General features: G+C 75.3%; 48 protein-coding genes and 1 pseudogene. 24 read left to right on the top strand and 25 right to left on the bottom strand.

Translation table 11 applies throughout. From position 1 onward, the window contains the following. Positions 1–119: 119 nt before the first annotated feature. Positions 120–752: an MBL fold metallo-hydrolase gene (locus ABZ920_RS02470; RefSeq protein WP_361497945.1), complete on the bottom strand. Its 633-nt coding sequence runs from the start codon at positions 750–752 to the stop codon at positions 120–122. A 314-nt stretch (positions 753–1,066) separates the two neighbouring features. Here ABZ920_RS02470 and ABZ920_RS02465 point away from each other — a divergent pair, with 314 nt between their 5' ends. Both ABZ920_RS02465 and ABZ920_RS02460 read left to right on the top strand, forming a co-directional pair. Continuing rightward, positions 1,067–1,462, top strand: coding sequence for a DUF2267 domain-containing protein (locus ABZ920_RS02465; protein WP_361497942.1), 396 nt, complete (start codon positions 1,067–1,069; stop codon positions 1,460–1,462). A gap of 179 nt (positions 1,463–1,641) precedes the next feature. After that, a complete protein-coding gene (locus ABZ920_RS02460) occupies positions 1,642–2,004 on the top strand; it encodes a DUF2267 domain-containing protein (RefSeq protein ID WP_361497939.1) in 363 nt (120 codons plus the stop codon). A gap of 575 nt (positions 2,005–2,579) precedes the next feature. On the opposite strand, the gene ABZ920_RS02455 is transcribed toward ABZ920_RS02460, so the two are convergent. Then, positions 2,580–2,972 carry a DUF2267 domain-containing protein gene (locus ABZ920_RS02455; RefSeq protein ID WP_361497936.1) on the bottom strand — a complete coding sequence of 131 codons (393 nt, stop codon included), beginning with the start codon at positions 2,970–2,972 and terminating at the stop codon, positions 2,580–2,582. Between the two features lie 330 nt (positions 2,973–3,302). Between ABZ920_RS02455 and ABZ920_RS02450 the strand changes: the two genes are divergently transcribed. Together ABZ920_RS02450 and ABZ920_RS02445 are read left to right on the top strand one after the other, a co-directional pair. Continuing rightward, positions 3,303–3,455, top strand: a complete 153-nt coding sequence (locus tag ABZ920_RS02450; protein WP_361497933.1) for a hypothetical protein — start codon at positions 3,303–3,305, stop codon at positions 3,453–3,455. Between the two features lie 596 nt (positions 3,456–4,051). Next, positions 4,052–5,353: a glycosyltransferase 87 family protein gene (locus ABZ920_RS02445; protein ID WP_361497930.1), complete on the top strand. Its 1,302-nt coding sequence runs from the start codon at positions 4,052–4,054 to the stop codon at positions 5,351–5,353. On the opposite strand, the gene ABZ920_RS02440 is transcribed toward ABZ920_RS02445, so the two are convergent. Further along, positions 5,335–5,748 (bottom strand): zinc ribbon domain-containing protein, encoded by a 414-nt coding sequence (locus ABZ920_RS02440; protein ID WP_361497927.1) that lies wholly within the window; start codon positions 5,746–5,748, stop codon positions 5,335–5,337. The genes ABZ920_RS02445 and ABZ920_RS02440 overlap by 19 nt on opposite strands. A gap of 241 nt (positions 5,749–5,989) precedes the next feature. Next, on the bottom strand, positions 5,990–6,754 hold the full coding sequence (locus ABZ920_RS02435; protein WP_361497924.1) for a TetR family transcriptional regulator: 765 nt from the start codon (positions 6,752–6,754) through the stop codon (positions 5,990–5,992). 140 nt (positions 6,755–6,894) lie between these two features. Between ABZ920_RS02435 and ABZ920_RS02430 the strand changes: the two genes are divergently transcribed. The 3 genes from ABZ920_RS02430 to ABZ920_RS02420 all read left to right on the top strand — a co-directional run bounded on the left by ABZ920_RS02430 (position 6,895) and on the right by ABZ920_RS02420 (position 9,253). Then, positions 6,895–7,728 carry a hypothetical protein gene (locus tag ABZ920_RS02430; RefSeq protein WP_361497921.1) on the top strand — a complete coding sequence of 278 codons (834 nt, stop codon included), beginning with the start codon at positions 6,895–6,897 and terminating at the stop codon, positions 7,726–7,728. A 136-nt stretch (positions 7,729–7,864) separates the two neighbouring features. Further along, entirely contained in the window at positions 7,865–8,686 is an 822-nt protein-coding gene (locus ABZ920_RS02425; protein ID WP_361497918.1) for a peptidoglycan-binding protein, read from the top strand. Positions 8,687–8,758: 72 nt separating this feature from the next. Next, positions 8,759–9,253 (top strand): flavin reductase family protein, encoded by a 495-nt coding sequence (locus ABZ920_RS02420; protein WP_361497915.1) that lies wholly within the window; start codon positions 8,759–8,761, stop codon positions 9,251–9,253. Positions 9,254–9,325: 72 nt separating this feature from the next. Here ABZ920_RS02420 and ABZ920_RS02415 read toward each other — a convergent pair whose 3' ends face one another. The 3 genes from ABZ920_RS02415 to ABZ920_RS02405 form a co-directional block, all read right to left on the bottom strand. Beyond that, positions 9,326–11,791, bottom strand: a complete 2,466-nt coding sequence (locus ABZ920_RS02415) for a SpoIIE family protein phosphatase (RefSeq protein WP_361497912.1) — start codon at positions 11,789–11,791, stop codon at positions 9,326–9,328. A gap of 222 nt (positions 11,792–12,013) precedes the next feature. After that, positions 12,014–12,394 carry a hypothetical protein gene (locus tag ABZ920_RS02410; protein ID WP_361498357.1) on the bottom strand — a complete coding sequence of 127 codons (381 nt, stop codon included), beginning with the start codon at positions 12,392–12,394 and terminating at the stop codon, positions 12,014–12,016. Between the two features lie 752 nt (positions 12,395–13,146). Further along, on the bottom strand, positions 13,147–14,070 hold the full coding sequence (locus ABZ920_RS02405) for a MurR/RpiR family transcriptional regulator (RefSeq protein WP_361497909.1): 924 nt from the start codon (positions 14,068–14,070) through the stop codon (positions 13,147–13,149). 192 nt (positions 14,071–14,262) lie between these two features. Between ABZ920_RS02405 and ABZ920_RS02400 the strand changes: the two genes are divergently transcribed. Together ABZ920_RS02400 and ABZ920_RS02395 are read left to right on the top strand one after the other, a co-directional pair. After that, a complete protein-coding gene (locus ABZ920_RS02400) occupies positions 14,263–14,424 on the top strand; it encodes a hypothetical protein (RefSeq protein ID WP_361497906.1) in 162 nt (53 codons plus the stop codon). Positions 14,425–14,511: 87 nt separating this feature from the next. After that, positions 14,512–14,952 (top strand): DUF3662 domain-containing protein, encoded by a 441-nt coding sequence (locus ABZ920_RS02395; RefSeq protein ID WP_361497903.1) that lies wholly within the window; start codon positions 14,512–14,514, stop codon positions 14,950–14,952. 275 nt (positions 14,953–15,227) lie between these two features. Here ABZ920_RS02395 and ABZ920_RS02390 read toward each other — a convergent pair whose 3' ends face one another. Then, positions 15,228–16,949 (bottom strand): glycosyltransferase family 39 protein, encoded by a 1,722-nt coding sequence (locus ABZ920_RS02390; RefSeq protein ID WP_361497900.1) that lies wholly within the window; start codon positions 16,947–16,949, stop codon positions 15,228–15,230. Between the two features lie 495 nt (positions 16,950–17,444). Continuing rightward, complete coding sequence (locus ABZ920_RS02385; RefSeq protein WP_361497897.1) at positions 17,445–18,155, bottom strand: nucleoside/nucleotide kinase family protein; 711 nt, start codon at positions 18,153–18,155, stop codon at positions 17,445–17,447. A gap of 680 nt (positions 18,156–18,835) precedes the next feature. Here ABZ920_RS02385 and ABZ920_RS02380 point away from each other — a divergent pair. Both ABZ920_RS02380 and ABZ920_RS02375 read left to right on the top strand, forming a co-directional pair. Then, positions 18,836–19,576 (top strand): beta-phosphoglucomutase family hydrolase, encoded by a 741-nt coding sequence (locus ABZ920_RS02380; protein WP_361497894.1) that lies wholly within the window; start codon positions 18,836–18,838, stop codon positions 19,574–19,576. Further along, a complete protein-coding gene (locus ABZ920_RS02375) occupies positions 19,573–21,942 on the top strand; it encodes a glycosyl hydrolase family 65 protein (RefSeq protein ID WP_361497891.1) in 2,370 nt (789 codons plus the stop codon). The genes ABZ920_RS02380 and ABZ920_RS02375 overlap by 4 nt, the downstream gene beginning before the upstream one ends. A 186-nt stretch (positions 21,943–22,128) precedes the next feature. Here ABZ920_RS02375 and ABZ920_RS02370 read toward each other — a convergent pair whose 3' ends face one another. Then, a complete protein-coding gene (locus ABZ920_RS02370) occupies positions 22,129–22,512 on the bottom strand; it encodes a BlaI/MecI/CopY family transcriptional regulator (protein WP_361497888.1) in 384 nt (127 codons plus the stop codon). Between the two features lie 233 nt (positions 22,513–22,745). Between ABZ920_RS02370 and ABZ920_RS02365 the strand changes: the two genes are divergently transcribed. Continuing rightward, the gene (locus ABZ920_RS02365; protein ID WP_361497885.1) at positions 22,746–24,299 is read left to right on the top strand and encodes a hypothetical protein; all 1,554 of its coding nucleotides are present in this window, start codon (positions 22,746–22,748) and stop codon (positions 24,297–24,299) included. On the opposite strand, the gene ABZ920_RS02360 is transcribed toward ABZ920_RS02365, so the two are convergent. Both ABZ920_RS02360 and ABZ920_RS02355 read right to left on the bottom strand, forming a co-directional pair. Then, positions 24,253–25,212 (bottom strand): hypothetical protein, encoded by a 960-nt coding sequence (locus tag ABZ920_RS02360; RefSeq protein WP_361497882.1) that lies wholly within the window; start codon positions 25,210–25,212, stop codon positions 24,253–24,255. The genes ABZ920_RS02365 and ABZ920_RS02360 overlap by 47 nt on opposite strands. 11 nt (positions 25,213–25,223) lie before the next feature. Then, entirely contained in the window at positions 25,224–26,696 is a 1,473-nt protein-coding gene (locus ABZ920_RS02355; RefSeq protein ID WP_361497879.1) for an APC family permease, read from the bottom strand. A gap of 345 nt (positions 26,697–27,041) precedes the next feature. Here ABZ920_RS02355 and ABZ920_RS02350 point away from each other — a divergent pair, with 345 nt between their 5' ends. Then, the gene (locus ABZ920_RS02350) at positions 27,042–27,545 is read left to right on the top strand and encodes a DUF5709 domain-containing protein (protein WP_361497876.1); all 504 of its coding nucleotides are present in this window, start codon (positions 27,042–27,044) and stop codon (positions 27,543–27,545) included. Between the two features lie 121 nt (positions 27,546–27,666). On the opposite strand, the gene ABZ920_RS02345 is transcribed toward ABZ920_RS02350, so the two are convergent. After that, on the bottom strand, positions 27,667–27,873 hold the full coding sequence (locus ABZ920_RS02345; protein WP_361497873.1) for a hypothetical protein: 207 nt from the start codon (positions 27,871–27,873) through the stop codon (positions 27,667–27,669). Positions 27,874–28,362: 489 nt separating this feature from the next. Here ABZ920_RS02345 and ABZ920_RS02340 point away from each other — a divergent pair, with 489 nt between their 5' ends. Then, positions 28,363–30,195 (top strand): glycoside hydrolase family 15 protein, encoded by a 1,833-nt coding sequence (locus ABZ920_RS02340; RefSeq protein WP_361497870.1) that lies wholly within the window; start codon positions 28,363–28,365, stop codon positions 30,193–30,195. Between the two features lie 117 nt (positions 30,196–30,312). Continuing rightward, the gene (locus ABZ920_RS02335; RefSeq protein ID WP_361497867.1) at positions 30,313–30,549 is read left to right on the top strand and encodes a hypothetical protein; all 237 of its coding nucleotides are present in this window, start codon (positions 30,313–30,315) and stop codon (positions 30,547–30,549) included. Positions 30,550–30,643: 94 nt separating this feature from the next. Here the strand turns inward: ABZ920_RS02335 and ABZ920_RS02330 are convergent, their stop codons facing one another. Both ABZ920_RS02330 and ABZ920_RS02325 read right to left on the bottom strand, forming a co-directional pair. Beyond that, a complete protein-coding gene (locus tag ABZ920_RS02330; RefSeq protein WP_361497864.1) occupies positions 30,644–31,501 on the bottom strand; it encodes a chitosanase in 858 nt (285 codons plus the stop codon). Between the two features lie 213 nt (positions 31,502–31,714). Then, a complete protein-coding gene (locus ABZ920_RS02325) occupies positions 31,715–34,366 on the bottom strand; it encodes a SpoIIE family protein phosphatase (RefSeq protein ID WP_361497861.1) in 2,652 nt (883 codons plus the stop codon). A gap of 775 nt (positions 34,367–35,141) precedes the next feature. Between ABZ920_RS02325 and ABZ920_RS02320 the strand changes: the two genes are divergently transcribed. Next, on the top strand, positions 35,142–36,542 hold the full coding sequence (locus ABZ920_RS02320) for an alkaline phosphatase PhoX (RefSeq protein ID WP_361497858.1): 1,401 nt from the start codon (positions 35,142–35,144) through the stop codon (positions 36,540–36,542). Positions 36,543–36,914: 372 nt separating this feature from the next. Beyond that, complete coding sequence (locus ABZ920_RS02315; RefSeq protein WP_361497855.1) at positions 36,915–37,649, top strand: D-Ala-D-Ala carboxypeptidase family metallohydrolase; 735 nt, start codon at positions 36,915–36,917, stop codon at positions 37,647–37,649. Between the two features lie 50 nt (positions 37,650–37,699). Here ABZ920_RS02315 and ABZ920_RS02310 read toward each other — a convergent pair whose 3' ends face one another. The 3 genes from ABZ920_RS02310 to ABZ920_RS02300 all read right to left on the bottom strand — a co-directional run bounded on the left by ABZ920_RS02310 (position 37,700) and on the right by ABZ920_RS02300 (position 40,434). After that, on the bottom strand, positions 37,700–38,578 hold the full coding sequence (locus ABZ920_RS02310; RefSeq protein ID WP_361497852.1) for a fructosamine kinase family protein: 879 nt from the start codon (positions 38,576–38,578) through the stop codon (positions 37,700–37,702). Continuing rightward, entirely contained in the window at positions 38,575–39,039 is a 465-nt protein-coding gene (locus ABZ920_RS02305) for a low molecular weight protein-tyrosine-phosphatase (RefSeq protein ID WP_361497849.1), read from the bottom strand. The genes ABZ920_RS02310 and ABZ920_RS02305 overlap by 4 nt, the downstream gene beginning before the upstream one ends. A 234-nt stretch (positions 39,040–39,273) precedes the next feature. Next, the gene (locus ABZ920_RS02300; protein WP_361498355.1) at positions 39,274–40,434 is read right to left on the bottom strand and encodes an amidohydrolase; all 1,161 of its coding nucleotides are present in this window, start codon (positions 40,432–40,434) and stop codon (positions 39,274–39,276) included. A 684-nt stretch (positions 40,435–41,118) separates the two neighbouring features. Between ABZ920_RS02300 and ABZ920_RS02295 the strand changes: the two genes are divergently transcribed. Then, the gene (locus ABZ920_RS02295) at positions 41,119–42,582 is read left to right on the top strand and encodes an ornithine decarboxylase (protein ID WP_361497846.1); all 1,464 of its coding nucleotides are present in this window, start codon (positions 41,119–41,121) and stop codon (positions 42,580–42,582) included. Positions 42,583–42,890: 308 nt separating this feature from the next. Here ABZ920_RS02295 and ABZ920_RS02290 read toward each other — a convergent pair whose 3' ends face one another. From ABZ920_RS02290 to ABZ920_RS02275, 4 genes are all read right to left on the bottom strand, one after another. Further along, a complete protein-coding gene (locus ABZ920_RS02290; protein ID WP_361497843.1) occupies positions 42,891–43,676 on the bottom strand; it encodes a metallophosphoesterase in 786 nt (261 codons plus the stop codon). After that, complete coding sequence (locus tag ABZ920_RS02285) at positions 43,673–43,960, bottom strand: hypothetical protein (protein WP_361497840.1); 288 nt, start codon at positions 43,958–43,960, stop codon at positions 43,673–43,675. Before ABZ920_RS02285 ends, ABZ920_RS02290 begins: the two co-directional genes overlap by 4 nt. Beyond that, on the bottom strand, positions 43,957–44,652 hold the full coding sequence (locus ABZ920_RS02280; protein ID WP_361497837.1) for a hypothetical protein: 696 nt from the start codon (positions 44,650–44,652) through the stop codon (positions 43,957–43,959). Before ABZ920_RS02280 ends, ABZ920_RS02285 begins: the two co-directional genes overlap by 4 nt. A gap of 336 nt (positions 44,653–44,988) precedes the next feature. Continuing rightward, positions 44,989–45,693, bottom strand: coding sequence for a lipoprotein (locus ABZ920_RS02275; RefSeq protein ID WP_361497834.1), 705 nt, complete (start codon positions 45,691–45,693; stop codon positions 44,989–44,991). Positions 45,694–46,155: 462 nt separating this feature from the next. Here ABZ920_RS02275 and ABZ920_RS02270 point away from each other — a divergent pair, with 462 nt between their 5' ends. Further along, on the top strand, positions 46,156–46,683 hold the full coding sequence (locus ABZ920_RS02270; RefSeq protein ID WP_361497831.1) for a hypothetical protein: 528 nt from the start codon (positions 46,156–46,158) through the stop codon (positions 46,681–46,683). 159 nt (positions 46,684–46,842) lie between these two features. Here the strand turns inward: ABZ920_RS02270 and ABZ920_RS02265 are convergent, their stop codons facing one another. Together ABZ920_RS02265 and ABZ920_RS02260 are read right to left on the bottom strand one after the other, a co-directional pair. Next, the gene (locus ABZ920_RS02265) at positions 46,843–48,441 is read right to left on the bottom strand and encodes a glycerol-3-phosphate dehydrogenase/oxidase (protein WP_361497828.1); all 1,599 of its coding nucleotides are present in this window, start codon (positions 48,439–48,441) and stop codon (positions 46,843–46,845) included. After that, positions 48,438–49,037: a TetR/AcrR family transcriptional regulator gene (locus tag ABZ920_RS02260; protein ID WP_361497825.1), complete on the bottom strand. Its 600-nt coding sequence runs from the start codon at positions 49,035–49,037 to the stop codon at positions 48,438–48,440. Before ABZ920_RS02260 ends, ABZ920_RS02265 begins: the two co-directional genes overlap by 4 nt. Before the next feature lie 90 nt (positions 49,038–49,127). Here ABZ920_RS02260 and ABZ920_RS02255 point away from each other — a divergent pair, with 90 nt between their 5' ends. Both ABZ920_RS02255 and ABZ920_RS02250 read left to right on the top strand, forming a co-directional pair. Next, positions 49,128–50,723 (top strand): FAD-binding oxidoreductase, encoded by a 1,596-nt coding sequence (locus ABZ920_RS02255; protein WP_361497822.1) that lies wholly within the window; start codon positions 49,128–49,130, stop codon positions 50,721–50,723. Between the two features lie 55 nt (positions 50,724–50,778). Further along, positions 50,779–51,660 carry a YegS/Rv2252/BmrU family lipid kinase gene (locus ABZ920_RS02250; RefSeq protein WP_361497819.1) on the top strand — a complete coding sequence of 294 codons (882 nt, stop codon included), beginning with the start codon at positions 50,779–50,781 and terminating at the stop codon, positions 51,658–51,660. A 714-nt stretch (positions 51,661–52,374) separates the two neighbouring features. Here the strand turns inward: ABZ920_RS02250 and ABZ920_RS02245 are convergent. Then, positions 52,375–52,737: a transglycosylase family protein gene (locus tag ABZ920_RS02245; RefSeq protein ID WP_361497816.1), complete on the bottom strand. Its 363-nt coding sequence runs from the start codon at positions 52,735–52,737 to the stop codon at positions 52,375–52,377. 251 nt (positions 52,738–52,988) lie between these two features. On the opposite strand from ABZ920_RS02245, the gene ABZ920_RS02240 reads away from it, so the two are divergent. The 3 genes and pseudogenes from ABZ920_RS02240 to hypB form a co-directional block, all read left to right on the top strand. Then, positions 52,989–54,710 carry a hydrogenase maturation protein gene (locus tag ABZ920_RS02240; RefSeq protein ID WP_361497814.1) on the top strand — a complete coding sequence of 574 codons (1,722 nt, stop codon included), beginning with the start codon at positions 52,989–52,991 and terminating at the stop codon, positions 54,708–54,710. Continuing rightward, positions 54,707–55,303 (top strand): hydrogenase maturation protease, encoded by a 597-nt coding sequence (locus ABZ920_RS02235; protein WP_361497811.1) that lies wholly within the window; start codon positions 54,707–54,709, stop codon positions 55,301–55,303. The genes ABZ920_RS02240 and ABZ920_RS02235 overlap by 4 nt, the downstream gene beginning before the upstream one ends. A 79-nt stretch (positions 55,304–55,382) precedes the next feature. Further along, positions 55,383–56,081: pseudogene (gene hypB / locus ABZ920_RS02230) on the top strand (hydrogenase nickel incorporation protein HypB); the annotation flags it as partial. Positions 56,082–56,413 lie beyond the last annotated feature (332 nt).

The raw sequence follows: 56,413 nt of genomic DNA, 5'->3' as shown, positions 1-56,413 counted from the left end.
TTTTCATGATGACTTCCCCAGCTGCCGCGGCGTCACCGCGGCACAAGGATGACCGGACGGCGCAGAAAGCCCGACTGAACGGCGCCCTGGCCGTCTTCGGCTTCCTGGGCCTCCCGCTCTCACGTGATGCGGCGGAGCCAGTCCTCCACGCGCTCGCCCACCTCGCCGACCGTGGTGACCTCGCCGTGCCCCGGGCACACCACCGTCTCGGGGGGCAGGGTGGCGAGGCGCTCGCGGATCGATTGGACCATCGCCTGGAAGTCGGAGTCCTCCGGCCCGATGGCTCCAGGGCCGCGCGAGAGCAGCATGTCCCCGGTGAAGACGCGGCGCAGCGCCGGATCGTACAGACTTACGGATCCCGGCGTGTGTCCCGGAGTGTGACGTACCGTCAGAGCGGTTCCGGCGACGTTGATCACCCGGCCGTCGACGAGTTCCTCGTCGGGGACCCGGCTGGGAAAGCTGCGGCGCCACAGTTCCAGGTCGTCCGGGTGCAGCATGATCGGAGCCCCGGTGCGGTCCGACAGAGCCACCGCCGCGTCGACGTGTCCGCTGTGTGCGTGGGTGCACGCGATCGCCACCACGCGGCGGTCGCCGAGCGCCGTGGCGATGACGTCCGGCTCGTGTGCGGCATCGACCACCATCGCCTGCTCGTCGTCACCGACGATCCACACGTTGTTCTGCATCGGCGTGGTATCGGCGTCCGGCCCGGCCACGACGCCGGTCGTCACCACGCACTCGACCCGGGCGGTCACGACATCACCGCCGGGAGCGCTCGGCCGCGGGCGGTCACCCGCGCTCTGGGGTCCTTCGCCTGCCGTTCCATGGAACAGCCCCTTTCCGGATGAGGCCCTCTCCTCCCAGTGGACCCCGCCGGGCAGGCGGCAGCAACCGGCAGGTCTTCCCTCACCGGGGCGGATGCGCTGACCTGCGTGACCCCATGGGTGCTCCGTCACAGTCGGAATCGGTGCCGGCCCTGCCCAGTGGCCGAGGCGACAGGTATGGGTTTGACTGGATCTGTTGGTGATCACGCCGACGGACGGCCTGACGACGACTGGGGCAGGGGCGCATGGAGTACGACGCATTCCTGGCGAAGGCAGCCGAGCGGGCGGGTGTCTCCCCCGACGCTGCGGAGACCCTCACACGCGCCACCTTCGAGGTGCTCGCCGACCGGATCAGCGGAGGAGAGGCCCAGGACCTCGCGGAGCCGCTGCCCGAGCCGCTGAAGAGCTGGCTGCGCACGGACGAGGAGATCGCGAAGGGCTACGGGGCCAGCTCGTTCGTCCGGCGTGTGGCGGACCGCGCGGACGTGCCCCGCGAACTCGCGGAGGCGGGGATCCGCGCGGTCCTGGCCACCCTGAGGGAAGCGGTCGGCGACCAGGAGTTCCGCGACGCGACCGCCCAGCTGCCCAGGGAGTACGACATCCTGCTCCCCACTCCCGCGGGCCCGGCCGGCGCCGGCTAGTGCCGCGTCAGGCAACGTTTGCCCGTCAAGGAGCGGCGTCCGGTGCGCGCTCTCGGCGTGACGGACGGCCTCGTACCGGATGTACTCGGGCTTTCGGCCGGTGGGGCGAGAGTGGGTGCCGGACGTCGCGACGGGGCGGACGTCGCCTGTCGCGGCACTAGCGACCGTTTGGAGGCGCCATGGACAGCGACGAGTTCATCCAGCTCGTCAGCGGGCGGGCCCACGTGCCCGAGGAGCAGGCCTGGGAGCTGACCCGGGCCACGATGCTGACGTTGGCCGAGCGGATCACCGGCGGCGAGGTCAGGCACTTGGCCGGCGTCCTGCCCGCCGAGATCGCCCCGCCCCTGGTCCCACCGGAGGATGTCGCCCAGAAGTTCGGGGTCGACGAGTTCGTCCGGCGAGTGAGTGAGCGTGCGGGCGTCGACGAGACCGTGGCGCGCAGGGGCGTTGCGGCGGTTTTCATGACCCTGGCAGAGGCCGTCCCCGGCACGGAGTTCGAGGACGTGATGGCGCAACTGCCCAACGAGTTCCAGAACATCTAGCGTCGGGCAGCCCGGCGCCCGCAACACGGCTGCGTGCGCGCACGCCATGAAGAATCGCTCGCAAGCGCTTTCCCCACGAGGTCGTGGCCGGCAGCATCGGCAACGGTCGTGAGGACGGCGCTGACGTCCCGAGCCGCCCACTGCTCGGTTGGGGGCTCAATGCGAAGTCCTCCGGCAGGTACGCCGCCGGATGGGCACCTCGCCGACCAGGTGCGCCGCAGCGGGGCGGGGACATGCGCCGGGCGGGGCATGCGTGCCCGGTTTCGTACTCGCCGTGTTCCCTCGCCTGGTCGAGGAAGGTGCTCCGCGGGGCGGGGTCACGCCGCCCGCCGCCCTTCTCTCCGGTGGGGCGGAGGGCGGGTGCGGGGGAGATCAGGTGCCCGTCCTCTGCCCCTGGTCGGCTCCGGCCGCCCTCGGTCGGCCGGAGCTCTTCTTGCTGGACCCGCTGACGGCGACCCTGCGCGGCTCGGCGCGCTCGAAGCGCAGGCTGTGCTGGTCACGCCCTGGCCGGGCGGACCGGTGGTGGCCCGCGCGCCGGCGGTGTGGCCGTCCCGCGCTGCCCCGGGGCCCTGGCTTCAGCCGGCCAGATCGGCCTTGCCGAACAGGACGGCGTAGCCGGAGGGGAGCTGGCTGATGATCTGGTTCAGCTCACCGCCGGAGACGGCTTCGGCCACGGTGGTCAGGACCGCGCTGGCGTCCCACTCCGCGGTGCGCGGCCGGGCGCCGGTGCGCTCGGCGACCCTGCGGTAGAACTCCTCGATTCCGAAGCTCTCGGCCTGCGGCGGCTTGGCCTCGGCCAGTGCCGGTCCGAGCCGTCCGGGCAGCTGGGAGGCAAGGTCATCGACCTCACCAGGGCTGATGCGCTGGGCCAGCACGCTCAGCACCGCTTCGGTCACCTTCGCGGCCTCGTCCTGGCTGTCGTATTCGCCGAGCTCGCGTACGCGAGCGAGGAACTCGTGCTGCTGCATCTCTCATCATCTCCGCTTGCCAGCGATCTGAGGGCATCGAACGCGATACCCCTTCCTGGGTACCCAGGTGCGGCCGAGCCTGTCAGGGGCGCGCGACAGGCCGGAGCGGCTGGTCCGCCGGGTCTGACGACTGCCGTACGCCGCACTCCCGCCCCCTCCGATCGCGCACTTCGTGCCGGGGACACCGCGCGCCGTTCCGGGACCCGCGGCGGGACCCGCGGCGGAAAGCGGGCGTCACGATCGACCATCACGTGTGAGCTGCGGCATTGCCGGTCCACCCCGTCGGGCTCCACGATGACGGAGCAGGGATGTCAAGGAAGGGAGCTCCTCATGAGTGATCATGTGCACGTGCGGCTCAGCCGGGGTCTGAGCGTGTCGGCCGAAGGACAACTGATCGAGCACTCGCACTGCAGGTGCGGGGCCACCTTCACGAAGGTGTTCGACTCGGACGGCGGGGAGCCGGAGGGCCCGGCGCCGTCCTGATGCGTGGCCCCGCGCCGCACGTGAGTCGCCGGCGACTGCCGGGAACGAGTGGTTCGTCGGGCTCTTGCGGCTGGGACTCTCAGGTGTGAAGTGGTCGTCCCGTGATCTGCGGTCCGTAGGTCGTGCCCACGTCGGGGTACGGCAGGCTCGGTGTGAACCACACCGGATCGGACGGTATCGGCGGGAAACCACGAAGCCCGTGGTGGCAGGCGTGGGCCGAGGGTGGCTGTCCTCGTAGGCGCCGCAACGCCGTGCCGCCTCCCGTGGGCGGACCGCCTCACGGCTCGCCGAGGGGGCGACGGTCACTCATCGGGGTGGCGGGTGCGCGTGCGCCGACGGTCGCTCGTCAGGGTGATGGCTTGAGGGCGGGCCGGCAGGGGGGTCTCCGTGGACACGGCGGTGGGCGCGGAGCGGCGGCCGGTGCCCCTCGCGTGGCGGCGGCAGAACGGCCCGCGCGCCCGGTTAGGCTGCGGCCGCCGAAGGTCGCGGTGCGCGTCCGGCGCCGCCGCGGCCCCGTGCACGCACCTCGCACACACCCGCCGCCGACCGCGCGTCGCGGGCCGGACCGACGGCGTCCGGGACGGTGCGTGAGGGCGGTGGACGTGACGGGGCTGGTGCGGGTGAGCGGACTGCGGACGGCGGGCCGGGCGATCGGGACGTGGCTCACCGCTCATGCCGGCCGGTGCCTGGCCGCCTCGCTGACGCTGCACGTCCTCGCCGTGTCGACGCAGCCTTCCCACCCGCTCGACCTGCGCGTCTACCGCGAGGCCTCCGCGCACCTCCTCACCGGCGGCCTGTACGACTACGCGCTGCACACCCGGCCGCCCATCCCTGAGCTGCCGTTCACCTACCCGCCCTTCGCCGCCCTGCTGTTCCTGCCGTTGTCCCGCCTGCCCTGGTCGGCGGGGCTCCTGCTGTGGCGGGTGGCCTCCGTGGCGGCCCTCTTCGTCATCAGCGCCTGCGCGGTCCGGCTCCTGCGCCCGCGCCCAGGCGGCCACCACCGAGCCCTGTCCCTGCTGTGGACCGCCGCCGGACTGTGGCTGGAACCGGTGCGGCACACCCTGGACCTGGGGCAGGTCAACCTGCTGCTGGGCGCCGTCGTCCTCGCGGGCCTGACGGTGTCCCGGACGGCGGTGGGCCGGGGCGCGGCCGTCGGGCTGGCGGCGGCGGTGAAACTGACGCCGGCGGTCGGCGGGCTGTACCTGCTGGCGACCCGGCAGTGGCGGGCGGCCGTCTGGGCCGCCGTCGCGGCCGGCGTCGCCACGGCGGCGGCCTGGTGCGTCGCCCCCGACGAGTCGGCCCGTTACTGGACCGGCCTCGTGACGGACACCCGGCGCGTCGGGCCGGTGTGGTCCGTGCGCAACCAGTCCCTGCGCGGGGCGCTGTACAGACTGCTCGGCCAGGACGGCGGCGCCACCCTCGTCTGGTGGGCCGCCCTCGCGCTGGCCACGCTGGGCACGGTCCTGGCGCTGCGGGCCGCCGCGCGGCGGCAGGACCCGCTCGGCGTCCTCGTCGCGGCGGAGCTGTACGGACTGCTCGTGTGCCCCGTCTCGTGGAGCCACCACTGGATCTGGTGCCTGCCCGCCATGATCTGGCTCGTGCACGGCCCCCACCGGGAAAGCCTGCTCGCCCGGGTCACGCTCGTGGTGTGGACACTAGCCGCAGGTGGCCGGCTCGTGCCGCAGCTCATCCGGGCGGAGGACCACCTGGCCGGTGCCAGCCCCTATCCGGCGCTGCTCGCCTGGCCGGGCTCGGTGTACGCCGTCTGCGCGGCGCTGACGCTCCTCACGCTCGCGTCCCGCCCCGTGCGGGGCCCTCACCCGGTGCCCGCACAGCCACCCGGTCACCAGCGCCCGCACGGACGGCGGGTGACGAACCGTCAGGTCCAGGCGCGGTAGTGCTCGTCCAGCAACTGGAAGACGGGCTCGCCGCGGACCGCGTCCCGGGCCGTGGACAGCCGGACCCGGTCGCCGCTGTGGATGCCGATGGGCGGGCCCATGACCCTGCCCCGCACGATGAAGCCCTCGGCCATCTCGACGAGGGACACATTGCGCGCGGCGGGGGTGTTGCGGTGCACCACCGTGGAGTGGCGGACCGTGCCGGTGCCCTCGCTGCGCTCCGTGCTGAGGTCGCTGCCCCGGCACACCGGGCAGAGCAGCCGGTGGTACATGGCGGTGCCGCACCAGGTGCAGCGCTGGAAGTACAGGGCTTCCGGGTCGCGGTCCTCGGGCTCCAGGAGGCCCGTCGCGGGGCCGGCTGCCGGATGAGCGGTGTTTCCTGAGTGGTGGTACACGCTGGTCAACTCCCTGCGCTCGGCCGGACATCACGTGCGCGGGTCACCCGTGCCCGTGCGTGCGCGGTCGCCGTGCCACCGTGCACGGGCTCAGCGTATGGCACTCAGTGCCACTCGTAAAGGCACTCCGTACCCTCAATTGTGAACCGGGACCACTCCTTCGCGGACCGCTTCCCCCGGTTTCCGGTGAGGGCCGTTTCTCCGGGCTGACCGCTGTCGAGGGGGCGGCCGTCCCCGCCGGTCAGTCCCGGCCCAGCGTCGACTCGATCTCCTGGACCACACGCCACAGCGGCGCCCCGCGCCGCGACACGACGACCACCACGTCGTCCTGCCCCTCGTCCCGCCCCGACCACTGTCCGGCCGGAGCGGAGGGCGGGCCGGCGGGCGGGCGGCCGAACGCCTCCTGCACATGGCCCAGCGCGTGGTCCACCGCGGCGCCCGCATCGCCCTGCCCGTCCGAACGCAGCCACGAGCGCAGGGCGTTGTTGTGCGCGGCGACCACGGCGGCGGCCACCACGTCCGCCCGCAGCGTGCCGTCGGGCCGGCCCGCGAACCGGGCGCGCAGGTACTGCGCGAGCGCCCGCTCGTACCGCCACACCACCGACAGTTCGTAGGCCCGCAGCCCCGGCACCTTCCTGGTGAGCCGGTAGCGCTGCACGGAGAAGGTCGGGTTCTCGGCGTACATCCGCAGCACCAGCCGGGCCGCGTCGCAGACCCGCCGCACGGGCTCGTCGTCGTCCGTGCCGGAGGAGAGGAACGCCGTCATGTCGGCCAGGCACCGCTCGTGGTCGGGGAAGACCACGTCCTCCTTGGACGGGAAGTAGCGGAAGAACGACCGCCGCCCGACCCCGGCGAGCGCGACGATGTCGTCGACGGTGGTCTGCTCGTAGCCCCGCTCCAGGAACAGCCGGAACGCCGCCGCCACCAGGGCGTCCCGCATGGGCGGTTTCGCGGTCGCCGCCTGTTCCCTGCCACCCCGCCCGGGGGACGCGTCGCTGGAGCTCATGTCCGCGAACGTAGCACCCGGCCGCGTCCGGACGGCACCGAGTGCAGCCGGGCAGGGAACCGAGTGCTCCGCCCTCGTCGGGGCGTAACCTTCCTGCACCGCCGACCTACGGACCACCTCCGCCCCTGGGAGCCCCCACCATGCCTCCGGCCCGCCCCCGTCTCCTCTACGTCACCGACCTGGCGTACCCGGCGCGCGGGCGCCGGTACGGCGACGAGGACGTGCATCTGACCTCCCGGCTGCGCGACGACTTCGACCTGGCTCTGTGCCACCCGGGGAACGCGGCGGCGCTCATGGACGCCTTCGACGCCGTCGTCGTGCGCAACAGCGGACCCGTCCTGGAGTACCGGGAGGCGTACGAGGACTTCCGGGCGCGGGCGCTGCGGGACGGGGTGCCGGTCTACAACCCGCTCACGGGCCGGGGGGACATGGCCGGCAAGCAGTACCTGGTGGACCTGGCCGCCGCCGGCTTCCCCGTCATCCCCACCGCCGACCGGGCCGAGGACCTCGGCCGGCTGCCCGCGGCGGACCGGTACGTGGTCAAGCCCAAGCTGGGCGCGGACTCGGCCGGCCTGCGCGTCGTCACCCGCGCGGAGGTTCCCGGCCTGGCCGACGGCAGCGTCCTGGTCCAGCCCCACGTCGACTTCGCCTACGAGGTGTCGTTCTACTTCGTCGACGACGAGTTCCACTACGCCCTGTACGCGCCGGACCCCGCCGCCCGCTGGCGCCTGGAACCGTACGCGCCGACCCCCGACGACCTCGCGTTCGCGCGCCGGTTCGTCGACTGGAACGGGCTCGCCCACGGCATCCAGCGGGTCGACGCCTGCCGGGCGCCCGGCGGTGAACTGCTGCTGGTCGAGCTGGAGGACCTCAATCCGTACCTGTCCCTGGACGCCCTCGACGACACCGTCAGGGACCGCTTCGTCACCGCGGTGAAGGAGTCCGTGCGGCGGTTCCTGGACGAGACCGCCTGACGGCCGCCCGCCACGGCCCCGGCGGCACCCGGCCGGGCGGGCCGGCGGGGCGGGGAGGGCCCCGCTGAACTCCCGGCGCTCCGGGCGCGTATCACTCGCCGGGGACGGAGTGGGTGCGGGACGGAAGGAGAGCAGTGTGTCGACACCGCCCGGGGCCGGACAGCAGCACGGCGAGGACCCACCCCTCGAACCGGTCCGCGTCCTGCGGCTGCGCCGCACCGACGCGCTGGCCGAGCTCATGCGGGAGTTCCGGGAGGGCACCGGGGCCTACGACCCCGTGGCCCTGCCCCCGGCGGCCGACGGAACCGAGGACGCGACGCAGGAGCTGCCGCCCGTGCCCGCCGAGGCACCGTCGGGCGCCGGCACCCGGCGGGGCGGGGCTCCCTCCACCGGCCCTTCGCGGGCGTCCGCCCCCGCCCCGCGGTCGGGGCGTGGCGGCGGGGACGTACCCTTTCCGCCGCCCGGTCACCGGACGCGCCGGGCGGCCGTGGCGCTCGCCGTGGCCGCCGCCGCGCTGATCGGCTTCGGCGGCGCCCTGCTGCTGCCGGGGCGCGGCGAGCAGGCAGCGGCCGGAGCCCCGCACCCCTCCGCGACCGGCCCCGCGGCTCCCGCTCCCTCCGCGACCGGCCCGCCCGGTTCCCCCGCGCCGCCCGCCGCGACCGGCTCCGCCTCCGTGCCCGGGCCCGCGCCGGACGCGACCGCCGCGGACGACCCGGACGGCCCCGGCACGCTGCGCGCGGGCGACAGCGGGCCGGACGTCACCGAGTTGCAGGTACGCCTGCTGCGCATCCCGGACGTCTACCGCGACGGCAGCACCAACGGCCGGTACGACGCCGCCCTGGAGGCGGCCGTCGCCCGCTTCCAGCTCTGGTACGGCATCCGCGGCGACGAGACCGGCGTCTACGGCGACGACACCCGCCGCGCCCTGGAGGCCCGCACTCCCGCCGGGGGCGCGTGAAACGGCCGGGACGGGGGCACCTGTTCCGGGGCGCCGCACGGCGGCGGCAGCGCGGGAAGGGAGCGGAGCGCGATGACGGCCATCGAGGAGTTCAGCCACCGGCTCGACCCGGAGATGTGCGTGGTGACCGCGGCGGCGGGCGGGGAGCGGGACGGCTGCCTCGTGGGGTTCGCCGCGCAGTGTTCGATCCGGCCCGTGCGCTTCACGGTGTGGCTGTCCAAGGCCAACCGGACGTTCCGGGTGGCCGAGCACGCCGACCGCCTCGCCGTGCACCTCCTGACCCGCGAACAGCACGCGCTGGCCGCCCTGTTCGGCGGCCGGACCGGCGACGACGGCGTGGACAAGTTCGCACGGGTGGCCTGGACGGAACGGTCCGGGGGCGCGCTCGTCCTCAAGGACGCGCCGGCGTGGTTCGTGGGCCGCATCCTGCGGCGGACCGACGCGGGCGATCACGTGGGGTTCCTGCTCGAACCGGAGGAGGCGGGCGAACGGAAGGACCTCGACGGGCCCTTGCTCCGGCTGTCGGACGCCCTCGACATCCGGCCGGGACACCCGGCCGAGGACTGAGCTCCCCGGGCCGCCCTCGGCTCGCGGACCGCCTCTCACCCCGGACCGGCTCCGCCCCCCCGGGCCCCGCCCTTACGCCGGTTCCACGGGCGCCCGGATGTCCACGACGCACACGTCGTCCCGCCGTTCGCTCCCCAGCAGCGACGTCAGCAGTGGGTTGAGGGAGCCGGGGCTGTCGGCGCGGTGGGCCGTGGTGGCCTCCGCGAGCCGGTCCAGACCCCGGTCGAAGGGCTCGCCGGGCCGCTCCACCAGCCCGTCGGTGTACAGCAGCAGCCGGTCGCCCGGCTCCAGCACGCACTCGGCCTCCTCGTACCGCGGGGACGCGGTGGCCCCCAGCAGCACGCCCCGCGGCCGCTCCAGGTAGCGGGCCTCGCCCCCGCGCAGCAGCAGCGGCGGCGGATGGCCGGCCTGGGCCCACTTCAGACGCCGTTCGTCCGGGTGGTAGCGGGCCAGCACCATGGTCGCGGTGGTGTACTTGTCGCGGGAGTGCAGGAGCAGGGTGTTCAGCCGGGACAGCGCCCCGGTCAGCGACGAGCCCGTGATGATCATGCCCTTGGCGGTGAAGCGGAGCTGCGCCATGGTGGCCACCGCGTCGATGCCGTGCCCTGCCACGTCGCCCACCACGAACAGCGCGTCGCCGTCGGGCAGTTCGATGGAGCTGAACCAGTCCCCGCCGACGTGGATGCCGGACTGCGCCGGGAGATAGGCGACGTCCACCCGCAGCCCGCTCAGCTGCACCGGCCGGCGCGGCAGGGGCAGCAGCGCGTGCTGCAGCCGGCCCGCCAGCGTCCGCTCCGCCTGGAGGAAGCCGTGCTGCTCCAGCATCGCCCGCTCGCTCTCGACGAGGGCGAGCTCCGCGCTGCGCTGCGCGGTGAGGTCCTGCAGGAAGCCGTGTACCTGGACGGGGACGCCGTCGGCGTCGGGCAGGGCCTCGGCGACGGCCCGCAGATGGCGTACGCCGCCGGCCGTGCTGATCCGGAACGGGACGTCGAACGGCTTGCCCTCGGCGAGCAGGTCGCGGACGGCGCGGGCGAGGGCGGGACCGTCCTCCGGCACGGCGAGGTCCGCCAGGCCGTGCAGCCGCACCGGGCCGCGCGCGGGGTCGCGGTCGAGCAGGGCGAACACCTGCGGCGACCACGCCGTCTCGTGCGTGACCAGGTTCCAGGTCGCCCAGCCGAGCCGGCCGAGCCGCTGCAGGTCGGCCAGGCGCTGTTCCTGGAGGTCCGAGGACTCGTGCCGCAGCCAGGTGACCACCAGCCCGTCGCCCAGACGCGCGGCGCGCATCGAATAGGTGGACAGCTCCCCGGTACCGGCCACGAGGTCGCGCTGCGCGAACGGCTCGCCCTCGTAGGGCCGGCCCGTGGCGAGCGTGCTCAGGAGGCCCTGCCACAGCGGGGTGCCGGCCACCGCGGGCCAGCAGTCGGAGAGGCACAGGCCGACCAGCTCGCGGCCGCTGCGGCCGACCACGTCGACGGTCTGCGGAGTGGCCGCGTCGATGCGGCAGTCCTCGACCTCGCCCGACGGCCCGTACAGCGGAGTGAGCAGTACGGAGGCGCCCGGGAGGGCGTCGAACAGGGGCGGGACGGCGCCCGGATCCTCGTCCGTGGCCCCCTTCGCGGCGCGTCCCGGGCGCGCCGCGAGGACGCGCAGCCGGCCGGCGCAGAGCTGGGCGGCGCCCTCCAGCACCTCCCGGGTGCGCGGGCCGAACGGCCCGCGGCGGTCGCGCAGCACGCCGACGACCACGTCCGCCGTGCCGTCGGCGACCACGGGCAGCCAGGCCCGCGACAGCCACGGCCCGGGGGTGTCCCCGAGCAGCGGGTACCGCTTCTCGTCGGCGGCGTGGTCCTCCAGCCACAACGGCCGGCGCGTGACCAGGGCCTCCAGGGCGGGCGCCCGTCGCACCGGGGGGACGTGGCGCCACTGGTCGGCGAGCGTGTCGTCGATGCCGGCGTGCCCGATCAGCTCCAGGGCTCCGGAGCGCGCCCTGCGGTAGATCATCACCGCGTCGGCGTCGACCGGTGGGGGAGCGAAGTGCTGCAGCAGGCGCCGGGCCAGCTCCTGGGGCGTGCGGACCCGGGTCAGGGCCGGGCCGAGGAGGGCCAGGACGGCGGAGCCGTCGGCCTCCCGGACCGAACCCGGCTCGGCGCCGGGGCCGAGGGGGGCGGCCGGTGACGGCACCACGGCGGAGGCCGGGGACGGCAGTCCGGCGGAGGAGGCGGGGGGAGCCACGGCGCCGGGCCCGCCCGCCGTCGCGCCGGCCGGGGGCACCAGCGCGCCGAGCGTGATCCAGCACTCCTCCGTCAGCGTGCGCCCCGCCGCCCTGGCCCGCTGGACCAGCTCCTCGTGCGCGGCGTCGGGGCAGCAGCCGGTGAGCGCCATGAGGGCGCCCTTGGCGCGCTCCAGCACGGCGGAGGCCGCCGCCAGATCCCGCAGCCGGTCGAGCTCCGCCCGCTGCCTGGCCACGACCTCGGTCAGCGCCGCCAGGTCGGGCGCGGCGCCGGACTCCGCGGGGAAGACTGGCTCGCTCGTCACGCTCATGAGCATCGCACATGCCGGCCGGTCCGATCACAGGGTTGTGCGCCCGGAGCGCCCTGATCACCGCGCGTACCGCAGAAACGTTTTTTCGGAGCGGGTGGGCGTGGTCCCACGACCGGCCCGGCGCGGATCCGGGCAGGACGGTCACGACCGCGGCGGCGGTGACCGGAGCCCGTGACCACGTCCCGCGGACGGTGCCGGAACTCCGTTGCACCGGCGGCGGTGTCAGCGGGCGGCGGGGCGCTCCACCAGCGCTTCGGTCACGGCGCGGACACTGCGGGCGATGTGCTGCAGCTGCATGAGCTCGGCCGCGTACAGCTTGATCGTGTGTTCGATGACCGACTCGGGCATCCCCAGCCGGGGCAGATCGGCGCGGGCGGTCTGCAGGGCCGTGCGCGCCACCCGGATCTCCTGCTGGACCTGGAGGTGGGCGTGACGGGCGAGCAGCACCGGGTGGCGGATCAGCGCGGGGTAGCCGGCGTAGCGCGCGGGCACCAGCTCGCGCAGCCATTTCACCGCCGAGCGCTCCCAGTCGAAGCTGCCGGGTGTCTTGACCTGGCAGGGCCAGTCCGGGGTGATGCGCGTGGTCGTCAGGGGCATGGTGATCGCTTCCGGGTGTGCGGCGTCGTGAAGGGTGGTCCGACGGGGGTGGGACGGCTCCGGCCGCGGTCCCGGCGTGCGAGGGGGGCGGGAGCCGCCTCCGCACCCGGTCCGGTGGACGGCCGGGCCGCCGCGGGCGCTCGCACGGGCGGTGCCCGACCGGACGCCCCGTGCGCCGCCGCGGGTGGCGGACGGCGGCTCGGGGCGTTCGTGCAGGTGCCCGAGGAGGCGACGGCGCCCGTGCGGCGGATGGTGCGGGGTGCGCATGGGGGACCGTCGGCTTTCTCGGGGGCTGTGCGAGGTGCGGGCGAGGGTGCGGTCCCGGCCTGTGGGTGGGCCGGACCGCGATCCGTGAGCAGTATTTATATATGCTGTCTGCTTTTCAAGACGTATGAAAACATTCATGCTTGCTGGACCCGGGGCCGTGTCTCCGCCGCGGACGACTGCGGACTGCCGGGGAGAACGCGTGGCGGCGACGCGCGGCCCGAGGCCCCCGCACGGCGTTCCAGGCCGCGGGCCCGTCAGGACACGGACGGCGCCCCGCACGGGCGCGCAGGACGCACGCCTCCCGGCGCGTGGACGCCTTGCTCGGCGCACAGGCCGAGTCGGCCCAGCGGGGTCGCCGTGCCGTTCCGCCGACGCGGCGCCGAGAGCGGCGCCGTGGCGACGGCGCCGCTCTCGGTCCGCCTGAGAAGGCGGTCGGCGCTACGCGGTCGGCCCTTGAAGAACGCGGTCAGTCCCTCCGGGGAGGAACGAGGTCAGTCCTCCAGGAAGAACCGGTGCTCGTCCGCCAGTTGTTCGTACTCCTCCAGGCGGGCCTGGGTCCGCTCCGGGTCGGCGTCCGTCATGGCCTGCAGCAGCGCCGCGCACATCACCCCGGGCGCGGCGTAGGAGTCGAAGACGAGGCGTGAGCCGGTCCCGGTGGCGAAGGTGACGTCGGCCTCGTCGGCGACCGGGCCCAGCGCCAGGTCGGTGATCAGGGCCACCTTGAGCCCGGCGCCCCGGGCGACCCGGACGGCCGTGAGGGTCTCCTGGGCGTGCCGGGGCATCGAGAAGGCCAGGACCCAGGTGCCGCCCGCCTCGCGGGACTGCAGCAGCGCGTCGTAGGCCACGCTCCCCCCGCGCGTGACCAGCCGTACGTCGGGGTGGATGCGCCGTGCCGCGTACGCGAAGTACTCGGCGAGCGACGCCGAGATCCGCAGCCCGAGCACGGTCAGCGGCGTCGACCGCGACAGTTGCCGGCCGGTGTCGATGACCCGGTCGGGATCGGCGACGTCGCGGCGCAGGTTCTCCAGGTTGGCGATCTCGGCGTCGATCGCGGCCTGCAGTTCGTTGCTCCGGTCCTCCTCGGCCGCGCCCGGCCCGACGGCGAGGGTGCGCAGCGCGATCGACTGGAGCCTCTCGCGCAGCGCCGGGTATCCGCTGAAACCGACGGCCGCGGCGAAGCGCGTCACCGACGGCTGGCTGACGCCGACCCGCTCCGCGAGGTCCGTGATGGACAGGAAGGCCGCCTCGGCGATGTTCTCGATCAGGTACTGGGCGATACGGCGCTGGCCGGGGGAGAGGTGGGGGCCGTCGAAGAGGGCCCGCAGCTGGGAGGTCGGAGCGGCCTCCGCCTCGGGCACCGTCTTCCCCGAGGTGATCGCGGACGCCTGCGCGCGAGCCTGCTGCGGCGATGGCACCGAAGCGCCTCCTTTGTCTCCCACAGGGGTTCAACATAGCTCACTCACCGTCGTGACCTGGGACTGCGCCGGGCGCCCCGTCCACCGTCGGCGGATGCCGGCCACCCGCCGACGACGGGAGGGATAGGCGCGCGCCCTACGGGAACCCGCCTCGGGTAAGACCGCACACCACAGACGAGGAGCAGGTCCGTCATGACCGTCCCCGAGGAGAACCGCCCGAAGACCGACACCACCGACGAGGTGCTGGAGAACCGGGAGGAGAACGAGTCGCAGGACGCGGGCGCCACCGGCCGCACCCTGCGCGAGGCGTTCGAGGAGGCGCAGGTGCGCCCCGAGGACTACGAGGAGAGCTGACCGGACGGACCGCTGACACCGACCCCGGCCTCCCACCCCCCCACGGTCCGGCAGACGACACCCGATCCTTCGGCAGGTGAAGCCCGAATGAGCGCACTCAGCGCCCTGGAACAGGCCCTGGAGAACCGGTGGGAGGCGCTGCGGGCGCGGATCGCCGGCAAGGAACCGGTCGAACTCCTCGACGCGCTGCGGCAGGAGTGCGACGCCCACGCGGTCGTGTGCAGCCACGACCGCGTCATCGTGCCCAACGCCTACGACGTCGAGCTCGCCGGCAGCGTCCACGACGAGCTGACGCGCCGCGGCAGCGGGGTGGGCCAGGTGCTCACCGACAGCCTGGCCCGGCACGCCGAGCGGAAGGGTTATACGTGGGCCGGCCCGCTGACGGTGCACATCACCCGCGGGCACGATCTGCCCAACGGCCGCTACCGCGTGGAGAGCCACGTCATGCAGCACGTCAGCGCCGAGGCGTTCCGCACGCCGCCCGAGGCGCCGCCGGCTGAGGGCCGGACCGCGCTCGACGAGGCGTGACGGCCGGCGGACCGTGACCGGGGACGCGTGACGACGGCGGTACCCGACCGGGGAGGGCCGGCGGTCCCGATCGTGGAGGTGCGACGGCCGGCGGGCCGTGACCGAAGGGCCGTGACGGCCCGGAGCCCGCGCCGGACGACCACCGCCGGCCGCGGAGAGTCTCCGCCGGCGGTTCGCACGCGGGCGGGGTGTCCCCGCCCGGGAACCGCCGCCCGAGCCGTGTGCCCTGCGCGGCCCGCCGCCCGAGCCGTGTGCCCTGCGCGGCCGGCGCGGTGTCAGCGCCGGTAGATCGTGATCGAGTGCCCGACGTCGTCGACGGGACGGCTCCCGGCGAGCAGTTCCGCCAGCCGCCCCCGCGCCTTGGCGGCCGCCGAGTCGGACACCACCAGCAGGCCGCGTACCCGCTCCGGGGGAACGCGGCGCGGGTCGGCGGCGTGGATGCCGTAGTACGCGGGCACACCGCTGCCCTTGTAGACCAGCCAGACCCGCTCGCCCGGGTGGCGCGTGCGCAACCGCTCGGCGAGCCGCCCCAGATCCTGGCCCCAGTCGACGTTGGAGTCGTGCAGCCACAGACGGGTCCGTGCCGGCCCGCCGAACGCCTCGTTCGCGTACGGCAGGTAGTAGGGATACGTCCGCAGCGAACTGACCGCGGCGAACGCCACCAGCAGCAGCGCCGCCGCTGCCGTCCACCGCCCGCGCACGGCGGTCACCGCGCCCGCGGCCACCGCCAGGAACATCGGCACGAACACGGCGTAGCGGGTGCCGAGGTCCCGCGACGAGTGCGTCGCCGCGGCCAGCAGCACCGCCGGGGGGATCAGCACGTACGGCGCCGCCGGCCGCAGCCGCCGCACGGCCGCCACCGCGACGGCGCCCGCCGTGCCGAGGGCCAGCAGCCCGAGCGGGGTCTTCACCAGCAGCGCGGCCGGCAGGTAGTACCAGCGGGACCCGGTGTACACCTGCCCGAAGAGGTAGCCCTGCCACGGCAGTCCCTCCAGACCGAACTGCATCCGCATTCCGTCCCGGTAGGCCTCGGGCACCGGCAGCAGAGCGACCAGCAGGGCCCGTAGCCCGTGCACGGCCGGCACCGGTGCCGCCGGCGACCACCGCAGCCGCGGATCGACCACCAGGTAGGCGGCCCACACGACGGCGAACGCGACCGCCACCGCGACGCCGGCCCGTCCGGCGCCCGCCGCGAGCGCCCTGGCCCGGGCGGCGCGCCCGGAGGGGCGCCGGGACGACCACACGGACCCCGCCGCGAGCAGTGCCAGCACGGGCACCGCCGGCAGCGTGCTCATCCTGGTGGCCAGCGCCGCCCCCAGCGCGGCACCGGCGAGCGGGAGGTACAGCCGGGGACGCCGGCGCGCCCGCCACAGCAGCCACGCGGACGTCACCACGAAGCCGGCCGCCGGCACGTCCAGGGTGGCCAGCGACCCGTGCGCCACGACGTCGGGGGAGAAGGCGTACAGCGCCAGCGCCACCAGGGCGCCCGCCCGGCCCACGAGGTCACGGGCGAACGCGAACACCACCAGCCCGAACAGCAGCGTCAGCGCGATCACCGGGAGCCTTGCCCAGAGCATCAGCCGCCACGGGTCGTTGCCGGACTCGTACAGCAGATGCCGCCCGAGCCGGCCCTGGTCGCCGGTGAAGGACCGGTCGACGTGCGGATCGGCGGCCATGACCCCGAGGAGGACGGCCAGCTTCCCCAGCGGCGGGTGCTCCGGGTTGCAGGCCAGGCTGTGCTCGCGCAGGCAGACGGCCGCCGTGCCCACGTAGACCGGCTCGTCGATGGTCGGCGTCTGCTCGGCCGCCGCGGTGACCGCCGCGACGGCCAGCTGGGCCAGCAGCACGGCCACGGCGAGCGGCACCAGCCACCGCCGGTGGCGCCGCAGCCGGGCGTACGCGCGTGCCGCCGCGCTCCCGGCGCCGCCCGGCGCGCGGGGTGCGGCCGCGCCGCCGGGCTCGGTGGCCGGGACCGTCAGCTGTTCTCGCGCCATCATCCGCCCCGCGGCGCCGCCGGTGGGGCGGGGCGGTCGGCAGCCGGGTCACGGCCGGGCCGTCCGCACCGGCACCCGCCGCCAGGGCGTCACCGCTTCACCAGTCGTACCGGCGGACCGCCCGCCGTACACACCGGTACGTCCCGCGGCCGCCCGGGGTTCATCCCCGCCCGACCGGACTCTGTTCGGCGGTCGCGCAGGTCCGCGCACCGTACGGAACCGGGGGTCCAGCCGTGCTCGGGCGATCTGGCGGTCCGTGCGCGCACGGCACGGTCACCCGCGCTCGGGCGGTGCGAAAGTCCGCAGTCCGCGCGGAACCGGGGTTCACCCGCGCCCGGGCGGTGCGCAGGTCCGCACGGCAGCGGGTGCACCCGCGCCGGGACGGCCCGTGCCCGGGCGGCGCGCAGGTCCGCGGTCCGCACGGCGCCAGGGTTCACCCGCGCCCGGCCGGACCGTGCCCGGGCGGTGTTCCGGTCGGCGGTCCGCAGGGCGCCGGGGTTATCCCCGCCCGGCCGGACCGTGCTCCGGCGGCGCGCAGGCCTGCGGTTCGCCCGGCTGCGGCACGGCGCTCGCCGGGACGATCAGGTCCGCCCGGTCGCGGGTGGCCGCCACCAGGTCCGCGTTGCGCTGGTCGCTGCCCAGGACCCAGGCGACCGCGGCGTCGTGGTCCTTGCCGAACCGCTCGTGGCGGGCCACCAGCCGGCGGACGCGTTCCCGCTCCTCCGTCTCGCAGAACCACACCTCGTCCAGGTGGGGCCGCACACGGGACCAGGCGCCGGTGTCCAGCAGCAGGTAGTTGCCCTCCGTCACGACCAGCCGGACCGACGGCGGGACCGGTAGCGCACCGGCGACCGGCTGCTCCAGGACGCGCTCGAACCCGGGCGCGTACACCGTCTCGCCGTCCGGCCGCTCGTCCTCCTCGCGGAGCCGTCGCAGCAGGGCCGCGTACCCGGCGGCGTCGAAGGTGTCCGGCGCGCCCTTGCGGTCCCTGCGGCCGAGCCGGTCCAGTTCGGCGTCGGCGAGGTGGAAGCCGTCCATCGGGACCTGCGCGGCCCACGAGCCGTCCGGTCCGTTCAGCGCCCGCACCAGGTGCTCGGCGAGCGTCGACTTGCCCGAGCCGGGGCTGCCCGCGATGCCGAGGACCGCGCGGCGGCCGTCCCGGGCCAGGTCGCGGGCACGGACGAGGAGGTCGTCGAAGGTCACCAGCACACGCGCCAGTGTGCCACCCGTCCGCCGTCGGCATGCCGGGCCCCGGCACTGCGCGGTGGGCGAGTGAGCCACGCCCCGGCCCCGGCGGCCCGCCTCTCGTCGTCGCTCGCCGCGACGCCAGGCCGTGCGCCGGCGTCCCGGGTGGGCGCCGAAAGGGCGCCCTCTGCCCGCACCTCTCACCCTGGTCCGATGACGCTCGTCCCGGGTTCGGCCACCCCGCAGGCCGAGGTGGGTGCCGGGCACCGGGGTTCGGCGTGGGCGTCGTGCCCGGCCGTCGCGGCAAGGGCGCGCCCGGCCCGCTGTCCTCATTGTGGTCCGACGACGCCCGTCCCGGGTTCGGCCACCCTGCACGCCGAGGTGGGTGCCGGGCACCGGGGTTCGGCGTGGGCGTCGTGCCCGGCCGTCGCGGCTAGGGCGCGCCCGGCCCGCTGCCCTCATCGTGGTCCGACAACAGCGTCCGGCCGCATCCCCGGCGGCCCCGCACGCCGACCGCGGCGCCGGACACCGCGGTCCGGCGCAGGCGCCGCGTCATACCGCCCGGGGCCCCCTCCCGCGCGGCGAGCTCCTCGGCCGCCCGGATCGCGGGCCGCCCGCATCCGTGTGCGGGACGGCCTCGGAAAGTACGCTCCGTGTGGCACTCGACACCCTCTCAACGCCGCGCCGCGGGGAAAGGTGCCTGTATGACAGAGCTCGGTCTGCCCGAAGACATCCAAGCCTGCCTCTTCGACCTCGACGGGGTCGTCACGAAGACGGCCGTCGTCCACGCGGCCGCCTGGAAGGAGACCTTCGACGCGTTCCTGCGCGAGCGGGACGGCGACGACTTCCGGCCCTTCGACCAGGCCGACGACTACGACGAGTACGTCGACGGGCGGCCCCGCGCCGACGGCGTCCGCGCCTTCCTCGCCTCCCGCGGCATCGAGCTGCCCGAGGGCACCCCCGACGACCCGCCGGACGCCCGGACCGTCCACGGCCTCGGCAACCGCAAGAACGAGCTGGTGCTGCGCAAGATCCGCGCCGAGGGCGTGGAGCCCTACCAGGGCACGCTGCGCTACCTCCACGCGGTCCGGGCCGCGGGCCTGCGCACCGCGATCGTCTCCTCCAGCGCCAACACCCGCGAGGTGCTGCGCTCCATCGACGCGGAGCGGCTGTTCGACGTCCGCGTGGACGGCGTGGTCGCCGCCGAGCGGAAGCTGCCGGGCAAGCCGCACCCGGACACGTTCCTCGCCGCCGCCCACGACCTCGGCGTCGAGGCCGCGCACGCCGCCGTGTTCGAGGACGCGCTGGCCGGCATGGACGCGGGCCGCGCGGGCGGCTTCGGATACGTCGTCGGCGTCGACCGCGTCGGCCAGACCGACGCGCTGTACGCGCACGGCGCGAGCGTCGTCGTCAAGGACCTCGCCGAGCTGGGGAGCGACACGTGATCACGCAGCGCTCGTACGCCGTCGAGCCGTGGACCGTCCGCGAGACGGAACTCAACCTGGACGTCCTCGCCCAGAGCGAGTCCGTGTTCGCGCTGTCCAACGGGCACGTCGGCTGGCGCGGCAACCTCGACGAGGGCGAACCGCACGGCCTGCCGGGCACCTACCTCAACGGCGTGCACGAGGTGCACCCGCTGCCGTACGCGGAGGCCGGCTACGGCTACCCGGAGTCCGGCCAGACGGTCATCAACGTCACCAACGGCAAGATCCTGCGCCTGCTCGTCGACGACGAGCCGTTCGACCTGCGCTACGGCCGCCTCGTCTCCCACGAGCGCGTCCTCGACATGCGCCGGGGAGTGCTGGAGCGGACCTGCGAGTGGGTCTCGCCGGCCGGTTCGGCGGTCCGCCTGCGCTCCACCCGGCTGGTCTCCCTCACCCAGCGCTCGATCGCCGCGGTGGTCTTCGAGGTGGAGGCCCTCGACGGGCAGACACGCGTGGTGATCCAGTCGGAGCTCGTCGCCAACGAGCAACTGCCGGACACCGACGGCGACCCGCGTGCCGCGGTGGCGCTCCAGGCCCCGCTGGAGCCGGAGGAGCACTTCTCCTCCGGCAGCCGGCTGCGCCTGGTCCACCGCACCCGCAACAGCGGTCTGCGCGTCGCGGTGGCCGCCGACCACGTCGTCTCCGGCCCCGAGCGCACGACGGTCTCCGGCGAGAGCCACCCCGACATGGCCCGGCTCACGGTCACCTCCCTCCTCGAACCCGGGCAGCGGCTGCGGGTGGAGAAGCTCGTCTCGCACGGCTGGTCCGGCGTGCGCTCCCTGCCGGCGATAAGGGACCAGGCGGACGCGGCGCTGGCGGCGGCCGCGCTCGGCGGCTTCGGCGGCCTGGTGCGCGAGCAGGAGGAGTACCTGAGCGACTTCTGGGCGCGGGCCGACGTCGAGGTGGACGGCGACGAGGAGATCCAGCAGGCCGTCCGCTTCGCCCTGTTCCACGTCCTGCAGGCCGGTGCCCGCGCTGAGCAGCGGGCCATCCCCGCCAAGGGCCTGACCGGCTCCGGCTACGACGGGCACGCCTTCTGGGACACCGAGATGTTCGTGCTGCCGGTGCTGACGTACACCGCGCCGGGCGCCGTCGCCGAGGCGCTGCGCTGGCGGCAGAACACGCTGCCCGCCGCCCGGGAGCGGGCCGCCCAGCTCGGGCTGCGGGGCGCCGCCTTCCCCTGGCGGACCATCGAGGGCCAGGAGGGGTCGGCGTACTGGCCCGCGGGGACGGCCGCGTTCCATGTCAACGCCGACATCGCACACGCCGCGGTGCGGTACGTCTCGGCGACCGGCGACGACGACTTCGAACGCGACACCGGCGTGGAGCTGCTGGTGGAGACGGCCCGCCTGTGGCGGTCGCTCGGCCACCACGACCACCACGGCGCCTTCCACATCGACGGCGTCACCGGTCCCGACGAGTACAGCGCGATCGCCGACGACAACACGTACACCAACCTCATGGCGCGGGCGAACCTGCTGGCCGCCGCCGACGCCGTCGAACGCCACCCGAAGGAGGCGGAGCAGCTCGGCGTCGACGACGAGGAGAGCGCCGCGTGGCGGGACGCCGCCGAGGCCATGCACGTGCCGTTCAACCCCACGCTCGGGGTGCACGAGCAGCACGAGGGCTTCACCCGCTACCAGTCCTGGGACTTCGCGGCCACCCGCCCCGACCAGTACCCGCTGCTGCTGCACTTCCCCTACTTCGACCTGTACCGCAAGCAGGTCGTCAAGCAGGCGGACCTGGTCCTCGCCATGTACGCCTGTGGCAGCCACTTCGACGACGAGCAGGTGGCCCGCAACTTCGCGTACTACGAGCCGCTGACGGTCCGGGACTCGTCCCTGTCGGCGTGCGTCCAGGCCGTGATCGCCGCCCAGGCGGGCCACCTGCGCCTGGCCTACGACTACGCGGCCGAGGCGGCCCTGATGGACCTGGACGACCTGGAGCACAACACCCGCGACGGCCTGCACATCGCGTCGCTCGCGGGGACGTGGGTGGCACTCGTCGCGGGTTTCGGTGGCACCCGCCGGGCCGGCGACATGCTGGCGTTCGCGCCGCGGCTGCCGGAGAAGTTCCGGCGCCTGGTCTTCAGCCTGCAGTTCCGCGGCCGCCGGCTGTGCGTGGACATCGGCCAGCACGACGCGACGTACTCGCTGCTGTCCGGGGAGACGCTGACGCTGCACCACCACGGCGAGCCGGTCACGGTGCAGCCGGACACCCCCGTGACCCGCCCGGTGCCGCCCCTGACGCCGCGTCCCACGCCCGAGCAGCCCCCGCACCGGCGCCCGAACGCCCGCGGGCGCGACGGCGAGGACGGCGAGAGGTGACGCCCGGGGTGGCCGCCGCGCCGAGGCAGCGGCGGCCACCCCGGGCGTGCCCTCGCCGCTTCCCGGCAGGTGGATCGGCCCACGCGGAGGGCCGGTTCCCGGCCGGCCGTGCGCGGCGGGCCGGGAACCGGCCCTCCGGCCGTCGCCCGGTGCCGCCGTGCGGGGCGGAGGCCACGGCCCCCGCCGTCAGGCCGCGCCGCCGGTGAGCAGGTCGCGCAGCGCCCGCCCCTCCTCGGGGCTGAGCCCCGTGACGAACTGCCGCAGGGCGGCTATCGCGTCGGGGCCCCGGTCCAGAGCCGCGTGCATCGCCTCCGCGGTCAGCTCCGCCGCGCTCTTGGCGGGCCGGTAGGCGCCGCGCCGCCCGTCGACCTCGCGCAGCACCAGACCCTTGTCGTGGAGCCGCTTGAGGATGGTGTGCACGGTGTTGTAGGCCAGGTCGCCGCCGAGAGCCGTCTGGATATCCGCCGGGGTCAGGGGCCGCTGGGTGGACCACAGCGCCGTGAGGACCGCGCCTTCCAGCTCTCCCGCGTTGCGCCGTCCCGTCCTGTCCTGAGGCCCTCTGCCAGCCATGCCCACAACCTTACAGCGCGTAGGGACCTCAGGACTTCGGAGGTATCGCTGTCTCCGGGAGCGTGCGGAACAGGGTAGTTTGTCGTTGTTTGTTCCGTGATCTTCGGTGCCGTTCGGTCGGCATCCGACGTCCTTCCCGCGCTCTCCTGCGTCCCCCGCCCCGTGCGCCCTCCGGGCCCCGGGGCGGCGGGGCGGCGCGGGCGACCGCGACATGGAGGGGTGAGGGAGCCCGGATGCCCGACACCGCACACGCCGCACCGGCCGGAACACGGCGCTCCTGGCCGCCGGGCCGCTCCCGCGGTCCCCGGCTCGGCGGTGACCGCCTCCTGGCGGCCGTGGCCGCCGCCTTCGCCGCGGCCCAGCTCGTCCTCGTCCGGCCCGGCATGGGCCTCGGCTGGGACGAGACCGTCTACGTCAGCCAGGTCAGCTCCCACGCGCCGGCGGCCTTCTTCAGCGCCCCCCGCTCCCGCGGCGTCCCGCTGCTCGTGGCGCCGGTCGCCTCCTGGTCGTCGTCCACGCCGCTGCTGCGCGTCTACCTGGCGCTGCTGTCCGGCCTCGCCCTGTACCTGGCGCTGCGCGTGTGGCGGCGGATGTTCCCCGCACGCGTCCTGGCGCTCGCCGGGGCCCTGTTCGCCACCCTCTGGGTGACGCTGTTCTACGGCCCGCAGGCGATGCCCAACTACTGGGTGGCCGTGGGCGCCCTGGTCTGCGCGGGCTGCTTCCTGCGCGCCCGCGCGGACCGCGCCGACCGGGCCGGGCTGTGGGGCCTGGCCGCCGGAGCCGCGCTGATGGCGTGGATGCGGCCCATGGACGCGGTGTGGGTGGTGCTCCCGCTGCTGCCCCTGGCCCTGCGGGGCCGTCACTGGCGGCCCCTGGCCGCGCTGTCGGCCGGCCTGGCCGCGGGAGCGGCCGAGTGGGTGATCGAGGCCTACGCCGCGTACGGCGGCCTCGTGCGGCGGCTGTCCGACGGCTCCGCCATCCAGGGCGGCCTCGGCTGGTACTTCGCCGTCGACGACCAGCTGCGCAGCCTCGGCGGGCGGACCCTGTGCCGGCCGTGCACCGGCGCGATGCCGCATCCGGTGGTCACCGCCTGGTGGTTCGTCCTGCCGCTGCTCGCCCTGCTGGGCCTCGCCCTCGCCCACCGCGCCCGGCCGGCCACACCCGCCCTGGTGGCGGTGGGCTGCGCCGCCACGGCCGCGTTCCCCTACCTGTTCCTGATCGGGTACGCGGCGCCGCGTTTCCTGCTGCCCGCCTACGCCCTGCTGGCGATCCCCGCCGCCGACGCCCTCGTCCGGCTCCTCACGGTGCGCGGCCGGGTCCGGCGGCCGGTGGTGGCGGCCCTGGTCGCGCTGGGACTCGCCGGGCACCTCGCCGTCCAGTTCGCGGTCCTCGCCCACACGGTGCAGCGCACGACCGCCGACCGCCGCGGCTGGGACCGCACCGCCGCGGCGCTGCACCGCCTCGGCGTCCGCCAGCCGTGCCTGCTCACCGGGCAGAACGCCATCCCGATCGCGTTCTACGCCGGCTGCGCCTCCGCCGCGACCGGCGGCCCGAACGCCAACACCACCCGGGCCGCCGTCGAACGGGCCGCGCGGCGGATGCCGGTGGCCGTGCTCACCACCGCCGACGGCCGGCCGCCCGCGTACGCCCGCGGCTGGCCCTCCCGGCGCGTCGGCCCGCTGCGGCTGTACGTCGCACCGGCGGCCGGCGCCGGGACGACGGCCGCCCGCACCCTCCCGGTCACCTCGGCAGGCCTGCTTCCCGGCGCCCCCGCTCCAGCTGCCTGACCGGGTCGCCGGTGTACGCCCACGGGGTCCTCGTGGCCCGGCGGCCCAGCATCCGCAGCAGCGGCCCGGCGATGTCCAGGGCACCCGCGAGACAGGCCGCGTGCGCCAGGTAGTTGACGTCGCGCAGTTCCTCCGGCGCCACGGCGGCGTCCCCGCGCGGCACGATCCACCGCTCCCAGGTGCGCCGTACGTCGCCGACCGCGCCGTCGTGGTCCCACTGCTGCCCGCAGCCGACGGCGGACCGCTGCCCCCGCGCGCCCTCCAGGACGTAGCGGAACTCCTCCACCCGCGCGTACTGCACCAGCACCGGCAGGGGGCAGCCGGGCGGCGCCGCCCCGGCCGCGTCGCGGGCGAAGTCGTACATCAGGCCGTGGGTGCCGTGCCACCGCGAGGAGTAGTAGTGCAGCACCTGCAGATGGCCCTCGACGCTGTAGGGATCGCGCCGGTGCAGCTCGTCCCACCAGCGGGCCAGTTCCCGGCGCCGCACACCCGTCGGATACAGCCGGGCGACGGAGATCAGCGAGATCCACGGCGTGGGGTCCTCCGGCCAGGTCTCCGTGGCCCGCAGGCAGGCCCGCACCGTAGTGTCCAGCCGGGACTGCTCGACCGGCACGCCCCGGCCCGCCTCGATGGCCAGGTGGAACGTGCGGGCCGTCTCCGTGGCCGCCCGCAGCACCAGCGCGTCCGCGCTGTGCGGCTCGGCGGCCAGCCAGGACTCCACGGTCGAACTGCCCGCGCACGCCTGCGCCAGCAGCCGGACCCGGTGTCCCCGCACCGGCCAGTCGGCACCGGTGTCCCGCAGCAGCTCCCGCAGGCCCTGCCAGCGGCCGATGACGATGTCATGGCGGGCGGAGGTGAGCGCCTGGTCCCCGCAGTCGGGGTCGAAGTCGGGGGTGCGGCTCTCGCGTGCCATCGGGCTCGTCCTCAGAAGTCGGTGGGCAGACCCTCGTACCCACGGGCCTGCTCGCCCGCGCGGCCGCCGGGAACGTAGTCGGCCCGGACCGTGCGGGCGGCGTCCAGCTTCGCCGGCCGGTAGTAGTCGCTGCCCCGCCGCCAGTACCACAGCATCGGCACGAGACCGGCGGCCAGGCCGCCGATGCCGATGGCGATCGCGGCGGGCTCCAGCTCGCCCAGCGACTCGACGAAGACCCAGAACATGAACAGCGCGCCCAGCAGCGGCCACACCCCGCCGAGGACGAAGTGGGCCACCGACTTCAGCAGCATCCTGCGGTAGGCGACCACCACCGCCAGGCCCGTCAGGCCGTAGTAGACGGAGATCTGCAGGCCGATCGCCGAGATGGCGTTCGCCAGGATGTCGCCCACCGTGCCCAGCGCGTTGGACGCGATGAACAGGGCCAGCGCCACCCCGCCGACCACGGTCACGGCCACCCAGGGCGTGTTCCAGGTGCGGTGCACACGGCCCAGCGCGGACGGCATCGTGCGGTCGCGGCCCATGGCGAACAGCGAGCGGGTGACCTGGATCAGCGTGGTCTCCAGGGTGGCGATGGTGGACAGCATCACCGAGACCACCAGCAGCTTGCCGCCCCAGCCCGGCCACAGCTCCTCGCCGAGCACCGCCAGCACGTTGGCCTCGTTCGCGTGGATCTGCCGCGAGGACAGCACGACGTTCACCGCGATGGTGAACACCTCGAACAGCAGGAAGACGACGCCCACGCCGATCAGCCCCGCGAGCCCGGTCGTGCGGCGGCTGTCGCGGGTCTCCTCGCTGAGGTTGCTGGTCACGTCCCAGCCCCAGTAGTAGAACGCGGCGATGAGGGCGCCGGAGGCGAACCCGGACACCCCGTCGAAATGGCCGAAGCCCAGCCACGACCAGTCGAAGGGCCGGGCGTCGCCGGTGTGGAGGACGGCGAGGACCGCGAACAGCGCGAGGAGGGCGAGCTCCACACCCGACATGACGAGCTGCGCCCGCACGGTCAGCCGGGCTCCGCCCAGCACCACCAGCAGCATCAGCACGAACCAGCCCGCGCCGACCACCGTCGACAGGGCCGTGTCCTCGGCCAGCGAGGCGTCGAACAGGGCCAGCGTCATCGACCCGGCGGGCAGCGAACCGGCCACCATGAAGATGGTCGCCGACACGACGAGGGCCCAGCCGCTGAGGAAGCCGAGGAACGGGTGGAGCGTGCGGCCCACCCAGGAGTAGCTGGCGCCCGCGTTGACGTCGATCCGGCTGAGGTAGCTGAACGCCAGCGCGATGCCCAGCATCGGTATCAGGCAGTACAGCAGGGCCGCCGGACTGGCCAGGCCCACCGCCCCGACCAGGACCGCGGTGGTCGCCGCCAGCGAGTACGCCGGGGCACTGCCCGCCACGGCCATCACCACGGTGTCGAAGGTCCCGAGGGCGCCTGCCTGCAGCCCTCGGCCCCTGCTGTTGCTCATCATGCGCTGCTTTCCGTCGTGCACGACGCGGGGGCGGCCTGGCCCGGACGCGTGGGGAGCCGGCACGGATCCGTCCGAGCAAGGCCTCGGAAGGGGCCGGGGAACGGGGGTGGTGTGGGCATCGCCCACCGCCGCGGCGGTCGGATGATCACACCGTGTGGAGGTGATGATAGCGGCGCGGAAGAGGCCTTCAAGATCGGCCGGAGCGCTCGTGAGCGGGGACGGGAGCGACGCCGGCCGTTTCGCCCGGTTGGTCACCGCCGACGTACCGGTTGGTTAGGACCGCCGTACCGGGAAACGCGGATCACGACACCTCTGAGACGAGCCGATGCCAGGGAGGCACTCGTGAGCACCAACCCGATGGCCGACGACGCGTACCAGCCGACCGGGGACAACGAGGAGCAGGAGGACGCCGCGCCGCTGGACCTGTCGGACGCGCTGGAGGAACCGACGTACGACGAGATCCTCGACGAGGGCTACTCTCCGCCCGAGAAGCCCTTCGGCGTCACCAAGCACGGCGTCACGGCCGCCGAGCAGCACGAGGGGGAGACCCTCGACCAGCGGCTCGCCCAGGAAGTGCCCGAGGTGGACGAGGAGGTCGGTGACGGGGTGGGCGACCTGCCCGGCGGCGAGGGCGAGCCGGTGGACCCGGAGGCGGGCAGCCGCCGCGCCGGCCGTCTGGTGGCCCCCGACCAGGGCGCGCACACCGACACCACCAAGGAGGAAGTGGCCCACGACGTGGGCATCGACGCGGGCGCCGCCGGAGCGGAGGAAGCCGCCGTGCACGTCGTCGAGGAGGACACCGAGCTGCCCGACGAACCCCTGCCCTTGGACCCCGAGCGCCCGTGAGCCCGCCCGTGCGGCCGTAGGAGGCGTCCGGCGGTACTGCGCGTGCCGCCGGCCCGGGGCACCGGAGCGGCGCTCCGGTGCCCCGCGCTGCGGCGGTGCCGCTGCCGGGACCCCGGGCGGGTCAGGGCAGCAGCTTCTCGATCGCGACCGGCCCCTCCGCGGCCAGCTTGCGCTGGGCCCACTCGAGGTTCTTCGGGGTGATGTCCCTGCCCGCGGCCAGCACGATGTCCTCGGCCGAGACATCGGTGCCGGTGCGGGCGTGGAGCACATGGTCCGGGGTGACGTGCTCCCCGGACGAACGGGATGAGTCGGGCTGTGACGGCGACATGTCTCCTCCTCGAGTCCGGGTCTCCTCCGAGCCGGCCGCCGCACCGGCGCCCGTGCCGCGCGAGACGGGACCTGCTCCCACGATTCCGTGCCTCGCGGCGCCCCGCATCCGGAGGCCACCTGCGCCGGCTGCCGCGGTCGCGGCCGGAACGGGCCGGTGCCGCCGGGGTGGACCCCGGCCGGTTGCCCGTCGCAGGAGTACCTGTCCTGAGGAGTACCTGCCCGTCCCACCGGGAAACCTCCGCCGCCGCGCGCCCGGGAGCTCCGGACAGCACGAGCGCCCGGCACCCGGGTGCGCACCCCCCAGGCTCGGCTGTGCCCGTGCGAGGTCACCCGCGGGCCGTGGGCGCCGAGACCGGCTCCGCCACGAGAACCCTCCGGCGCCCTGCAGGCGTACGCACCGGACGCCTCCCGCCGACCGGACCGCCGTTCTGTTCGCGGTCCTAAGCTGGAAGCAGTCCGTGCGTCCGCGGACAGGGAGGCTGCTGCGATGGCCGACACCTTCAGCAGGCAGGACGCGCCCGCTCCGCGCTACCTGCCCATCTCCGAGCACGGACTGATCGGCGACCTGCGCACCGTCGCGCTCGTCGGCAGCAACGGCACGATCGACTGGTACTGCTGCCCCCGCTTCGACGCCCCGAGCGTCTTCGCGTCCGTCCTGGACGCGGAGCGGGGCGGCTGTTTCGAGCTCGCCGCCGCGGAGGCCGCCCGGACCAAGCAGTTCTACTTCCCCGACACCAACGTGCTGATCACCAGGTTCTTCGCCGATGACGGCGTCGGCGAGGTGCAGGACTTCATGCCGGTGACCGCGGACGCCGCCGAGGCCGACCGGCACCGGCTCATCCGCCGCGTGGTGTGCGTCCGCGGCACGCTGCCCTTCCGGACCCGGGTGGCTCCGCGCTTCCACTACGGCAGGGATCCCCACACCGTCCGTGCGACCGGCGGGCTGACCCTGTTCGAGTCCGCCGGGCTGTCGCTCGCGCTGACCGCCACCGTGCCCCTGACCGTGGACGGCCCCGATGTCCGGGCGGACTTCAAGCTCGTCGAGGGGGAGTCGGCCGTCTTCGCCCTGGACCAGGTCGGCGGCGTCGTGAGCCCGCGCCGGTGTGCCCACGTCGAGGCCGAGGAGGCGTTCACGGCGACGGTCGCCTACTGGCGGCGCTGGCTGGCCGCCTCCCGCTACCGCGGCCGCTGGCGGGAGATGGTCCACCGCTCCGCCCTGACGCTGAAACTGCTGACCTACGCGCCGACCGGCGCCATCGTCGCCGCGCCCACCACGAGCCTGCCCGAACGGCTCGGCGGCGAGCGCAACTGGGACTACCGCTACGTCTGGGTGCGCGACGCCGCCTTCGCCGTCTACGCGCTGCTGCGGCTCGGCTTCAGCGGTGAGGCGGAGGCCTTCATGCACTTCCTCACCCGGCACATCAGCCCCGGCGACGGCTCGGCGGGGGGCCCGCTGCAGGTCCTCTACGGCATCGACGGCCGCACCGACGTGTCCGAAGGGACCCTCGGCCATCTCGAGGGGTATGACGGCTCGGGCCCGGTCCGCGTCGGCAACGCGGCCGCCGGCCAGCTCCAGCTCGACATCTACGGCGCCCTCGTCGACTCGGTCTACCTCTACGACAAGTGGGCCGAGCCCATCTCCAGCGGCCAGTGGGACGACGTGTGCGCGCTGGTGGACTGGGTCTGCGGCCACTGGGACCAGCCCGACGAGGGCGTGTGGGAGACCCGCGGCGGCCGCCACCCCTTCCTCTACTCCCGCCTGATGTGCTGGGTGGCCATCGAACGCGCCATCCGGCTGGCCAACCGCCGGGGCCTGCCCGCCGACCTGGTGCGCTGGCGGCAGTGCCGGGACGCCGTCTACCGCCGCATCATGGACCACGGCTGGTCCGCGAAGCGGCAGGCCTTCGTCCAGTACGAGGGCGGCGACGTGCTGGACGCCGCCGTGCTGATGATGCCGCTGGCGAAGTTCATCGCGCCCACCGACCCCAAGTGGCTGTCCACCCTGGACGCGCTGGCGGCGGAACTGGTCTCCGACTCCCTCGTCTACCGCTACGATCCCGAGGCCAGCCCGGACGGCCTGAGCGGCGACGAGGGGACGTTCTCCATCTGCTCCTTCTGGTACGTCGAGGCGCTCACCCGCGCCGGCCGCCTGGACGAGGCCCGACTGGCGTTCGAGAAGATGCTGACCTACGCCAACCACCTCGGCCTGTACGCCGAGGAGATCGGCCGCACCGGGGAGCAGCAGGGCAACTTCCCCCAGGCCTTCACCCACCTGTCGCTGATCAGCGCCGCCTACAACCTCGACCGCGCCCTCGGCTGACCCGGGCGGGTGCCGGGCCGTTCACGCAGGTGGTGCGGTGTGTGGGCGACGGCCGGCACGGGTACCCGGAGGCGCACCCAGGACGAAGGTCGAAGACCCACAGAGGAGGAGGTCCGTATGACGAGCAGCAGCGAGACCGGCCACGTCACCGGCACGCCTGACAAGGACTACAACCTCATCTGGTACGTCGAGGCGTGCCTGAACAACGCACTGCGGCTCGAGCAGTACATCCAGGACGCCGAACGCGACGAGGACAACGAACTCGTGGAGCTGTTCCGCAAGGCGCAGTCGGACAGCCGCAAGGGTGCCGACATGGGCAAGCAGCTGCTGCGTTCGCGGCTGAACGGCGGCTGACGGCGCGCGCACCCAGGCCGGCCCGGGCCCCGAGGGGCAGCACACCCGGGCCGGCCTTCCACGGGCGCCCGCGCCGCGGCGGACGGCGCGGGGATCAGCCGATGTGGTAGGAGTCCCCGTACACCTTCCAGTCCAGCGGCGGGTCGAGGTCGAGGTTGCCCTTCCGCAGGAAGACCCGCTGGGCCGTGTCGACCCTGCTGGTGTCGCTGTGCGCCTCCTCCTGCTTCATCGCCCACACCCGCGCGTCGAGGAACGCGTTCAGGTAGGTCACCTCGTCGCCGCCCTGGGCCGGCGGCTTCGCGGTGCGCAGGGCGCGCCGGCGGATGCTGCCGAAGCTCGTCGGGTCGCCGCCGTCGCCGTGCATGACGATGGCGTCGTAGTACGCGAACTGGCCGAGCGCCCGCAGCCCGTCCGTCTTCCCCTGCCGCACGGCGGGGTTGAAGTACACGCGGTCGCGCTCGTCGTTCTGCGCCTGCTGGAAGACCGCGTCGCGGGCGGCCGTCCGCCAGTCCCGCGGATAGTCGGGGTCCAGTCCGTCGTGGGAGTCGGTGCCGTCGACCCGGCGCAGGGCCGGCAGGTACCGGGCGAGCACGTTGCCGGGCTTGCGGCCGGTGTAGAGCTCGACCAGGTCGAGCATGTCGCCGGTGCCGGAGCAGAAGCCGATGATGCCGGCGGTGTAGCCGCGGCCGTCACCGATGTCCTCGATGTACCCGTACTGGGCCTTCCAGTCGAGCGAGGAGTTCTCCGCGCTCGACACCAGCTTCATGGCGGTCTCCTTCTTGGCCGGGTCGTCCAGGCCGGCGGCCGTGGGTGCCCCCGCGGCGTGCGGGGCGGACAGCAGGGGGACGGACGCCACGCAGGCGCCGATCAGCGCGAGGACCGAGCGGCGGGAGGCCGGGGTGGCGGACCGGGCGGACGCGGGAGGTGCGGAGTCGCGGTGCGGAGCATGCACGGGGTCTCCTCAGAGAGGTGGGGGGTGGCAGGTGGCCCGGGGCGTGCCCGGACCGGATCTGGCAGGAAGGTTTCCTATCAGGGAGCCGCACCGCGGGGGACCGTTACGACGGGAGTTCGTAGAGACGTACGAAAGTCGAACGGGTGGGGGAGAGGCTGGACGGGAACGTCGGACGTGCCGCCGGCGGCCGCCGGCTCGCCGGAGGGAGCGCGGTCAGGGCAGCGGCTGCTCGGCCCAGATCACCTTGCCCGTGGGGGTGTAGCGGGTCCCCCAGCGCTCGGCGAGCTGCGCCACCAGGAACAGCCCGCGCCCGCCCTCGTCCGTGCCGGCCGCGTAACGCAGGTGCGGTGAGGTGCTGCTGCCGTCGAACACCTCGCAGATCAGCGTGCGGTCCCGCAGCATCCGCACCCCGATGGGCTCGCTGCCGTAGCGGATCGCGTTCGTCACCAGCTCGCTGAGGATGAGCTCCGTGGTGAACGCCAGCTCGTCCAGGCCCCACTCCGCCAGCCGCCGGGTCACCGACGTGCGCACCTCGCCGACCGCCGCCGGGTCCGCCGGTACCTGCCACTCCGCGACCCGGTCCGCGCCGAGGGCCCGGGTGCGCGCGACGATCAGGGCGATGTCGTCGCCCGGCCGCTCCATCAGCCGGGTGTCGACCACCGCGCGGCACGTCTCCTCCGGAGACTCGCCGGCCGCCGCCAGGGCCGCCCGCAGGTCCTCCAGCCCGGCGTCGATGTCGCGCCGCCGGTCCTCGATGAGCCCGTCGGTGTACAGCACCAGCCGGCTGCCCTCCTCCAGGACGAGGTCGGCCGCCTCGAACGGCAGCCCCCCGACGCCGAGCGGGGGACCGGCGGGCACGTCCGGGAAGGTCACGCTGCCGTCGGGGCGGACCACGGCGGGCGGCGGATGGCCGGCGCGGGCGACGGAGCAGTGCCGGGACACCGGGTCGTACACGGCGTACACGCAGGTCGCGCCCGCCACCGGAGCGCTCCCGCCGTCCGGTGTCTCGTGCTGGTCGATCCGGCCGACGAGTTCGTCGAGCAGCCCGAGCAGCTCCTCGGGGGGAAGGTCCAGGGCCGCGAAGTTGTGGACCGCCGTCCGCAGGCGCCCCATGGTGGCCGCCGCGTGCAGCCCGTGGCCGACCACGTCCCCCACGACCAGCGCCACCCGCGTACCGGACAGCGGCAGCACGTCGAACCAGTCACCGCCCACGCCCGCCTGCGCGGGCAGGTAGCGGTAGGCGATGTCCAGGGCGCTCTGCTCCGGCAGGCTGCGCGGCAGCAGGCTGCGCTGGAGGGCCACGGCCATGCTGTGCTCGCGGGTGTAGCGGCGCGCGTTGTCGATCGACACCGCGGCCCGGGCGACCAGCTCCTCCGCCAGGGCCACCTCCTCGGCGTCGAACGGCTCGGCCTTCTGCGCGCGCCAGAAGTTCACCAGGCCCAGCACCCGGGCGCCGGCCCGCACCGGCACGGTGATCAGCGAGTGGATGCCGTAGTCCACGATCCTCCGGGCGCGGGCGGGGTCCTGGGCGTGCCAGCCGGGGGCCTCGTCCAGACGCGGTTCGAGGACCGGCCGGCCGGTGTGCAGGGCGCGCCCCTGCGGGGAGGAGGCCACGAAGTGGAGCTGCGCGCCGACCGGGTACAGCGGGGCGTCGTCGCGGATCCCGGCGGCCGCTGACCGGCGCAGGTCCGCCCCGCCCTCGGGATCCTCACCCCTCAGCACGGCGTCGTACAGGTCGACGGTGACGAAGTCGGCGAACCGGGGCACGGCCGTCTCGGCCAGTTCCTCGGCGGTCCGGGTCACGTCCAGGGTCGTGCCGACGCCGGTCCCCGCGTCGTAGAGCAGGGTGAGGCGTTCCCGCGCCACCTCCGCCCGGCCGGACAGCGCACGCAGCTCGGTGGAGTCGCGCAGGGTGGCGACGCTGCCGGAGGGCCGGCCGTCGATGTCCGTGGGCCGCTGGTTGATCGCGAGCAGCCGGTCGCCGACCAGGTGCACCTCGTCGGTGGCCGTCCGCCCGGAGGCCAGCAGCTCCGCGGTCCCGGGATCGAGACCCAGGTCGAGCACCTTCCGCCGTTCGGCGTCCTCGGGCAGGTCGAGCAGGCGGTGCGCCTCGTCGTTGGCGAGCAGCAGATCGCCCTGGTCGCCGACGATGACCACGCCCTCGCGGACGGAGTGCAGGACGGCGTCGTGGTGCTCGTACATCCTGGTCATCTCGCCCGGCCCGAGCCCGTGGGTCTGGCGCAGCAGACGCCTGCTCACCAGCGCCGTCCCCGCCGTCGCCAGGGCCAGGGCGACGCCCGCGGCGGACAGCACGAGCGGCAGCTGCCGGTCCGTGATCCCGCCGATGTTCCTGGTGGTGATGCCGGCCGACACCAGGCCCACGACGGTCCCGTCCGGGGCCTTCACCGGCACCACGGCCTGCACCAGCGGCCCGAGCGTCCCTTCGATCTCCTCGACCACCGTGTGGCCGGCCAGCGCCGGCTCCAGCGAGCCGACGAACTTCCTCCCGATGCGGTCGGGCTTGGGGTGGGTGTAGCGGATGCCGTCGGTGTTCAGCACGACCACGAAGTCGACGTGGCTCGCCCTGCGTGCGGCCTCGGCCCGTGGCTGGAGCACGGCGGTGGGGTTCGGGGAGCTCAGGGCCTCCCGGGTGCCGGGCGCGTTGGCGAAGGCCTCGGCGACGGCGAGGGAGCGGTTGCGGGCCTCCACCGTGCTGTCGTGCTGCACCTGCAGCACCAGCGCCACCACGGCCGCCAGGACCAGCAGGAGCACGATGACGACCTGGAGCACGAACACCTGGCCGGCGACGCTGCGCCCGCCGAGCGATGCCCGCAGCCCCTCGGCGCGCCCTCGGGCGGAGCGCATCCGCGCCGCCTGCTCACGGGCTCGGCGAGCGGGGCCGGGCACGTCCGCGACGTGCCCGGCCCCGCTCGGAGGACGGGCCGACCGGGTGGCGGTTCGACGCGGGAGCCGGACCATGAGGCATGTCTACACTGCCGGGGCCCACGAGGCGAGAGCCGTCACGGCGGCGCCCGCGCCGCACGGGGCCCGCGCCGTACGGGGCCCGGACGTGCCGCGGCGCTGCGGGCCCGGGGCGACCGGGGCGGCCGTGGACGGGGCCGGGGGAGCGGGACTTCCGGCGGGGCGGTGCGGGATGGACCCTCCGTCCGGGCGGGCCCCTCGCCGGGGCGGCGGCGGGACGGGCACTCCGCCGTGGCCGTGCGGGACGATCATCCCCTGCGGGTGTACCAGGAGGTCCGCGGCCGGCCCGGCAGCGTGCACATCATCGGGCCGACCGCGACCGCGACCGCGACCGCGGCCGTGCGCCGGATCGCCCTCGCCGGTGCTCGGGCTGAGGCAGACCCGGGGTGCCGTCCCGGTGGGCGCCCGACCCGGCAAGGCGGATTCGCGTGGGCGGGGACGGTGTTCCGGGCAGCCGTTCCCGCCGCGGCGCCTGCGTCGGGGCACATCGGCGGGCGGCCGAGGGGTCCCCGGCGCCGGCCGGTCTTCGGCGGCCCGCCGGCCGCCGGCGCCACCGGGGCGGGTGAGGACACGGGCCACACGCGTGGTTCCCGAGGCCGGCGGCAGGTGGTAGACACTGCGGGTCACTGTTCCTGTCCGCCAGCAGGAAGGTTGCCCCATGTCCGAAACCAGGTCCGACGCCACGCCCGGAGACAGCGGGACCGCGACGCGACGCCGGGTACTCGCCCGCTCCGGCGCCGTGGGGGTGGGCATCGCGTTCACCGGAGCGCTCTCGGAGCTCTTCGCGGGTACGGCGAGCGCGTTCGGCCGCTCCGGCCACGGCCCCCTCGTTCCCGATCCGGACGGCCTGCTCGACCTACCGAAAGGTTTCCGCTACCGGGTGCTCTCCCGCGAGGGCGACCCCCTCCGCTCCGGGGAGGGACCGGTCCCCGGCAACCACGACGGCATGGCCGCCTTCGCGGGCAGGGGCGGCCCTACGCACCTCGTGCGCAACCACGAGAACCGCGCCACCGCGGCCATCCCCGTCCCCGCCGTGGAGGGCCTCACCTACGACCCCGCCGGCAAGGGTGGCTGTACGGCCCTGACCCTGGACGGCCGCGGGAACGTCCTGTCCGAGCGGGTCGCCATCGCCGGTACGGCCGTCAACTGCGCCGGCGGGCGTACTCCCTGGGGCACCTGGCTGACCTGCGAGGAGACCGAGGACAAGGCCGGCACCAGTGGCTACACCAAGGACCACGGCTTCATCTTCGAGGTCGACCCGGCCGATCCCCGCCGCACCGGAGCCGTACCGCTGACCGCCATGGGCCGCTTCCAGCACGAGGCGGTCGCGATCGACCCCGGTCGCGGCGTCGTCTACGAGACCGAGGACGCCTTCCAGCAGCCCTTCGGCCTCTTCTACCGCTTTCTGCCCGAGAAACCGCGGGGCGGCACCGGCTCGCTGCGGGCGGGCGGCCTGCTCCAGGCCATGCGCGTCCCCGGCGTGCCGGACCTCTCCGCCATCCAGGAGACGGGCGCCTCCTTCGACGGCATCGAGTGGGTGGACGTACCGGACCCGCTCGCCGTCCGGACGCCGGTCCGCCTGCAGGACTTCGGGCCCAGGGGCATCACCCACGCCCAGAAGCTGGAGGGCTGCTACTGGGGCGGGTCGTGCGTGTACTTCGTGTCCTCCTTCGCCCGCAGCGCGGAGGGCTCGGCCGCGGACCACTTCGGGCAGATCTGGCGCTACGACCCCGCGAGGCGCCGCCTCACGCTGGTCGTCGTCTTCGGCCCGGGCACGGACGTGCAGCTGCCCGGCGAGTCGCCGGACAACATCTGCATGGCGCCCAGCGGCGGTCTCATGGTCTGCGAGGACGGCAACGGCGCGCAGCACGTCTTCGGCGTGACCCGCCGCGGCGAGGTGTACGCCATGGCGCGCAACCGCCAGAACATCGGCACGCCCGAGGCCCCCGAGTGGGGCGAGTTCGCCGGCGTCACCTTCGCCCCGGACGGCAGGACGATGTACGTCAACTGCTACACGCCCGGCACGACCTTCGCGGTCACCGGACCGTTCCACCGGTAGCCGGTAGCCGGTAGCCGGTAGCCGGTAGCCGGTAGCCGGTAGCCGGTGGCCGGTGGCCCCTCGCGCGGTGCGGGGCGCTCGCGTTCGCGGCGCCCCGCACCCGTCGGCGCTTCGGTCCGGTCGGCGCTTCGGTCCCGCCGGGTCCCGCACCCGGCCGGGCGCTCCGGTCGCGCGCGTCGAGCACCCGTGCGTCCGGGAAGAGCCGAGCGGCCGGCATCGGGCTTTTCATCCGCACGGCGTCGGCTCGGGAAGGAGCACGCGCACCGCGCCCGCGGTGTTGACGCGTGCAGCTCACCGGCCCCACGCTGAGCACCGGCCGCCGCCGGCCGGCGGCGGACGCTCCACGCAGGGACCGACGGTCGGGAGGCCGGGATGTTCAGACGCGCGGCACGGATGTTCCTCTCTTTTGTCATGCTCATGGCGGGAGTGGCGGTGGGGGTCGGTGCCACCTCCGGCACTGCGCACGCCGACGAGTGCTACACCTGGAGCCGCACCCTCTCGGAGGGCGCCTCGGGCAGCGACGTGACCCAGCTCCAGATCCGGGTCGCGGGCTGGGTCACCTCGGGCGAGCGGCTCTCCTACGACGGCCAGTACGGCGCGCGGACCACCGCCGCCGTCAAGAAGTTCCAGGCCGCGTACGGTCTGACCGCGGACGGCGTCGCGGGGCAGCAGACCTTCAACAAGATCTACTCCCTCCAGGACGCGGACTGCACCCCGGTCCACTTCGGCTACGCCGAGCTGAACAGGTGCAACTCCGACTGGTCCGGCGGCGCCGTCGCGGCGGCCACCGCGAAGGCGAACGCGCTGAAGACCATGTGGAAACTGGAGGCGATGCGGCACGCGCTCGGCGACGTGCCGCTCACGATCTCCAGCGGCTTCCGCTCCTACGCCTGCAACAACGCGGCCGGCGGATCGTCCACCAGTCGCCACCCCTACGGCGACGCCGCCGACCTGACGGGCTCGCCGAGCCTCTGCCGGCTGGCCCAGCAGGCCAGGACACACGGTTTCTCGGAGATCCTCGGTCCGGGCTACCCCGGCCACGACGACCACACCCACGTGGCCCTCGACCCGTCGCCGTACTGGTCGGCGCCCACCTGCGGGATCTGACCGGCCGGCCGGGGCCTACCGGACGCGGCGGCGCGGGAGGGTCCGCCTGCTCAGGGGCGGACACCGCGCGCCACCGCGACGGCCCGCTCGGCGTAACCGCGGCCGAACAGCACCGCGTGCACCAGCAGCGGGAAGAGCTGGTGCAGCCCGACGCGGTCCGCCCAGCCGTCGGCGAGCGGCGCCACGTCCTGGTATCCCTCCAGCACCCGGTCCAGCGACGGGCAGCCGAAGAGGCGGAGCATCGCCAGGTCCGTCTCCCGGTGCCCGCCGTGAGCGGCCGGGTCGATCAGCCGGACGTGCCCGTCGGCGCCCCACAGCACGTTGCCGCTCCACAGGTCGCCGTGCAGCCGGGCGGGCGGTTCGGCCGGGCCCGCCAGCTCGGGCAGCCGTTCCAGCACCCGCTCGATCACCTGGGCCTCCGCCCGGCGCAGGGTGCCGTCGTCGACCGCGCGGCCCAGGTACGGCAGCACGCGGTGCTCGGCGTACCAGCCGGCCCAGTCGTCACCGGGGACGTTGCGCATCGGGGCGAGCCCGATGAACGCGTCCTCGGGGCCGCCGGGCGGGGGCGCCCCGAAGGCGGGCGCTCCGGCGGCATGCAGGGCGGCGAGGCCGCGGCCGAAACGGAACGCCGCCTCGGCGCCGGGCCGGCCCGTGGCGACCCGCTCGGTCACCAGCCAGCGCCCGTCGTGGCCGAGCACCGCGGGGACGCGGACCGTGCCCGCGCCGGCGAGCCAGCGCAGGCCGGCCGCCTCGGCCCGTACGGCGCCGGGCCCGTCGCCCCGCTTGACCATCACCGTCTGCCCGCCGTCGAGGGTCACCTCGGTCAGTGCCGCGGACAGGGCGCGGGCGGCGGTCACCGGGCGCCCGGTCAGCCGCGCCGCCGCGGCCCGCGGGTCCTCACCGCCGCCGGTGCGGGCCAGCGCCGTCACGACGGCAGGCGCTCGCGCACCCAGGCGAGCAGACCGGGCACCGCGGCCTCGATCATGCCCAGGACCTCGTCGAACCCCTCCGGGCCGCCGTAGTACGGATCGGGTACGTCCAGGTCGCCGGTGGCCGCCGGGTCGAAGAAGCGCAGCAGCCGCACCCGGGACGGGTCGTCGACGAGGCGGCGCAGCGCCTTCTCGTGGCCGCGGTCCAGGGCCAGGAACAGGTCGGCGTCCAGGTGTTCGGCGCCGACCTGCGCGGCGACGTGCTCGACCGGGTAGCCGTTGCGGGCCAGCACCTGTCCGGCCCGCTCGTCGATCGGCTCACCGACGTGCCAGGGCCCGATTCCGGCGCTGGTGACCCGCACCGCCCCGTCCAGGCCGGCCCGCCTCAGGTGCTCGGCGAACACGAGCGCGGCGGACGGCGAACGGCAGATGTTCCCGCTGCAGACGAAACAGATGTGCACCGCCCCAGGGTACGAGCACCCGACCGGACGGAACCGCCGCCGGGACGTTCCCCGGGCAGCTCGTCCGACCCGTGCGGGCCCCGTGCACGGCGGCGGTGAAGGCCCCGGTGCGTGCCTCCGTGAAGCGCTTGCCGCGGGGCCGGCTGCCGTGAGCGCGATCCGTGGCCGTGGTCTCCTCCCCGCGTCCGGGACCCGGCGACCGTCGCCGCGGTTTCCGCCGGGCCCGCGGGCGGGTCACCCTCCGGCTTCCGCGGCCGCGCGGTGCCCGGCCCACGCCGCCGCGCGCAGGTCCGCTTCGGCGAGGACGTCCGCGGCGGTGCACGCCAGCGCCTCGGCGGCGGCCAGGGTCACCTCGCGTGCCCGCGCGGACGCCGCGGCCCCGGCGAACTCGGGCGTGTGGTCGGAGCCGTCCCGGCCCATGATCGCGACGAACGGGTGGATGGCGGGCAGGCGGGTGCTGACGTTGCCGATGTCCGAGGACCCCAGGTACACGCCGGGGGTGGGCGGGTCGAGCACGATGCCCGCGCGGGCGAGGTGGCCGGCGAACCGTTCGGACAGCACCCCGCTGTCCCGGAAGTGGTCGTAGCGGACGGTGGCCCGCTCGACGGTCACCGTGGTGCCCGTGGCGAGGGCGACGCCCTCGGCGCAGGTGCGCAGCCGCCCGGCCAGTTCGTCCAGCGCCGTGGTGGTCGCCGCCCGCAGACCGAACCGTCCCTCCGCGAACTCGGGGACGATGTTCGTGGCGGTGCCTCCGTGCGTGACGATGCCCTGGATGTGCGAGGCCTCCGGCAGCCGCCGGCCCAGCGCGGTGAGCACGTTGAACAGTTCGACGAGTGCCGCGAGCGCGTCGATGCCCTCGGTGGGGTTGCCCGTGGGATGGGCGGCGCGGCCGTGGAAGGCGACCCGGTACTGCTCCTGCGCGGTCAGCGGCGCGCGGGTCCAGTCGTGCACACCCGGATGGAACATCAGGGCCGCGTCGATCTCGTCGAACACCCCGGCCTCCACCTCCAGGGCCTTGCCTCCGCCGCCCTCCTCGGCGGGCGTGCCCACCGCCAGCACCGTGCCCTCGCCGATCGCGTCGCGCACGGCGTGGACGGCGAGCGCCGCTCCCAGCCCGGCCGCCGCGATCAGGTTGTGCCCGCAGGCGTGCCCCAGCCCCGGCAGGGCGTCGTACTCCAGCAGCAGGGCGACCGCCGGCCGGCCCTGTCCCGACCGCGCGGTGAACGCCGTCGGCATGCCAGCCACGTCGCGGCGGACCTCGAACCCGGCTCGCGCGAACTCGTCCGTGAGCCGGGCGGCCGCGCGGTGCTCGGCGAAGGCGTACTCGGGGTCGGCGTGCAGCGCCGACGCGACGTCCCACAGCAGGTCCGCCCGCCCGGCGACCTCGTCGCGGATGCGGGCGTGGACGGCGTTCGGGGCCGGGACGGCGTCGGCGGAGTGGGCGCCGCTCGGGGAGTGGGCGCCGGGGGAGTGGCCGGCGCTCGGGGAGCCGGCGGCGTCGGGTGCGGGGACGGCGTCGGATGGGTGGGACACGCGGCCTCCTGCGGCTTCGGTCGGTCCTCGGTCCCGGATCGTGTTCCACCGACGGGGCGCGTGACACCGGGAGCCGCCCGTCCACCGGTTCCGGCCCCGGGGCCACGCCGCGTCGGGCCGGGTCGGCCGGTGCGCCACGTCGAGCCGGCACGCCGCGTCGAGCCGGGTCGGCGGGCCCCGCCGCGTCGGGCCGGGTCGGCCGGTGCGCCACGTCGAACCGGCAGCCGCGTCCGGCCGGGCGGGGGTCTCGCCACGTAGGGCCGGCCCGAAGACACCACCCGCTCACGGACCCCGGCGGCGGGTGCGAGGAGTCACCGCCGGTGGGAGGGCTCCGTCCGCCCGTACGAGCGCCCCGCTGGCCGGTGCTGCCGCTCCGCCGGACGGGGGAGCCGGCCCGGCGGCGGGGTTTGGATCGCGCGGTGGGTGCAACAAGGTCGGTGCGGTCCGCGGGTCGGGGCCCCGCCGCCGCTGACCGGACGACCGCGGATCGCGCGGCCGCCGCCGCGGCCCTGGCCGCGGAGCGCGGGGCCGACGGATGGAGGAAAGATGGATCATTCACGCGCACCCGTGCTGGAGGCCCTGGAGGAGTTCCGGCGCCGGGGGGACGTGGTCTTCGGCCCGCCCGGACACAAGCAGGGCCGCGGAGCGGACCCGCGCGTGGCCGCGGTGCTGGGCATGGACGTCTTCCGTTCCGACGTACTGACCCTCAACGGACTGGACGACCGCCGCCAGTCGCAGGGGGTGCTCAGCCAGGCCCAGGACCTGATGGCCGACGCCGTCGGCGCCGACAAGGCGTTCTTCTCCACCTGCGGGAGTTCCCTGTCGGTCAAGACCGCGATGCTCGCGGTGGCGGGTCCCGGCGAGAAGCTGCTGCTGTCGCGCAACGCCCACAAGTCGGTGATCGCGGCGGTCATCATCAACGGCGTGGAGCCGATCTGGGTGCACCCCAAGTTCGACGGCGAACGCCACATGGCCCACCCGCCCGAGCCCGACGACGTCCGCCGGCGGCTGGCGGAGCACCCGGACGCCAAGGGAATGCTCCTGGTGACGCCCACCGACTGGGGCACGTGCGCGGACGTCCGCGGGGTGGCTCGCGTGTGCCACGAGTACGACATCCCGCTCATCCTGGACGAGGCGTGGGGCGCCCATCTGCCGTTCCACCCCGACCTGCCGTCCTGGGGCATGGACGCCGAGGCCGACCTGGTCGTCACCAGCGTCCACAAGATGGGCGGCGCCATCGAGCAGAGCTCCGTCTTCCACCTGCAGTACGACCGGGTGTCGCCCGACGTGCTCAAGCAGCGCGAGGACCTGCTCGGCACCACCAGCGCGTCCTCACTGGTGTACGCCTCCCTCGACGGGTGGCGGCGCCAGATGGTCGAGCAGGGACACGAACTGCTGGACACGGCCCTGCACCGGGCCCGGCGCGTCCGGGCGGCCGCCGACGCGATGCCGGGCCTGAGGGTGATGGGCCACGAGATCGTGGACGAGGGCCACGCCGCCGGCCTCGACCCGCTGAAGATCGTCGTCGACGTGCGTGGTCTCGGCATCAGCGGTATGCAGGCGGCGGAGTGGCTGCGGGCCAACTGCCACGTGGACGTCGGCGGTTCGGACACCTGCCGGATGAGTGCGTCGATCACCCACGCCGACGACGACGAGACGGAGAAGGTGCTCGTCGAGGCCCTGCGCACCCTGGTCGAGCACGCCGACTCGATCGAGCGGCAGCCCACGGTGGACCTGCCGGCGCCCTCGGCGCTGGAGCTGGAGCAGGCGATCCTGCCGCGCGACGCCTTCTTCGGCCCGGCGGACCAGGTGCCGGCCGAGCGTGCCGTGGGGCGGATCGCGGCGGAGACGATCAGTCCGTACCCGCCGGGCGTGCCGGTCGTGGCGCCCGGCGAGGTGGTCACCCAGGAGATCGTGGACTACCTGCGCAGCGGCATCGCGCACGGTTTCCTCGTCTCCGACTCCGCCGACCCCTCGCTGGAGACCATCCGCGTCGTGGCACGGGACTGACCCGGCACTGCTGCGACGCGGCACGACACGACGCCCGGGCGGGACGTTCGCCCGGGCGTCGTCGTACGTCAATCTCAGTGCAGGCCGTTTCGTCGTACGGCAGCGGCCGTGCGGGCCGTTGCAGGACGTCCCGCCGGAGGGACCCGCCGTAGGGGGTTCCGGCCGTGCGAGCCGAACCGGGGGAGGCCGCGCCATGGGAGCCGCCGCACGGAGAGCCCCCGGCCGTGGAAGCCACCGCGGGGGACCCTTCGGAAGCGGCCCGGCTCGGCTCGGCCCGGCTCGGCTCGGCTCGGCTCGGCCCCGCCGGCTCAGCCGGACCGCTCCAGGGCCGCGTCCTCCCCGGGCCGGGCCGCGCCCGCCGGGACGGTCTCCCGCGGGTGCAGGTGGTAGATGTGGAAGGCCCGGCCGATGACCGGCTGCGCGACGTTGCGCACCCGCACGCCGCCGGTGGTCATGCCGTTCTCCGTGCCGGCGTGGGCGTGTCCGTGCACGGCCAGGTCGGCGCCCGCCGTGTCGATCGCCTCGGCCAGCAGGTAGCTGCCGAGGAACGGGTAGATCTCCAGGGGCTCGCCCGCCAGCGTCTCCGGCACGGGGGAGTAGTGGGTCAGCGCGATGCGCGCGTCGCAGCCCTGCTCGCCCAGCTCCTCCAGGGCGGTGCGCAGCGCGTCCGCGGACTGCCGCGAGTAGCGCACGAACTCCTTCATGACCGGCTCGCCGAACTCGCCGGCGCAACGGCCGGCGAAGCCGCCGCCGAACCCCTTGGTGCCGGCGACGCCGACCCGGGCGTCGCCGCAGGCGACGATCGTTCCGCGTCCTTCCAGGACCTGCGCGCCGACGTCCTCGAGGACCGCCGCGACCTCGTCGGGCCGTCCGGCGTGGTGGTCGTGGTTGCCGAGGACGGCCACGACCGGGACCCCCAGATCCTTGATCTCCCGTGCCACCACCCGGGCCTCCTCGACCGTGCCGAGCCGGGTCAGGTCGCCGGCCAGCAGCAGGAGGTCGGCGCGGTCGGGCAGGGTCTCGAAGGCGGGGCGCAGCACTCCCTGGCTCTCGGTGCCCAGGTGGATGTCGCCCACGGCCGCGATCCGGATCATGTGAGTTCCTCCGCGTGGTCGGGGGACGAGGTCTCGGTGACCACGATGTCGCAGTGGACGGGATGTCCGGCCAGCTCGTCCTGCACGGTGCGGCAGATCTCGTCGCGGCAGTGCGCGGAGGGCACCGTGCCGGTCAGCAGCACCGCCTCGCCCCGGACCTCCAGCCGCACGCCCAGTTCGCCGAGGGGGCCGGCCGCGATCCGGTCCCTGAGGTGGGCGGCGCGGTACTCCAGGTTCTGGGCGGCGGGAGCGCCGGAGGGGCGCTTCGCGCCGTGGTTGCTCATGACGGCTCCTTCTGCGGGGGGATGACGTTCAGTCGTTCGAGAAGGAAGAAGAAGGCGGCGGGCATGGGCTCGTCCCCGCAGTCGTGGCGGACGCGCTCCCAGTCCACCTTCTCGCGCAGGGCGCGGGCGATGGGCAGCACCGCGCCGAAGTCGCAGTGGTGTTCGGAGAAGGCCGCGATCAGGCTCCACAGCAGGTCGGTCGGCGCCAGCACGGGCATCCGCACCGAGTCGACCGGCAGTTCCTCGGCCCGGCCCAGCATGGCTGTGGAGACGGGCTGGTGGGCCAGCTCGAAGATGATGTCGATGTCCTGGTCGAAGCACGTGGCCTTGATCAGCCAGTCCTCCGGCGGGGTGTAGACGGGCAGACCGCCTTCGCGCAGCGTGTCGGCCACCGCCCCGGCGTCCTCGGGTCGTACGCAGAAGTCCGCGTCGTGCTGGAGGTTCTCGCTGCCGCCGTGCGCGTACGCGGCGACGCTGCCCGCCAGCGCGAACGCGTGTCCCTTCTTCTTCAGCAGGGCGCCCACCTGCTTGGCCGCCTCCAGGATCGCCTGGTTGCGATCGTGGGGCAGGGCGCCCACCCGCACCGCGGGCCGCGGTTCGTGGGCAGGCGGCTGTCCGCCGCCCGCCGCCAGACGAAGGTCCGGGGAACCCGCGTGCCGGGCGGGAGCCGCGTCGCCTTCGCTCTGTGTCATGACCACTCCGTTCACCGAGCCGAAAGTCCGCCACCTGGCCGGGCCCGGAGCCGGGCCGGGCCCCATGTGCATCCGTCGGGTACCCGGCGCATCCGCCTCGACACGGCGCGGAAGCCCGCGCACCGGGGCGTGGGAACGGCGCTGGAGGCGTCCGGCGCCGGCCCGGCGCCCGGACAGGGCCCCGCGCCGGGCGCCCCGGCCGGCACCGGCCCGCGGCGACGGCGTGCGCCCACCGCGGCAGCTCCGGCGCGCGGGACACGCGGGGAGGGCGCGGCGAGAGCCGGGCAGGGACGACGCGGCGCCGTCCGCACCGCGCCGACGGTCCGCGGGGCGGGGTCAGGAGGCGCGCAGGGTCTTCTTGGCCAGTTCGTAGGCGGGCAGCATCTGTTCGTGCTCCTCGCCGTCCAGCCCGCCGAGGTGCAGGACCACCGGGCCCCTGCCGGTGACGACGGCGAGGGCGCTCTCCTCCTTCGGCCCGTCGAGGAACTCGTTCGTGACGTGGTAGCCGACCTCGACACCGTCGAGGCCGCCGGCCGTGAACGTCCGGTACCGCGCCCCGCTCGCCCCGTCCTCGGCGGCCACGAACTCCTCCAGCACCGTCCGCGCGTCGTCGCTGCCGGGCCCGGCGGTCCACACCCGCAGAAAGCCGATGTTCCCCGCGGGCTTGGCGTCGATCTCGCAGACCACGGTGACGGGGCCCTGGCGCAGCAGGGCGTCCACGAGCTCCTGTGCGCCGGCGTCGGGGCTTGCGGAGTCCCGGTCGGCGGGCGTCTTCCCGGCGGTGCCGGACCGCACGGCCTTCGCCTTCCACTTCGGGGCGACGTCGAAGGTGACGGGCAGGGCGCACGCCGAGCCGGCCGCACCGATGGTTCCGCCGCTCCTCGCCACGGCCCGGGGCGCGCCGGCCGTCGCCGTCGGCGAGGGCGCGCGCGGCGGCGTGCCCGCCTCCGGCCCGGTCGAGCAGCCCGTGAGCACGCTCCCCAGCACCCCGCCCAGCACCAGCGCGTGCGCGGCACCCCGCCGCACGCCTCCCGCCCCCATCAGCACCCTGTCCCCCTCGATCCGGCGGATCACTGTAACCGAGCCCCGAACGCACGCCCTCACTCCGCCTGGGTGCGTGCCTTCCGGCACGGCAGGACCTCGGCGGCCGGGGTACGCGGGGCCGCCCGCCAGGCAGCGGTCGTGCCCACCCGCCCACCGGTGCGGGTTCGCCGCGACAGCGGCACGTGGGCACCCTGGCGCACCTCGTCGCCCGCTCTCCGCTCGGCGGGCGGCGTGTCCGCACCGCCTCCCCGCCCGCCACCGCCCGGCCGGCGCCGCTCACCCCGCCGGCAGCGCGCGGGCCGTCCGGGGCGCCGACGTCCCCCTTCAGCAGTGGCGGCGCTGCTCGATGTGGCCGAACCCACGTTTCGGAAGAGACCTGGGTCATGTCGGTCGGTTCGGGGCGCGGACTAGCGTTCCAGGCATTCCGCTTCCGTCCGCGACAGCTCGATCGGCCCCGCTGTGCTCGAAGACCTCTCCCCGCTCATCGCGGCGACCTCCCAGTGGCTCACCTCGTCGTACCCGTCCTCGGGCGGTGCACTGGCCTCCGTCCTGTGCGAGATGCAGGCGCGGCAGGCGGTGACGGTCGCCGCGTGGCTGCGCTATCCCACGCCCATGGACGCGTCGCTGGTCGCCCTCGCGGGGCCCGGCGGGTCCGCCCGGCTGGACTGGATCACCGGCGCGGACGGCGCCTCGGACGCCGGCCTGGACGTCTGCGCCTGGCGTACCTGGGTGGACGAGGTCGTGGCCAGCTGGGCCGCCTGCCTGCTCACCGATCCCGAACTGGCCGGCCTCGCGACGGCCGCGGTGGCCGACGGCGCCCATGCGACGGGTGACCCCGTGGACTTCCGGCGCCTGGTCGCGCCCGACGCGCACGACCGCGACGCCGCGGCGCTGCTGCGCCACCCCGACCTCCTCGCCCCGGTGGCGTCCCTGCACCGCGCCCAGCTCCTGGACCGGCTGCGACCGGGACCGGCGATCGCGGCCTGAGCGGTCGAGGCGGGCGCCGAGCACGACGACATCCTCGCCGTCCCGCTGTCTCGACGCCCGCCCGTCCTCGACCGCCCCGCGCCCGGTGAGCGCCGTTCGCCGGGGGCGCACCCTCGCCCCGGCACGCCACCCCCGTGTCCCCGGCCGGTCCGGCCGGCCTCACACCACGAGCTCCCCCAGCGCCTCGCGGGCCGCCGCCAGCGCCGCCGCACGGTCTTCCGGGACCAGGCCGATGCGCGTGCGGCGGTCGAGGAGGTCGTCCTCGTCGAGGGCGCCCTCGTGGCGGACGGCCCACAGCAGCTCGGCACGGGTGACCGGATGCCCGTCGAGGACCGGTTCGCGCAGCCGGGGGTCGTCGGCGCCCAGCGCGTGGACGGCCGCGGCCTCGGTGCCGTGGCGCCGGACCAGGCGGCGCGGCGCCCGCAGCGCGGCGAGGGCCGGCGGCGGCGCGGCGCCGACCAGGGGGAGGGCGGCGGTGGGTGAGGGCCCCGCCCCGAGGCGGCGGGCGGCGATCGCCGCGTCGACGGCGTCCTCGGCCATCCGCCGGTAAGTGGTGAGCTTCCCGCCGACGACGGTGACGACCCCCTCCGGCGAGGTGAGCACCGCGTGGCGGCGCGAGATGTCTGCGGTCCGCGGCGCCGCGCCGGAGTACGTCGTGCCGGCGGTGTCGAGGAGCGGACGCAGCCCCGCGAAGGCGCCGGCCACGTCCCGCCGGTGCACGGGCACGTCCAGCGCGGAGTTCAGGACGTCGAGCAGGAAGCCGATGTCGGTCTCCGGCACCTCGGGGACGTCCGGGACGTCGCCCTCCACCGGCTCGTCGGTGAGCCCCACGTAGACCCGGCCGTCGCCCTGCGGCAGGACGAGGACGAAGCGGTTCGTCTCGCCGGGGACCGGGATGTGCAGCCCGGCGGGCAGGTCGCCGAGATGCCCGGACCGCAGGACCAGATGGGTGCCCCGCGAGGGCCGGATGCGGATGCCGTCGACCAGGCCGTCCGCCCACACACCGGTGGCGTTGATCACCGCACGGGCCTTGATCTCGCCCTCCTCGCCGGTGAGTTCGTCCCGTATCCGGGCCCCGGTGCCGGTGACTTCCAGCGCCCGGACCCGGGTCAGGACACGCGCGCCGCGGGCCGCGGCACTCCGGGCGACGGCGACCACCAGGCGGGCGTCGTCCACGAGGCGGCCGTCCCACGACAGCAGCCCGCCGCGCAGTCCGGCGCCGCGCAGCGCGGGCGCGAGGTGACGGGTCTCCACGGCGGACAGCCGCCGGGGCGCCGGCAGGGTGGCGCGGGCCGTGCGAGCCGCCAGGCGCAGCGCGTCCCCGGCCCGGAACCCGGCCCGGGCCAGCACGGCCCGGCCGGGTGCGACCAGGGGCGTCAGGGGCAGGACGAACGGCTGGGCGCGCACCAGGTGGGGGGCGGTGCGCTCCATCAGCACACCGCGTTCCACCGCGCTCTCGCGGGCCACGTCGAACTGGCCCGAGGCCAGGTAGCGCAGCCCGCCGTGGATGAGCTTCGAGCTCCAGCGCGAGGTGCCGAAGGCGAGGTCGTGGGCGTCGACACCGGCGACCGTCAGTCCGCGGGCCGCGGCGTCCAGGGCGGTTCCGGCGCCGGTCGCGCCCAGTCCGACGACCAGGACGTCCACGGGCGGCCCGCCGGCGGTGGCGGCCAGTTCGCGCGCCCGCCGGGCGGCGGTGAGAGAGGACCCCGGGGCCACCGGGCAGGACCCCGGGACCACCGGGTCGGTGCGGGAGGTCATGGCGTCAGGGTCCTCTCCAATGTCGTGCGCAGCTCCGCGAGGAACGCGCCGGTGCTCAGTTCGGGGTCGTCCTCGTCGGTCATCGTCCGCAGCGACAGGGTGTAGGACTGCACCAGCAGCAGCAGCGCGCGGGCCTGCCGCCCGGCATGGTCCGGGCGCACCGAGCCGTCGGCGTGCCCCTCGCGCAACGCGTCGGCGAGCAGTGCGAGGAGGGCGTCCTGGGTGGCCCCGCGCCGGTCCAGCACGTAGGGGAGGAGCAGCTCGGGGTCGACGTCGACGATCTTCTGGAAGAGCGGATGCGCGCGGAAGGCCGCCACCCCCGCCACGAGCCCGTCGACAAGCAGGGCGCGCGTGGCCGTCCCCGGCCGGCGCCCGGGCATCGCCCCCGTGGCGACCGCGATCCACTCCCGCGTCATCAGGTCACCCACCAGGGTGCGCACGTCGGGCCAGCGCCGGTAGAGCGTCATCCGGGACACGCCCGCGCGGCGGGCCACGTCCGTCAGCGTGGTGCGGCGGACGCCGACGGCCAGGACGCAGTCGCGGACGGCGTCGAGCACGGGATCGCTGTCCGAGCTGTTGTGACGAATAGGCGTCATGTGTCACAGTGTAACGCCCCGTGGGCCCGCCCGGCAGGACCGCGCGACCGCAGGACCCGACCTTCGACACGACCGGTGAGGAACAACCCCATGGACATGCTGTGGAGCGGCTGGGGCGACCCGGCCAGGGCCACGCCGCTGCCCGGCACGGTGGTCGGGCTGCTGCGCGATCTGCTCGGGGTCGAGCCTTGCGACACCGCACCGGTCACCCTGGACGGCATCGCCGTCCCCGCCTCGCCGCTCGGCCCGGCCGCACTGCGCGCCCTGGCCGGCGCCGTCAGCGGCGAGGCCCACGTCCGCACCGACGCGGAGGCCCGCATCCGGCACACCCGGGGCAAGTCCACCCCGGACCTGCTGCGCATCCGCGAGGGCGACGTCGACGACGTCCCGGCGGCCGTGGTGCTGCCCGCCGGTCACGACGAGGTGGTCGCCGTGCTGCGGACGTGCGCCGAACACGGCCTGGCCGTCGTGCCGTTCGGCGGCGGCACCTCCGTCGTCGGCGGCCTCGCACCCGAGCGGCGCCGCCCGTTCGTGGCCCTGGACCTGCGGCGCATGGACGCCCTGCTCGCCCTGGACCCCGTCTCCCGGACCGCGACGCTGCAGCCCGGGCTGCGCGCCCCGCGGGCCGAGGAGCTGGTGGCCGGGCACGGCTTCACGCTGGGCCACTTCCCGCAGTCCTACGAGTGGGCCACCATCGGCGGCTTCGCCGCCGCCCGCTCCAGCGGACAGGCCTCCGCCGGCTACGGACGCTTCGACGACATGGTGCTCGGCCTCACCCTCGCCACCCCCGAGGGCACCCTCGACGCCGGCCGGGCCCCGCGCTCGGCGGCCGGACCCGACCTGCGCCAGCTGGTGCTCGGCTCCGAGGGCGCGTTCGGCGTCATCACCTCCGTGACCGTGCGGCTGCGCCCCGTCCCACGCACCCGCATCTACGAGGGCTGGCGCTTTCCCTCCTTCGAGGCGGGGGCCACCGCCCTGCGCCGCCTCGCCCAGGACGGGCCGCGGCCGACCGTGCTGCGCCTGTCCGACGAGACCGAGACGCTGGTCGGCCTCGCCCGGCCCGACGCCATCGGCGCCCCGGACGGGCGGCCGGACGCGGGCTGCCTTGCGATCGCCGGCTACGAGGGCACCGAGGAGGACACCGCGCACCGCCGGGAGCGGGCCGCGGCCGTGCTGCGCGCGTGCGGGGGCACGTACGCGGGGCAGGAGCCGGGCGAACACTGGGCCCACGGCCGGTACGCGGCGCCCTACCTGCGCGACGCCCTCCTGGACGCGGGCGCGTTCGCCGAGACCCTGGAGACTGCGGCCTTCTGGTCCCGCGTCCCCGGGCTGTACGCCGCCGTCCGCGAGGCGCTCACCACCACGCTCACCGAGGCCGGCACCCCGCCCCTGGTGATGTGCCACATCTCGCACGTCTACGAGAACGGCGCCTCCCTGTACTTCACCGTCGTCAGCGCCCGGGGCGACGACCCCGTGGCGCGCTGGGCGTCCGCCAAGCGCGCCGCCGCCGACGCGATCCTCGCCGCGGGCGGCACGATCAGCCACCACCACGGCGTCGGCACCGACCACCGCGACGGGTACGTCCGGGAGGCCGGACCGCTCGGCGTCGAGGCGCTGCGGGCCGTCAAACGGCGGCTCGACCCCGAGGGCCTGCTGAACCCCGGCGTGCTCCTGCCCCTCGACTGACCCTTCGTCACCCCACCGCCGCGACCCGGCCGTTCCCGCCCCCGGAGGCGCACCGATGCGACAGTTCACCGCCATCGTCAACCCCACCGCGGGCGGATCCGCCGGGGCCGCCGCGCTGCTGCGGGTGGCACGGCTGCTGAGGGAGGCGGGGGCCGAGCTGGAGACCGAGTACAGCACCAGCCTCGCCCACGCCCAGGAGCTCGCCCGCAGGGCCGGTGAGCGGCAGCGGGTGGTCCTCGCCGTCGGGGGCGACGGCATGACCGGCGGGATCGGCGGAGCCCTCAGCGGCACGGACACCGTCCTCGGCATCGTCCCGGCCGGCCGCGGCAACGACTTCGCGCGGGCGCTCGGTCTGCCCGCCGACCCGGCCGCGCTGGCCGGGATCCTGCTGCACGGCTCCCCGCGCGCCGTCGACACCGTCGAGGTGGAGTCGGCCGCCCACTCCCGCACCGTCGTGCTCGGCAGCGTGTACGCGGGTGTCGACGCGCTCGCCAACCGGCACGCCAACCACGCGAGAGTGCTGCGCGGCGCCGCCTCCTACTACGCCGGCGGTCTGCGGGCCGTCGCCACCTGGCGCGCGGTGGACTACCGCGTCACCGTCGACGGCGAGGAGCACGCCCACCGCGGCTACACCGTGGTGGCCGCCAACTCGGCGTACTACGGATCGGGCCGCATGATCGCGCCCGGCGCCCGCGTCGACGACGGGCTCCTCGACGTGGTGATGATCCGCGAGGCACCGCGCAGGCTCTTCTTCGCCCTGATGAACGAGCTGAAGTCGGGCGCCCACGCGAGCCGCCCCGAGGTACGGGTCCTGCGCGGCCGGCACGTCCGCGTCGAGGCCGACCGCGAGGTGCCCTGCGGCGCCGACGGCGAGGTCGACGCGGTCCTGCCCGTCACGGCGACGGTACTGCCCGGGTCCCTGCACGTGCTCTGCTGACCCGTGCACGGGGCCGGGCGCGGGCCGGCGACGGGCGCGCGGGCCCCGGCGACGAATCCGCCGCGGACCGCGGACCGCCGGCCGGTGATGCCGACCGCGAGCGCCCGTCCTCGACCGCCGGCCGCGACGTCGACCACCGACCGTGGTCGTCGCCGCGGACCACGAAGCCGGCCGGCCCGGTTCGGGCGCGGCCGCGGACGGCCGGCAGGCCCTGGGGCACGCGCCGGCCGCCGGTGGCCGGGTCCCGCGCCGATGCCGGGGCAGCAGCCGTGGGGTGCTGCGCTGTCGGCCGTCGACCACGACGGTCGGCCGTCGCAGCGGACCGCCGACCAAGGACCGCCGACGCGGGCATGGGGCCGCCGACCGCCGACCGGTGATCGGTGAACTGCGGCCCGGCGGACGGTGGTTCGGTGTTCGGCGGTCGGACGCCGACGCCGGGGGTGCGGGCCTCGGCCCGACGGCCCGCCCGGTGCGCACCGGTTTCGTGCACGTCCACGACCGGTCCGTGCCGCACGAGCAGCGGGCCCCAGGGGGCGGCGTCGGCGTTCTCCGGGGACGGTCGCTCGGGCGGGCGGTGCGGCGTCGAGGCCTTCTCGAACGCCCGCCGGGCGGCACTCGCCACCCGGGGGCCGCCACTCACTCCTCCCGCCGCGTCCGGCCGTCCGCGCGTCGGGGCCTCCGGGGCCCGCGCCGCGCGCAGGGGGCGTCGGCGCGTCAGCCGCGCCAGGCGCAGCCCCAGGCCGACATGCCCTGGAGGCGGGCCAGGCGCTTGGCCACGGCGATCTGCTCCCGGCGTGTGGCCAGGTCCGCGCGGCGGGCGTACCTCCGGCCGCCGGCCGCGACCCAGCTGGACTGGCTGAACTGCAGTCCGCCGTAATAGCCGTTGCCGGTGTTCGCCCTCCAGTTGCCGCTCGACTCGCACGCGGCGATGGCGTCCCAGTTCGGACTGTGGCGGCCGGAGGGCTGGGCGGCGGCCTCCGGTCCCGTGGCGACCGCCGCGGCGGCCGTGACGAAGAGCAGAGCCGTCCGCACTGCGCGACGGCGCATAGGGGTGTCGATGATCTGCTGCTGAATCATGCGCAGACCGTTACATACTATGAACGTAAAGTAACGGAGCGACACGCTCGCGCCGCACGGCGCCCCCGTACGGCCGGTGCGAGGAGTCAGTCGAGCGGGCCCCCGCCCGGCAGGGGGCGCGGGACGAGCGCGGCAGCGTCCGCGGCGGCCCGGGGGGATCGCTCCGTATGGAGCAAGAGACCCGGCGGAGGCGGGTGAAACGCCGCGCCGGTCCTTCCGGGCGCCCGATCCACCGGCGAACATCCCGCCTCATGGACATCCTGCTCGTGGCCAGCGCGTTCAACAGCCTGTCCCAGCGTGTGCACGCCGAACTCTCCGACGACGGACACCGGGTGGACGTCGTGCTCGCCTCGCACGGCGACGACGCGGTCCGGGCCGCCGTGCGCGACACCCGCCCGGAGCTGATCATCGCGCCGATGCTGAAGACGGCGCTCCCCGAGGACGTGTGGCGGGAGCACACCTGCCTCGTCGTCCACCCGGGCCCGCCCGGCGACCGCGGCCCCACCTCCCTCGACTGGGCGATCGCGGAGGACGCGCCCCGCTGGGGCGTGACGGTCCTGCAGGCCGGGGCCGCGATGGACGCGGGCGACATCTGGGCGGCGGCACCCTTCGAGACGGCGCCCACGGGCAAGAGCGACCTGTACCGCAACGAGGTGTCCGACGCCGCGATGGCCGCCGTGTCCCTGGCCGTACGGCGCTACGGCGACGCCACCCACAAGCCGCAGCCGCAGAGCGACCCGGCCGTCCGCGTGGTCTGGCGGGACGCGATGCGCGCCCCGCGGCGGCGGATCGACTGGGAGCGCGACGACACCGGGACGGTGCTGCGCAAGCTGCGCGCCGCCGACTCACAGCCCGGCGTCCTCGACGAACTCCTCGGCCGCGAGGTGTTCCTGCACGGCGGCCACCCGGAGGACCGGCTGCGCGGCGCACCCGGCGAACTGCTCGCCACCCGGGCCGGAGCGGTGTGCCGGGCGACCCGCGACGGCGCCGTGTGGATCCCGGAACTCAGGCCCCGCAGGAACTCCGGCGACCCCGCGCCCTTCAAGCGCCCCGCCGCCTGCGTCCTCGCCTCGTTCCCGGATCTCCCGCCGCTGCCGGAGGCCGCCGTCCCCCTGGAACTGCCGCCCGGCAGGCGCGCCTGGACCGACATCCGCTACCGGCAGCGCGGCCCCGTCGGCTTCGTGACGTTCTCCTTCCCCGGCGGGGCGATGAGCACCGGCCAGTGCCGCAGGCTGCTCGCCGCCTACCGCCACGCCCTCACCCGCACCACCACGGTCCTGGTGCTCGGAGGGGCCCGCGACTTCTTCTCCAACGGCATCCACCTGAACGTCATCGAGGCGGCCCCCGACCCGGCCGAGGAGTCGTGGACCAACCTCAACGCCATGAACGACCTGGTGGAGGCGGTGCTGCGCACCACCGACCGGCTCGTCGTCAGCGCCCTCGGCGGCAACGCCGCGGCCGGCGGCGTGATGCTCGCGCTCGCCGCGGACGAGGTGTGGTGCCGCACGGGCGCCGTCCTCAACCCGCACTACCGGCGGATGGGCCTGTACGGCTCGGAGTTCTGGACGTACAGCCTGCCCCGCCGGGCCGGTCACGAGACCGCCGAGCGGCTGACGGCCGAGGCCCTGCCGGTGAGCGCCGCCACCGCGGCCGCACTCGGCCTGGTGGACCGTCCGGTGCCCGTGCCCGCGCGGGAGTTCGCCGCCGAGACCGAACGCCTGGCGACGGCCCTCGCCGCGTCCCCGGACCTGGCGCGGCGCATCGCCGCGAAGGCGGCGGCCCGCGAGCGGGACGAGGCGGTACGGCCGCTCGCGGACCATCGCCGCGCCGAACTCGACCGCATGCGAGCCGTCTTCTTCGACCCCGCGGCGCCCTACCACGCGCTGCGCTCGGCGTTCGTCCGCAAGATGCCGAGCGGCTCCCCCCGGCCGACGGCCCCGGCCGGCCTCCCGCTGGGCGGGGGCGCCCGGTGACCCCGGGCACGGCACGCCTGCTGGTCGCGGGCGTCGGCAACATCTTCCTCGGCGACGACGCCTTCGGCCCCGAGGTGATCCGCGCCCTCGACGCGCGGCCCCTGCCGCCCGAGGTGCGCGTGCGGGACTTCGGCATCCGCGGCCTGGACCTCGCCTACACCCTGCTGGACGGGTACGACACCGCCGTCCTCGTCGACGCGGCGCCCCGCGGTCACCGGCCCGGCACCCTGTCCCTGGTCGAGCCCCACCTCCCCGGGGAGGGGTCCGCCGGGGCGCCGCCGGAGGCCCACGGCATGGACCCGGCCACGGTGCTGGCGCTGGCCGCCCGCCTGGGCGACGGCCCCCTGCCCCGGGTCCTCGTGCTCGCCTGCGAACCCGGGCTGCTGCCGCGGGGCGACGAGGACATCCTCCCCGGCCTCAGCGCACCGGTCCGGCAGGCCGTCGACGGGGCCGTCGGCGCCCTGCACACGATGGTCCCCGCCCTGCTCGCCGATCCCGCCGCCACCCCGTCGTTGGGCCGCCCGGAGGAATCCGCGCCGCCGCACCCGGCCCGCCTGCCGCCGTCGGCCGCCGGCCCCGCTGAACATCGTTAGCGGAGCGGTGGCCGGGCCGCCGCCCGCCCGAGCCGATGCCGTAAGCCGATCCCGTGAGCCGACCCCGAGGAGCAGCGCCATGTGCCGGTCCGTCGACGTCAAGCAGGCCGTCCTGGCGAAGAACGACGGCCTGGCCGCCGCGCTGCGCACCGACCTGGCGCGGCAGGGCGTGACCGTCGTCAACCTCCTCTCCAGCCCCGGCAGCGGCAAGACCGAGCTGCTCGGACGGGTGCTGGCCCGCGCGGTCGGGCGCGGCCTCCCGGTGGCCGCCCTGACCGCGGACCTGGCGACCGAGAACGACGCCCGCCGGCTGGCCCGCTCGGGCGCGCCGGTGCAGCAGGTGCTGACCGACGGGCTGTGCCATCTGGAGGCCCGGCAGGTGCGCGCCCGGCTGGAGGGCTGGCTGCCGGCGGACACGGCGCTGCTGTTCGTGGAGAACGTCGGCAACCTCGTCTGCCCGGCCTCCTACGACCTCGGCGAGACGCTGCGGATCGTGCTGATGGCGGTGACCGAGGGCGAGGACAAGCCGCTGAAGTACCCCACCGCCTTCGGCTCCGCGCACCTGGTGGTGGTCACCAAGACCGACCTGGCCGAGGCCGCCGGGTTCGACGAGGCCGCCTTCCGGGAGCACGTGCGGCGGGTCAACCCCGGGGTGGAGATCGTACGGACCTGCGCGCGCACCGGCGACGGCGTCGATGCGCTGCTGGAGCACGCGCTCGCCGCCCGCGACGGAGTCCCGCGGCACCGCCCGCCGCTCGCCCCGCGCCCGCACAGCCACGACGACGAGCACGAGCACGGCGGCGCGCACGCCCACGCCCACGGCGCCGGGCCCGCCCCCGACCACGGCGGGGAACCCGCGCACGCCCGCACCGCCGCGCACGGCTACGCGGACGACCCCGGCCATGGCGGCGGGCTGGAGCACGACTACAGCTACGGTGGCGGGCCGGAGCGAGAGCACGGTGGCGCGCACCCCCATGCCCACGCCCACGGCGCCGGGCCCGCCCCCGACCACGGAGGGGAACCCGCGCACGCCCGCACCGCCGCGCACGGCTACGCGGACGACCCCGGCCATGGCGGCGGGCTGGAGCACGACTACAGCTACGGTGGCGG

Origin of the sequence: Streptomyces sp. NPDC046831, assembly GCF_040645305.1 — a bacterium.
GTDB lineage: Bacteria > Actinomycetota > Actinomycetes > Streptomycetales > Streptomycetaceae > Streptomyces.
The sequence above is the reverse complement of the archived record's forward strand: the minus strand, read 5'-3'. Positions and strand labels throughout refer to the sequence as shown.

Excerpts from the sequence above, each read along its gene's own strand:
- ABZ920_RS02430 (WP_361497921.1), top strand. The coding sequence starts at position 6,895 with ATGCCTCCGGCCCGCCCCCGTCTCCTCTACGTCACCGACCTGGCGTAC.
- ABZ920_RS02355 (WP_361497879.1), bottom strand. The coding sequence starts at position 26,696 with ATGAGCAACAGCAGGGGCCGAGGGCTGCAGGCAGGCGCCCTCGGGACC.
- ABZ920_RS02365 (WP_361497885.1), top strand. The coding sequence starts at position 22,746 with ATGCCCGACACCGCACACGCCGCACCGGCCGGAACACGGCGCTCCTGG.
- ABZ920_RS02380 (WP_361497894.1), top strand. The coding sequence starts at position 18,836 with ATGACAGAGCTCGGTCTGCCCGAAGACATCCAAGCCTGCCTCTTCGAC.
- ABZ920_RS02325 (WP_361497861.1), bottom strand. The coding sequence starts at position 34,366 with ATGCGCTCCGCCCGAGGGCGCGCCGAGGGGCTGCGGGCATCGCTCGGC.
- ABZ920_RS02260 (WP_361497825.1), bottom strand. The coding sequence starts at position 49,037 with ATGACGCCTATTCGTCACAACAGCTCGGACAGCGATCCCGTGCTCGAC.
- ABZ920_RS02345 (WP_361497873.1), bottom strand. The coding sequence starts at position 27,873 with ATGTCGCCGTCACAGCCCGACTCATCCCGTTCGTCCGGGGAGCACGTC.
- ABZ920_RS02250 (WP_361497819.1), top strand. The coding sequence starts at position 50,779 with ATGCGACAGTTCACCGCCATCGTCAACCCCACCGCGGGCGGATCCGCC.
- ABZ920_RS02335 (WP_361497867.1), top strand. The coding sequence starts at position 30,313 with ATGACGAGCAGCAGCGAGACCGGCCACGTCACCGGCACGCCTGACAAG.
- ABZ920_RS02450 (WP_361497933.1), top strand. The coding sequence starts at position 3,303 with ATGAGTGATCATGTGCACGTGCGGCTCAGCCGGGGTCTGAGCGTGTCG.
- ABZ920_RS02390 (WP_361497900.1), bottom strand. The coding sequence starts at position 16,949 with ATGATGGCGCGAGAACAGCTGACGGTCCCGGCCACCGAGCCCGGCGGC.
- ABZ920_RS02285 (WP_361497840.1), bottom strand. The coding sequence starts at position 43,960 with ATGAGCAACCACGGCGCGAAGCGCCCCTCCGGCGCTCCCGCCGCCCAG.
- ABZ920_RS02370 (WP_361497888.1), bottom strand. The coding sequence starts at position 22,512 with ATGGCTGGCAGAGGGCCTCAGGACAGGACGGGACGGCGCAACGCGGGA.
- ABZ920_RS02265 (WP_361497828.1), bottom strand. The coding sequence starts at position 48,441 with ATGACCTCCCGCACCGACCCGGTGGTCCCGGGGTCCTGCCCGGTGGCC.
- ABZ920_RS02435 (WP_361497924.1), bottom strand. The coding sequence starts at position 6,754 with ATGAGCTCCAGCGACGCGTCCCCCGGGCGGGGTGGCAGGGAACAGGCG.
- ABZ920_RS02275 (WP_361497834.1), bottom strand. The coding sequence starts at position 45,693 with ATGGGGGCGGGAGGCGTGCGGCGGGGTGCCGCGCACGCGCTGGTGCTG.
- ABZ920_RS02455 (WP_361497936.1), bottom strand. The coding sequence starts at position 2,972 with ATGCAGCAGCACGAGTTCCTCGCTCGCGTACGCGAGCTCGGCGAATAC.
- ABZ920_RS02255 (WP_361497822.1), top strand. The coding sequence starts at position 49,128 with ATGGACATGCTGTGGAGCGGCTGGGGCGACCCGGCCAGGGCCACGCCG.
- ABZ920_RS02400 (WP_361497906.1), top strand. The coding sequence starts at position 14,263 with ATGACCGTCCCCGAGGAGAACCGCCCGAAGACCGACACCACCGACGAG.
- ABZ920_RS02460 (WP_361497939.1), top strand. The coding sequence starts at position 1,642 with ATGGACAGCGACGAGTTCATCCAGCTCGTCAGCGGGCGGGCCCACGTG.
- ABZ920_RS02415 (WP_361497912.1), bottom strand. The coding sequence starts at position 11,791 with ATGAGCGTGACGAGCGAGCCAGTCTTCCCCGCGGAGTCCGGCGCCGCG.
- ABZ920_RS02245 (WP_361497816.1), bottom strand. The coding sequence starts at position 52,737 with ATGATTCAGCAGCAGATCATCGACACCCCTATGCGCCGTCGCGCAGTG.
- ABZ920_RS02395 (WP_361497903.1), top strand. The coding sequence starts at position 14,512 with ATGAGCGCACTCAGCGCCCTGGAACAGGCCCTGGAGAACCGGTGGGAG.
- ABZ920_RS02340 (WP_361497870.1), top strand. The coding sequence starts at position 28,363 with ATGGCCGACACCTTCAGCAGGCAGGACGCGCCCGCTCCGCGCTACCTG.
- ABZ920_RS02315 (WP_361497855.1), top strand. The coding sequence starts at position 36,915 with ATGTTCAGACGCGCGGCACGGATGTTCCTCTCTTTTGTCATGCTCATG.
- ABZ920_RS02420 (WP_361497915.1), top strand. The coding sequence starts at position 8,759 with ATGACGGCCATCGAGGAGTTCAGCCACCGGCTCGACCCGGAGATGTGC.
- ABZ920_RS02240 (WP_361497814.1), top strand. The coding sequence starts at position 52,989 with ATGGACATCCTGCTCGTGGCCAGCGCGTTCAACAGCCTGTCCCAGCGT.
- ABZ920_RS02280 (WP_361497837.1), bottom strand. The coding sequence starts at position 44,652 with ATGACACAGAGCGAAGGCGACGCGGCTCCCGCCCGGCACGCGGGTTCC.
- ABZ920_RS02290 (WP_361497843.1), bottom strand. The coding sequence starts at position 43,676 with ATGATCCGGATCGCGGCCGTGGGCGACATCCACCTGGGCACCGAGAGC.
- ABZ920_RS02360 (WP_361497882.1), bottom strand. The coding sequence starts at position 25,212 with ATGGCACGCGAGAGCCGCACCCCCGACTTCGACCCCGACTGCGGGGAC.
- ABZ920_RS02320 (WP_361497858.1), top strand. The coding sequence starts at position 35,142 with ATGTCCGAAACCAGGTCCGACGCCACGCCCGGAGACAGCGGGACCGCG.
- ABZ920_RS02465 (WP_361497942.1), top strand. The coding sequence starts at position 1,067 with ATGGAGTACGACGCATTCCTGGCGAAGGCAGCCGAGCGGGCGGGTGTC.
- ABZ920_RS02295 (WP_361497846.1), top strand. The coding sequence starts at position 41,119 with ATGGATCATTCACGCGCACCCGTGCTGGAGGCCCTGGAGGAGTTCCGG.